The organism is Clostridium cylindrosporum DSM 605, from assembly GCF_001047375.1.
GTDB lineage: Bacteria > Bacillota > Clostridia > Clostridiales > Caloramatoraceae > Clostridium_AB > Clostridium_AB cylindrosporum.
The window spans coordinates 56,533-99,384 of the sequence record NZ_LFVU01000007.1; the positions used below are offsets into that span (position 1 = coordinate 56,533).

The 42,852-nt window shown below is 31.0% G+C and carries 43 protein-coding genes, 3 tRNA genes and 1 riboswitch (1 of these 47 only partly in view); of the genes, 15 read left to right on the forward strand and 31 right to left on the reverse strand.

What is annotated here, in order from left to right:
- Positions 1–1,137, reverse strand: the 5' portion of a protein-coding gene (locus CLCY_RS04470; RefSeq protein WP_048569942.1) for an AI-2E family transporter. The gene continues 54 nt to the left of window position 1, outside the view; 1,137 of the gene's 1,191 nt are visible here — the first part of the coding sequence; it begins with the start codon at positions 1,135–1,137; its stop codon lies beyond the left edge, outside the window.
- A gap of 29 nt (positions 1,138–1,166) precedes the next feature.
- The gene (locus tag CLCY_RS04475; RefSeq protein ID WP_161797105.1) at positions 1,167–1,802 is read right to left on the reverse strand and encodes an HAD family hydrolase; all 636 of its coding nucleotides are present in this window, start codon (positions 1,800–1,802) and stop codon (positions 1,167–1,169) included.
- Positions 1,803–1,987: 185 nt separating this feature from the next.
- On the opposite strand from CLCY_RS04475, the gene CLCY_RS04480 reads away from it, so the two are divergent.
- Both CLCY_RS04480 and CLCY_RS04485 read left to right on the forward strand, forming a co-directional pair.
- Positions 1,988–2,590 carry a DUF421 domain-containing protein gene (locus CLCY_RS04480; RefSeq protein ID WP_048569944.1) on the forward strand — a complete coding sequence of 201 codons (603 nt, stop codon included), beginning with the start codon at positions 1,988–1,990 and terminating at the stop codon, positions 2,588–2,590.
- 158 nt (positions 2,591–2,748) lie between these two features.
- On the forward strand, positions 2,749–3,096 hold the full coding sequence (locus CLCY_RS04485) for a four-helix bundle copper-binding protein (RefSeq protein WP_048569945.1): 348 nt from the start codon (positions 2,749–2,751) through the stop codon (positions 3,094–3,096).
- 105 nt (positions 3,097–3,201) lie between these two features.
- Here CLCY_RS04485 and CLCY_RS04490 read toward each other — a convergent pair whose 3' ends face one another.
- Positions 3,202–4,626 carry a Na+/H+ antiporter NhaC family protein gene (locus tag CLCY_RS04490; RefSeq protein WP_048569946.1) on the reverse strand — a complete coding sequence of 475 codons (1,425 nt, stop codon included), beginning with the start codon at positions 4,624–4,626 and terminating at the stop codon, positions 3,202–3,204.
- A 184-nt stretch (positions 4,627–4,810) separates the two neighbouring features.
- Here CLCY_RS04490 and CLCY_RS04495 point away from each other — a divergent pair, with 184 nt between their 5' ends.
- Together CLCY_RS04495 and CLCY_RS04500 are read left to right on the forward strand one after the other, a co-directional pair.
- Positions 4,811–5,716 (forward strand): multicopper oxidase family protein, encoded by a 906-nt coding sequence (locus CLCY_RS04495; RefSeq protein ID WP_048569947.1) that lies wholly within the window; start codon positions 4,811–4,813, stop codon positions 5,714–5,716.
- Positions 5,717–5,963: 247 nt separating this feature from the next.
- Complete coding sequence (locus CLCY_RS04500) at positions 5,964–6,593, forward strand: hypothetical protein (protein WP_048569948.1); 630 nt, start codon at positions 5,964–5,966, stop codon at positions 6,591–6,593.
- A 572-nt stretch (positions 6,594–7,165) separates the two neighbouring features.
- Here CLCY_RS04500 and CLCY_RS04505 read toward each other — a convergent pair.
- Together CLCY_RS04505 and CLCY_RS04510 are read right to left on the reverse strand one after the other, a co-directional pair.
- A tRNA-Ser gene (locus CLCY_RS04505) sits at positions 7,166–7,256 on the reverse strand.
- A gap of 61 nt (positions 7,257–7,317) precedes the next feature.
- Entirely contained in the window at positions 7,318–8,436 is a 1,119-nt protein-coding gene (locus tag CLCY_RS04510) for an NAD(P)/FAD-dependent oxidoreductase (RefSeq protein ID WP_048569949.1), read from the reverse strand.
- A 108-nt stretch (positions 8,437–8,544) separates the two neighbouring features.
- On the opposite strand from CLCY_RS04510, the gene CLCY_RS04515 reads away from it, so the two are divergent.
- Entirely contained in the window at positions 8,545–9,432 is an 888-nt protein-coding gene (locus CLCY_RS04515; RefSeq protein WP_048569950.1) for an FUSC family protein, read from the forward strand.
- A 40-nt stretch (positions 9,433–9,472) separates the two neighbouring features.
- On the opposite strand, the gene tadA is transcribed toward CLCY_RS04515, so the two are convergent.
- From tadA to CLCY_RS04530, 3 genes are all read right to left on the reverse strand, one after another.
- Positions 9,473–9,925 carry a tRNA adenosine(34) deaminase TadA gene (tadA, locus tag CLCY_RS04520; protein WP_242844934.1) on the reverse strand — a complete coding sequence of 151 codons (453 nt, stop codon included), beginning with the start codon at positions 9,923–9,925 and terminating at the stop codon, positions 9,473–9,475.
- A 228-nt stretch (positions 9,926–10,153) separates the two neighbouring features.
- Positions 10,154–10,230, reverse strand: a tRNA-Arg gene (locus CLCY_RS04525).
- Between the two features lie 46 nt (positions 10,231–10,276).
- Positions 10,277–10,465: an aspartyl-phosphate phosphatase Spo0E family protein gene (locus CLCY_RS04530; RefSeq protein ID WP_048569951.1), complete on the reverse strand. Its 189-nt coding sequence runs from the start codon at positions 10,463–10,465 to the stop codon at positions 10,277–10,279.
- A gap of 359 nt (positions 10,466–10,824) precedes the next feature.
- Here CLCY_RS04530 and CLCY_RS04535 point away from each other — a divergent pair, with 359 nt between their 5' ends.
- Entirely contained in the window at positions 10,825–12,207 is a 1,383-nt protein-coding gene (locus CLCY_RS04535) for an MATE family efflux transporter (protein ID WP_048569952.1), read from the forward strand.
- 46 nt (positions 12,208–12,253) lie between these two features.
- On the opposite strand, the gene CLCY_RS04540 is transcribed toward CLCY_RS04535, so the two are convergent.
- The gene (locus CLCY_RS04540; RefSeq protein ID WP_161797106.1) at positions 12,254–13,918 is read right to left on the reverse strand and encodes a GGDEF domain-containing protein; all 1,665 of its coding nucleotides are present in this window, start codon (positions 13,916–13,918) and stop codon (positions 12,254–12,256) included.
- A gap of 218 nt (positions 13,919–14,136) precedes the next feature.
- On the opposite strand from CLCY_RS04540, the gene CLCY_RS04545 reads away from it, so the two are divergent.
- A complete protein-coding gene (locus tag CLCY_RS04545; protein WP_048569987.1) occupies positions 14,137–15,024 on the forward strand; it encodes a GGDEF domain-containing protein in 888 nt (295 codons plus the stop codon).
- Positions 15,025–15,106: 82 nt separating this feature from the next.
- On the opposite strand, the gene CLCY_RS04550 is transcribed toward CLCY_RS04545, so the two are convergent.
- Entirely contained in the window at positions 15,107–16,057 is a 951-nt protein-coding gene (locus CLCY_RS04550) for a helix-turn-helix transcriptional regulator (protein WP_048569954.1), read from the reverse strand.
- Positions 16,058–16,253: 196 nt separating this feature from the next.
- On the opposite strand from CLCY_RS04550, the gene modA reads away from it, so the two are divergent.
- From modA to CLCY_RS04570, 4 genes are read left to right on the forward strand one after another with little or no spacing between them, the layout of a single operon-like run.
- Positions 16,254–17,060: a molybdate ABC transporter substrate-binding protein gene (modA, locus tag CLCY_RS04555; protein ID WP_082141707.1), complete on the forward strand. Its 807-nt coding sequence runs from the start codon at positions 16,254–16,256 to the stop codon at positions 17,058–17,060.
- 2 nt (positions 17,061–17,062) lie between these two features.
- Entirely contained in the window at positions 17,063–17,734 is a 672-nt protein-coding gene (gene modB / locus CLCY_RS04560; RefSeq protein WP_048569955.1) for a molybdate ABC transporter permease subunit, read from the forward strand.
- A gap of 4 nt (positions 17,735–17,738) precedes the next feature.
- Positions 17,739–18,803 carry a sulfate/molybdate ABC transporter ATP-binding protein gene (locus CLCY_RS04565; protein WP_048569956.1) on the forward strand — a complete coding sequence of 355 codons (1,065 nt, stop codon included), beginning with the start codon at positions 17,739–17,741 and terminating at the stop codon, positions 18,801–18,803.
- 31 nt (positions 18,804–18,834) lie between these two features.
- A complete protein-coding gene (locus CLCY_RS04570) occupies positions 18,835–19,635 on the forward strand; it encodes a sulfite exporter TauE/SafE family protein (protein WP_048569957.1) in 801 nt (266 codons plus the stop codon).
- 53 nt (positions 19,636–19,688) lie between these two features.
- A riboswitch (Fluoride riboswitch) is annotated at positions 19,689–19,748 on the reverse strand.
- 47 nt (positions 19,749–19,795) lie between these two features.
- Here CLCY_RS04570 and arsB read toward each other — a convergent pair.
- The 10 genes from arsB to CLCY_RS04620 all read right to left on the reverse strand — a co-directional run bounded on the left by arsB (position 19,796) and on the right by CLCY_RS04620 (position 27,135).
- Positions 19,796–20,833 carry an ACR3 family arsenite efflux transporter gene (gene arsB, locus CLCY_RS04575; RefSeq protein WP_048569958.1) on the reverse strand — a complete coding sequence of 346 codons (1,038 nt, stop codon included), beginning with the start codon at positions 20,831–20,833 and terminating at the stop codon, positions 19,796–19,798.
- A gap of 27 nt (positions 20,834–20,860) precedes the next feature.
- Positions 20,861–21,271 carry an arsenate reductase ArsC gene (locus CLCY_RS04580; RefSeq protein ID WP_048569959.1) on the reverse strand — a complete coding sequence of 137 codons (411 nt, stop codon included), beginning with the start codon at positions 21,269–21,271 and terminating at the stop codon, positions 20,861–20,863.
- Positions 21,272–21,292: 21 nt separating this feature from the next.
- Positions 21,293–21,616: an ArsR/SmtB family transcription factor gene (locus tag CLCY_RS04585; RefSeq protein WP_048569960.1), complete on the reverse strand. Its 324-nt coding sequence runs from the start codon at positions 21,614–21,616 to the stop codon at positions 21,293–21,295.
- Positions 21,617–21,834: 218 nt separating this feature from the next.
- A complete protein-coding gene (locus CLCY_RS04590) occupies positions 21,835–22,074 on the reverse strand; it encodes a thioredoxin family protein (protein WP_048569961.1) in 240 nt (79 codons plus the stop codon).
- A 32-nt stretch (positions 22,075–22,106) separates the two neighbouring features.
- The gene (locus tag CLCY_RS04595; RefSeq protein ID WP_048569962.1) at positions 22,107–23,111 is read right to left on the reverse strand and encodes a permease; all 1,005 of its coding nucleotides are present in this window, start codon (positions 23,109–23,111) and stop codon (positions 22,107–22,109) included.
- A gap of 34 nt (positions 23,112–23,145) precedes the next feature.
- Positions 23,146–23,430: an ArsR/SmtB family transcription factor gene (locus CLCY_RS04600; protein WP_048569963.1), complete on the reverse strand. Its 285-nt coding sequence runs from the start codon at positions 23,428–23,430 to the stop codon at positions 23,146–23,148.
- 268 nt (positions 23,431–23,698) lie between these two features.
- The gene (locus CLCY_RS04605; protein WP_048569964.1) at positions 23,699–24,043 is read right to left on the reverse strand and encodes a hypothetical protein; all 345 of its coding nucleotides are present in this window, start codon (positions 24,041–24,043) and stop codon (positions 23,699–23,701) included.
- A 269-nt stretch (positions 24,044–24,312) separates the two neighbouring features.
- On the reverse strand, positions 24,313–24,744 hold the full coding sequence (locus CLCY_RS04610; RefSeq protein WP_048569965.1) for an OsmC family protein: 432 nt from the start codon (positions 24,742–24,744) through the stop codon (positions 24,313–24,315).
- A 118-nt stretch (positions 24,745–24,862) separates the two neighbouring features.
- The gene (locus tag CLCY_RS04615; protein ID WP_048569966.1) at positions 24,863–26,431 is read right to left on the reverse strand and encodes a putative ABC exporter domain-containing protein; all 1,569 of its coding nucleotides are present in this window, start codon (positions 26,429–26,431) and stop codon (positions 24,863–24,865) included.
- Positions 26,431–27,135, reverse strand: a complete 705-nt coding sequence (locus tag CLCY_RS04620; protein ID WP_048569967.1) for an ABC transporter ATP-binding protein — start codon at positions 27,133–27,135, stop codon at positions 26,431–26,433. The genes CLCY_RS04615 and CLCY_RS04620 overlap by 1 nt, the downstream gene beginning before the upstream one ends.
- Before the next feature lie 403 nt (positions 27,136–27,538).
- On the opposite strand from CLCY_RS04620, the gene CLCY_RS04625 reads away from it, so the two are divergent.
- Positions 27,539–28,588 (forward strand): sulfurtransferase, encoded by a 1,050-nt coding sequence (locus CLCY_RS04625; protein WP_048569968.1) that lies wholly within the window; start codon positions 27,539–27,541, stop codon positions 28,586–28,588.
- Between the two features lie 77 nt (positions 28,589–28,665).
- Here CLCY_RS04625 and CLCY_RS04630 read toward each other — a convergent pair whose 3' ends face one another.
- The 3 genes from CLCY_RS04630 to CLCY_RS04640 form a co-directional block, all read right to left on the reverse strand.
- Positions 28,666–29,655: an ABC transporter permease gene (locus CLCY_RS04630; RefSeq protein WP_048569969.1), complete on the reverse strand. Its 990-nt coding sequence runs from the start codon at positions 29,653–29,655 to the stop codon at positions 28,666–28,668.
- Positions 29,645–31,147, reverse strand: a complete 1,503-nt coding sequence (locus CLCY_RS04635; RefSeq protein WP_242844935.1) for a sugar ABC transporter ATP-binding protein — start codon at positions 31,145–31,147, stop codon at positions 29,645–29,647. The genes CLCY_RS04630 and CLCY_RS04635 overlap by 11 nt, the downstream gene beginning before the upstream one ends.
- A gap of 100 nt (positions 31,148–31,247) precedes the next feature.
- On the reverse strand, positions 31,248–32,372 hold the full coding sequence (locus tag CLCY_RS04640) for a sugar ABC transporter substrate-binding protein (protein ID WP_048569970.1): 1,125 nt from the start codon (positions 32,370–32,372) through the stop codon (positions 31,248–31,250).
- Between the two features lie 362 nt (positions 32,373–32,734).
- On the opposite strand from CLCY_RS04640, the gene CLCY_RS13615 reads away from it, so the two are divergent.
- The gene (locus tag CLCY_RS13615; RefSeq protein ID WP_048569971.1) at positions 32,735–33,358 is read left to right on the forward strand and encodes a peptidoglycan-binding domain-containing protein; all 624 of its coding nucleotides are present in this window, start codon (positions 32,735–32,737) and stop codon (positions 33,356–33,358) included.
- Between the two features lie 164 nt (positions 33,359–33,522).
- Here the strand turns inward: CLCY_RS13615 and CLCY_RS04650 are convergent, their stop codons facing one another.
- The 3 genes from CLCY_RS04650 to CLCY_RS04660 form a co-directional block, all read right to left on the reverse strand.
- The gene (locus CLCY_RS04650; RefSeq protein ID WP_048569972.1) at positions 33,523–34,683 is read right to left on the reverse strand and encodes a metallophosphoesterase; all 1,161 of its coding nucleotides are present in this window, start codon (positions 34,681–34,683) and stop codon (positions 33,523–33,525) included.
- Positions 34,684–34,741: 58 nt separating this feature from the next.
- Positions 34,742–35,479, reverse strand: coding sequence for a DUF3139 domain-containing protein (locus CLCY_RS13310; RefSeq protein ID WP_053083263.1), 738 nt, complete (start codon positions 35,477–35,479; stop codon positions 34,742–34,744).
- Positions 35,480–35,762: 283 nt separating this feature from the next.
- Positions 35,763–36,671 carry an AEC family transporter gene (locus CLCY_RS04660; RefSeq protein ID WP_048569973.1) on the reverse strand — a complete coding sequence of 303 codons (909 nt, stop codon included), beginning with the start codon at positions 36,669–36,671 and terminating at the stop codon, positions 35,763–35,765.
- 275 nt (positions 36,672–36,946) lie between these two features.
- On the opposite strand from CLCY_RS04660, the gene CLCY_RS04665 reads away from it, so the two are divergent.
- Positions 36,947–37,834 carry a single stranded DNA-binding domain-containing protein gene (locus CLCY_RS04665; protein ID WP_048569974.1) on the forward strand — a complete coding sequence of 296 codons (888 nt, stop codon included), beginning with the start codon at positions 36,947–36,949 and terminating at the stop codon, positions 37,832–37,834.
- A 131-nt stretch (positions 37,835–37,965) separates the two neighbouring features.
- Here the strand turns inward: CLCY_RS04665 and amrA are convergent, their stop codons facing one another.
- The 3 genes from amrA to CLCY_RS04680 form a co-directional block, all read right to left on the reverse strand.
- The gene (gene amrA / locus CLCY_RS04670; RefSeq protein WP_048569975.1) at positions 37,966–39,375 is read right to left on the reverse strand and encodes an AmmeMemoRadiSam system protein A; all 1,410 of its coding nucleotides are present in this window, start codon (positions 39,373–39,375) and stop codon (positions 37,966–37,968) included.
- A 147-nt stretch (positions 39,376–39,522) separates the two neighbouring features.
- Positions 39,523–40,434: an EamA family transporter gene (locus CLCY_RS04675; protein WP_082141710.1), complete on the reverse strand. Its 912-nt coding sequence runs from the start codon at positions 40,432–40,434 to the stop codon at positions 39,523–39,525.
- Positions 40,434–40,991 (reverse strand): nitroreductase family protein, encoded by a 558-nt coding sequence (locus CLCY_RS04680; protein ID WP_048569977.1) that lies wholly within the window; start codon positions 40,989–40,991, stop codon positions 40,434–40,436. Before CLCY_RS04680 ends, CLCY_RS04675 begins: the two co-directional genes overlap by 1 nt.
- Positions 40,992–41,153: 162 nt before the next feature.
- Between CLCY_RS04680 and CLCY_RS04685 the strand changes: the two genes are divergently transcribed.
- Positions 41,154–42,047 carry an AraC family transcriptional regulator gene (locus tag CLCY_RS04685; RefSeq protein WP_048569978.1) on the forward strand — a complete coding sequence of 298 codons (894 nt, stop codon included), beginning with the start codon at positions 41,154–41,156 and terminating at the stop codon, positions 42,045–42,047.
- 53 nt (positions 42,048–42,100) lie between these two features.
- On the opposite strand, the gene CLCY_RS04690 is transcribed toward CLCY_RS04685, so the two are convergent.
- Together CLCY_RS04690 and CLCY_RS04695 are read right to left on the reverse strand one after the other, a co-directional pair.
- Positions 42,101–42,177 (reverse strand) — tRNA-Arg (locus tag CLCY_RS04690).
- Positions 42,178–42,226: 49 nt separating this feature from the next.
- A complete protein-coding gene (locus CLCY_RS04695) occupies positions 42,227–42,613 on the reverse strand; it encodes a GIY-YIG nuclease family protein (RefSeq protein WP_048569979.1) in 387 nt (128 codons plus the stop codon).
- Positions 42,614–42,852 lie beyond the last annotated feature (239 nt).

The window sequence follows — 42,852 nt, forward strand, 5'->3', positions numbered from 1 at the left end:
GCCTCTTCTCCTAAGTCTTGCTGAAACCTCATTTTTGAATAAACAATATATAATTGAAGAAAGTGGAATACCAAGTAGCATTCCCATTACTCCAAATGAACTACCACCTACTGTTACTGCAAGTAGTACCCAGATTCCAGGAAGTCCTATAGAATTTCCTACTACTCTTGGGTATATAATATTTCCCTCGATTTGTTGAAGTACAATAATAAATACTATGAACCAAACAGCGGTCATTGGTTCAACCATTAGAAGTACAAATACCCCAACCCCAGTACCTATAAGTGCTCCGAAAACTGGAATAAGTGATGTAACTCCAACAATAGTAGAAATTAATGATGAATATGGCATGGAAAATATATTCATACCTATAAAGCAAAGCAATCCTATGATAATAGCTTCTGTAAACTGTCCAACTATGAACCTTGCAAATATCTTATTTGAAAGCTTACCTACTGAGATTAGATACTCTGCTCTTTTACGTGAAAAATATGCTAAACATATTCTTTTTGCCTGACTTGCAAGCTTTTCCTTTTGGAATAGCATATAAACAGAAAATGCAATTCCAATCACAGTATTAACTACTACACTAATTACCGCTGAAGTAATATTCATAGTAGTATTAATAAAGTCATTAGAAACATTCTTCATGAAACTTCCTAGCATTGAAAATACCTTGTCCCAATCTATCCTAATAGTATTTGCATAATCAGGTGATATATTTAGTGTTGAAATCATCTTGTCAGTCCAGTTCTGAAATACAGCAGCGTATATATTTATATTGCTTAAAAGCATTTGAAAGCTTTTTCTAAGTTCTGGGACAATTAAAAAGAATAAAACAAATAATATTCCTCCTAAAATAGCATAAGTAAGTAGTATACAAATCCCTCTTCTGGACTTTTTCCATAGTATACTATTACTCCTGTTTAATGGGGAGAATACCCTATCCTCTAACAATCTAAGTAGTCCATTGAGAGTAAACGCTATACAAACCCCAATAATAAAAGGCTTTAATATTTTAATAACAACATGTGAAAACCTCATAACTATTCCAAAATTTTGTACCCCTAGAAATACTAAAATAGAAACAACAATTATAAATAATATCTTTTTAATATTACTACTATTTAACTCCATATAATCACTCCCTTCTAAGTCAAATTAACTTATAGTAATTCCTCAAATCCAAGTATATATTTATCACAGAGCTTTTTAATAGTTTCAACATCTCCTTCAGCTGATGCATCACTTACACCAATTACCTTAAATCCTGCCTTCTTAGCGGTTTCTATACAGCTTAAAGTGTCTTCATATACAATTACATTATCTATATTAAGTCCTAATCTTTCAGTTGATTCTATATAAATCCTAGGATTTAGCTTACTATGCCCTACTTCACTACAAGTTAGTACAAATTCAAAGTAATCCTCTATCCCAAGTCTTTTTAAAGCATTTACTGCATGACAGTGACTTGTTGCTGTTGCTATACACATTTTTATATTATTTTCTTTAAGCTTGTCCAGATAATCAATTACATATGGCTTTAATTCAAAGTGATACTTATATTTATCAGCTATTAAAGCATGTACTTCATTTAAGATTTCCTCTACAGTATGTGTAAAACCATACTTTTCTATAAAATACTCACCTGCTTCTTCTAGGCTCATAGGCTTTAATATTTTACTAATATTATTTTCGGGAACTATACCTTTACTTCTTAAGTAATTTCCTCCGATATTTTCCCACTCATACATAGTATCAAGTAGTGTGCCATCAAAATCAAATATAGCACCTTTTATCACAAAATCACTTCCTTTATACATCTAATACATAAGTCATTATACCATTATTTATCAGTTAGGATAAATTAAGTTCTAATATAGAATAGTGGTGTTGCAGTAAGTAAAATAAAAATATTGTAACGTATTGAATTTCAATATAGTTAAATACTAATAGAATGTTTAATACTTTTAAAGGAGGATATTATATGGATTTAAATTGGATATGGCAAGCAACTCTTATATTCATTGTAGGAACATTTATTTTAAGAATAGGAGGAAGAAAATCAATTTCTCAGATGACAATATCCCAAACCATTGTAATGATAGGGTTAGGGTCACTACTCATTCAGCCTGTCTCTGGAAAAGGGCTTCTTATTACATTTTTAGTAGCTCTTGTGTTAACAATACTAATGATGCTTACTGAGTATCTAGAGGTTAAAATTGACTTTTTAGAAACTTTATTTTCAGGTAAATCAGTAATTGTTATTGAAAATGGTAAGTTAAATATGAAAAACTTAAGAAAGCTTAGAATGTCTATAGATAAGCTTGAAACACGCTTAAGACAGGCTGGGATTTCATCTATAGAAGATATTCAGTATGCAACAATAGAAGTAAGTGGTCAGATTGGATATGAGCTAAAAAATAATAAAAAACCAATAACCCAAGAAGACCTTGCAAAAATAATGAATGAAATATCTCAACTAAAAACATTAATTTCAAGTAGTTCAAATTCTCAGCCAGCTATAAGTAATAATATATTTGAAGAGATAAATACTAAAAAGTTTGAAGGAAATAGAAATGAGCCCTAAAAAACATTAATATTTCTTATCCAGACCATTACATGACTATAAAATACAAACATAATGTAAATTAAATATATTAATTATCTTTATACATAATGTACTTATTTTTACACACAATATATTTGATATTAGATCACATCTAACGTGTAAAAGGAGAATTTAAAATGGGAATAGTAACTAATTGTACAGATAAGCATCAAGCATGTATCGATGAATGTAATAGGTGTGCTCAAGCATGTTATGAATGCTTCGAAGCATGTTTAAATGAACCTGATGTTAATGCAAGAAAAAATTGTATAAGTATGCTTGTTGAATGTGCACAAATGTGTCAAATGTCAGCTTCAATGATGTCAATGAGTGGTCAATTTGCAAAAGACCATTGCAATCTTTGTGCTACTATTTGTGATAAATGCGCACAAGAATGTGAAATGTTTAAAGATGAACATTGCCAAAAGTGTGCTCAAGAATGCCGTAAATGTGCAGATGAATGCAGAAAAATGGCTAATATGTAATAAATACTAAAACTATTTAGACAGTGGAATAAACCCACTGTCTAATTAATTTATAATATAAAGCTGTTGTATCATAAAATAAACATATCATATCTTATTTAGGTCTTAAATTAATGCAAATAATACAAATAGTACTGTTGATATAAGCATCCCTACAATACTATAGGGCAATTGTGATTTTATATGCTCCATAAGTGGAACTTCTGCGATAGTTGATGATAATATTGCTGTTTCCCCGAGAGGAGATGTGTTATCACCAAGGGCTCCACCAGCTAAAACAGCACCTATAACAAGGGCTAAATTTGAATTACTAGATACTGCAAGTGGCACTGCTATAGGCATAATAAGTGCCCATGTTCCCCATGCTGAACCCATAAAATATGATGCAAAACAACCTATCAAAAAAATAGCCGCTGGAATTAAGTAAACAGGTACTTTAGGTCCTAGCACGTTGGTTACAAAGCTTATAAACCCTAAATCCTTTACTATACTTGCTAGCCCCCAACTCAAAATAAGAACTACTATAGGAGGCATCATTTCATTTCCTCCTGCTAGAAAGTTGCTCTCTATTACACCCATAGGTATCTTTTGAAAAACATAAATTATTGAAGTTATTATTATTGTAACAGTTCCGGCAATGAAAATTGATTTTTCAAAATTAGCATTTATAATTGCTGTGATAAATCCATTTTCTCCACTTCGTCCAGTATACCAAAGAAAGAAAAAGGTTAAGGATATTAATATCCCTAGAGGTAATATTAAGTTAATAGGACGTGGAGGAACCTTTTCAACAAATTCACTCTGTTCATGTGCTTCATTATGATGGTGACCATTTTCCTCCAAGTAACTTTTTTCATTATTTAACTTGATTACTCTATCAAAACCTAAACCAAATATAATTACACCTATACTTATTAAAATCATAATAATTGCATAAAAATTGTATGGAATACTTTTAATGTATATACTGTATGGAGATAATGTTAATCCTGCATTCTTAAATGCTGAACCTATAACCCCTATTATGTATCCAACATAAGTAGTACCAAATGGAATAAGTATTATAAGTAAACATGAGGTAACATTTAGAACAAATGCTAATTTTCTCTTACTCCCATTTACCTTATCAATTAATGCTTTACTAACTGTACCAGCTGCTATGCTATGGAAACAACAATCAATAAAGGTTACTGGAGTAACTAACCATATAGTTCCTAATGCTCCTTTTTCCGTCTTTACATATTTACTGGAGAATTCCGTAAAACCCTTAATTCCTCCTGAAACCTTCATAATTTCCCCAAATGCCCCGAAAATAAATAGGAAAAATATAATGTAAATACTATCTTCGTTTGCTACTGCTTTTATTAAATGCTCAATAGACAAAATAATTCCTTGAATAATACTTCCTTTAGCAAGAAAAATTCCACCTGTAATAACCCCTATAGTTAAAGATGGAATAACTCGCTTTGTAAATGCAGCAAGTATAATAACAATAAGGGGAATGAAAATAGAAATTAATCTGTAATCCATTATAGCCACATCCTTTCCTGCTATTAGTATTACAATTAGTCTATAAAATTATTAGATTATGAATACTTTATAATTCTTTATTGGAAATTTTCATATTTGATTATATCTAGCTTTAGTAACATTAGAATAAAACAAGCATATTATTATATGATAAGCTTAAAAAATCATATAAGAGGTGTTTTTTATGGTTGTTACGCCTGATATATATTCTCTAAAATATACTATGAGTAAAGGTGTAAAATATTTTGAATTAGTAGCAGAGCCAGTGAATCAAGAAATACTTCCCGGCGTATTTATAAAGGGATGGGGATACAATGGTAGTATCCCAGGTCCGACAATTAAAGTATATCCTGGAGATTATGTTAACATAAGAGTGTACAATCATCTTCCAGAAGCTACAAGTATTCATTGGCATGGACTTGATGTTCCTAATGTTATGGATGGAGTTCCTGATGTAGAGCCTTCCCCAAGAATTGAACCAGGACATTACTTTGATTATCGTTTTAAAGTTATAAATCCCCCAGGAACTCATATGTATCATTCTCATGTTAATGTTGTTAAGCAAGATATGTTAGGTTTATTAGGTGGATTTGTAATTTTAGACCCAGGTGATAAAGAAAGCCATAAGTGTGTTGATAAGGATTACTTATTGCTAATGCAAGAGTGGAGTCTTGTTGGTCCTAAGAAGGGGGAAAAGGTAAAACCAGGAGTGTATGAACTTAACCCCTTTACCAACGAGTTTAATATGTTTACTATTAATGGAAAGAGCTTTCCTGCAGTTACTCCAATGCCAATTAATTATGGAGATATTGTACGTCTAAGATTCGGAGCTATACAGATTAATCATCATCCTATGCATCTTCATGGACATCAGTTTCAAGTAGAAAAAGCTGATGGTAATCCTATTGACCCTAACAATAGAATATTAAAAAATACAATATTAGTAGCTAGTGGAGAAACCTGGGATGTACTGTTTAAGGCAGATAATCCAGGAACTTGGCCTATTCATTGTCATATATCACATCACATTGCTAATAACTTTACAGAAGGTGTAGGGGGCATGTTCTCTACTCTAGTATACCAATCGTAAATGCGCTGAGTATCTTAGGTATTTATAAATGCTTTGAAATCTGTTTAATAATGCTAATGTTAATTTGAAAAAATTATATTGTAATAAATATTTAAGACAGTGGAAGGTCAATCCACTGTCTATTTTACTTTCAAGAATCATTCACAATATAAACATTATATGAAATGTAAAGTTAACTTACACTAGTCATAATAATATATTATAATGGAAAATAATAGAAAATAGTAGAAAATGAAAGGGTGATTCTATGACAATTAAGAAATTTCCAAAGTTTATAATAATAACTGTTTTATCCTCAATCGTTCTTTTGACTGCAATAATATCATTGTTCTTTAATTCAAATAATGAAAAAAGCATTGATATTACTAGTTACTCTATATATTCTGGGAAAGTTAAGTTAAAAGAATATGAAAATCTAGAATCATTAGAAAATGAAATGAATTTTAAGCTATTACATTCTAATTACTTTTCAAACAATAATTTTGTGGTTATGTGTATTAGATACAATAACTACTCCTCAGAAATATATCAAGTACCTAAGTCAGCAATAAAAGCATATAAAAAGAAGTTAGACGCGGTTACTATAGGTGAGTTTTTAGGGACAATTAATGAGGCATATGCTGAAATATCAGTTTTAGATAAATTAGGAAAAGATTCCAAACTTCAACCTGCACAATTTTTAGGAGAGTATGAAATTCTAAAAGGATACCCTCTTAGTAACGGTCAGGAAACTCAATTAGTTAAGCAGCCAGGCTTCGGATCAAGGAAACCAGCCTATACAATCGCATTTAATTACAATCAAGCAATGTATGCCATAAGGGGAATCCCTTCTCAAAAGAAAGCTAAAGAAATCGTAGATTCCTATGTTATAAAATAAGTTTAAGCTATGGCCAAGAGGTGCTGAGGTCGCCCTCGACCATGGATTTTCATTTTTACATTTGTGTCTTCTAACTTTTGAAACATTAAGATTAGAATAGCATATTAGGATATAATAGCATTATACCTAGCCCAACAATTAAGGTTTATCCTGGGTATTATGTTAACATAAGAGTGTATAATCAGCTTCCACAGGTAGAGCATTCTCCACGAACTAAACCAGGTGATTATTTTGATTACCACTTTAAAATTACAAATCCACCGGGAACTCATATTCATAACCATCCCCTCAAAGTAGTTCACAATATACAACTGTTGTGCAATTAATAAAATCTAAATTTTAATCCTGTTAATTCATTAATCTTTTTTAGTTGTTCGGTATTAAAATAAACTACTAAACATGTTTTCCTCCTAAATGCTTTTTCCTTCGTAATATAACGCAATTAGATAGTAACTTAAAATGTAGTACTATAAGAACAAGATTTCTTTTATAGGTATACTTATGCTGTAAATTGCTTGAAATGAATTAAACGTAAAAAACACGTGAAGCATTTTATACTTAACGTGTTTACTTGGCGGAGAAAGGGGGATTCGAACCCCCGGTAGGGTTTCCCCTACACACGCTTTCCAGGCGTGCGCCTTAAACCAGCTCGACCATCTCTCCATGCGACTTTACTTATACCATGTAATTATGCCATAAAAATAGCAACAATGCAACAGATTTATTATATTGATCCCTTTGACTTATAATAATTCCATAATCTCATTATTGGAGTTGATAACTTAAGTATATCTATCCCACAACTGTTACTACATAGCCTATCAGATATCATACCTATAATATTATTATTTAAATTTTTAATATGGAAATCTAGTTGCTCATCTGTTAAATTCTCCATAAATCTCCTAAAAACTATAGAATGATTATAATCCTCAAATAAATGTTTAGTAAGTTCCTCATAGTCCCCTATTCCACAAATATCATAGGCTGAATATACTCCTGTTAAAATCGATGTAAGCTGTCCAAAGCCAAGTCCAGGAGATATAGATCCAAAACAATTTCCTACAAAGTAGGTATTATTAATCTTAGGCTTATTACATATACCCATCATATACCTTGTAATTTCAAAATTATCAGTTATAGTTAAATCCTCACCTAGGTCCCTACATACTAAACTATAAAACTTTTCCCACATACTATTTATATCTAGTTTTATATTATCAGGATAATCAGGGTAAGCAATTGATAAATTAGCTTCATTATCAGAAAAAGGGATTAACCATGTATATCCTTTTGGTAATATATCATAATTAAACCATACATGTGGGCTACTTGTTATAAAGTTCCCCTGTACTGTTGCTCCCTTTATAGTACATGTAAGATCACACTTATAATTACCTAGTCGAGATGCATATTCCCCATCTCCTGTAGCCAACACTACATAATCGTAATCCTTACATAAATCTTCATAGTCATATGTAGAGTTAAAGTTAATTTTACTTTTTATCTGCTTTTCTAACTGTCTTTCATATGAGTCTTCGTGTCTACCTCTTATATTTGTATAACCAATTTTGCCATTAATAGAGGCAACTTCCTTTTGAGAATGAATAAACAACTTAGTTACTTTATCTGTGGCATTTAAGTTTATATTATAATTCTTAGATATGTAAGATAAGTTATCCTTAATAGGTCTATCGATTATGCTAAACATTGCCTCTCCATTAATAAATCTATCTCCTACCATACTTCTTTTTTCAAAGATAGTAGGTGAAACTCCAAGACGCTCTAATGTTATTGCACAGGAAAGTCCAGATAGACCAGCTCCCATTATAGCAACCTTCACTTGCAACACCTCCCACAAAACATAGTATATACTTAGCTAAAGTTTCTATACATTGTTTTCCTTGACTTTAGCATTTTTATAGGTATTAAATATAATTAGGTGATGTTTATGAAATATGGAATTGGTATTAGAAATCTAAAAACCGCTATAGCTGTTTTTCTTTCTATTGGTGCATCTACTTTACTGTCATTTAAATCTCCATATCTTGCTGCCATAACCTCACTTCTTGTTATGGAGAGTAGTGTTGTAGATACACTAAGGTCAGGAAAGAATAGGATTATTTCTACTATATTCGGTGCTATTATTGCATTTTTACTATGCCTTATTAAGCCAGGGGACCTACTCCTCTCGTCTATTGGCATTGTAATTATTATATCTGTTTGTGGAATTCTAAATTGGAATTTTTCAATTCCAACATCAGGTATAGTTTTCCTATCTATAATGTTTGGGGTAACCCCTAATATGGATGCATTTGAATACAGCTTATCTGCTATAATTCAGACCTTCCTAGGTATATCCATAGCATTTATAGTAAATTTTCTTATAGCACCACCGAATCATATAGCTTCAATTCTTAAAAGCTATCAAATACTTCGAGATAAAACCTCAGAACTTATAAAGAAAAGACTTTGTTATAATGAGGTTGTAGATACATTTGGTTTTTATGACAAAATACAAAAACTTTCAGATGAACTTTCAACTTTACTTGAAGAGATAAGAATCTCTAAGGATCGTCCACTTTATGCAGACAATATAAAAGAGATAATACTTCTTCATAAGCATATATATTTTCATCTTACTGTGCTTAACGACTTAGATAAGGAATACTGTTTATCTAAGGAGAACTTAGCTAAACTTCAGGTGATATACGGAATCACTCCTGATACTAGTAAGTGTGTTTCTAAGGAGGAAAATATAGTTTTTAACTATCATGTAGAAAAGATTTTAGATGCTTTTATATCACTTCAAGGACTTCCTATAACTAGAGATGAGTAAATTAAGAGGCTATCACATAAGATATGTGATAGCCTCTATGTTAAGTGTGATTTCTTCGAGTTTTAAAAAACTGTGAAAGCAAAGAGCTACATTCCCTCTCCATGATTCCCTCAACAACCTCAACTTTATGATTAAGCTTTCCCTCATCCGGAATACTATAAAGACTTCTGCATGCTCCAAATCTTCTATCATAGGCTCCAAATATAAGCTTATTTAACCTTGATTGAACTATTGCACCTGCACACATTACACATGGCTCAAGTGTTATATAAATCTCACAATCTATAAGCCTCCAACCTTTAAGAATTTCAGATGCCTTCTTAATTGCAAGAATCTCAGCATGTGCTGTTGTATCCATTAAAGTCTCCTTCATATTATATGCTTTAGCTATGATTTCACCATTTTTTACTACAACCGCTCCTACAGGAACTTCACCTATACTAGCCGCCTTTTTAGCTTCCTCAATAGCAACCGACATAAAGTAACTTTCCAACTACCTATCCTCCAAACTAATATATAGATCCATCTAATAAATCTCATCATATTAAATATATTACTTATTTTAATAAATCAAAAGGCCGTTAACAAGTAGATGTTAACGGCTAAATAGTCATAATGTAAATATCAATCTAGTTAAACTAATATGTTTTAAAATAAACTTGAATAAGATATCAATTAATTAAGTTTCTCTAATTACCCCAAATATAAATATAAATAAAAGTGGTGCACCTGAGAGGATTCGAACCTCCGGCCTGCGGTTTAGGAAACCGTCGCTCTATCCTACTGAGCTACAGGTGCCTATCATTGTAATTATAGTCATTATCACTTTTCTTGTCAATAAGTGCTAAATCTGCATAGTAACCGCACCTTGATAATTTTTTGAGATCAATTGCTTCTGACACTCTACTATAAATTCATCTAGTAATTGACTTATTACAATTACTCTGGCGTCTGTTAAGCTTGTACAGTTTTCTAGTTCTTTATGTAGTTCTCTTCTCATAAAGTCAACTTTATACACTACTGCCTTCTCCATATGAAAAACCTCCTTACAAAGATATCTTACTTTAACTTACAGTAATAATATCTATGTATAAATAATAGAATAATAGGTTAATTAAGTCAATTTCAAACGTTAGACATATTATAAAAATAAATGCTATCATAACTTGTTTTTCTACAAAAATTTTCCCTTTTCCTTAATAAATTGACTGATTGTACTGTCATTTAATACTTTACAGTTTAATTTTTCGTGTTATTTTTTCGACATTTCGGCATATTATCTATAAAAACCCTAAATTTAATTCTAACTTAGTTCCACTATGTATATAATTTAGTTTGTGTTATAATTATGTACTTAAGTTTAATTTCTAACTTAATAAGGAGGTAGAAAATATGACGGAAAAAGATTCTCTACAGCTTATGGGAACAGAAAACATTGGTAAGCTGCTTGTTAAATTTTCTGTGCCTGCTATTATTGGCCTTATAGTCAATGCACTATATAATATTGTAGACAGAATATTCGTAGGTCAAGGTGTTAACATCTTAGCTTTATCAGGAATAACTATTGCATTTCCTGTTATGAACGTCATTATAGCCTTTGGTATGCTTGTAGGAATAGGAGCTACTGCACTAATTTCTATAAGACTTGGCCAGGGCAAAAAAGATGAGGCTGAAAAAATCCTCGGCAATGCAATTTCTCTTACTGTTATTCTTTCTCTTATACTTACAGTCATTGGTATAGCATTTCTTGAACCTATCCTTGTTCTATTTGGAGGAAAAGGTGAAGTTCTAACATACGCTAAAGACTATACACTTATTATTCTTATAGGAACAGTTCTTAACAATCTATCCTTTGGTATCAATAGTATCATACGTGCAGATGGTAGTCCTAAAATGGCAATGTTCACTATGATTATAGGAGCAGTGATTAACGCTATTTTAAATCCTATTTTCATATTTGGACTTGGCCTTGGAATTCAAGGGTCAGCTTTAGCTACAGTTATATCTCAGGCAATATCTACAGTTTGGGTTCTTATGTATTTTAGAAGCTCAAAGAGCCTACTAAAAATAAGAAAAGAAAACTTAAAACCTGATTTTCATATTATTCGTAGCACCTTTGCTATAGGAATGTCACCATTTTCTATGCAAATCGCCGCAAGCGTAATCACTGTTATACTTAACAAACAACTTGTAAACTATGGTGATAATATTTCTGTAGCGGTTATGGGTGTTATTAACTCTATAGTACTACTTCTTCTTATGCCTATTTTCGGTATCAATCAAGGGGTTCAACCAATACTTGGCTATAACTTCGGTGCTAAGAAGTATGATAGAGTTAAAGAAGCCCTTAAGCTAGCTATTATATCTGCTACCATAATATCAACTTTAGGTTATATACTTGTAGCTGTTTTCCCAGGAGTTATAATGAGCACATTCGCAGATAAATCTAATACAGCTGTGTTAAACGAGTTTATATCACAGGGAACCTTTGTACTTAGAGTATACCTATGTATGCTTCCTATTGTAGGATTCCAAATAGTAAGTTCAGTGTACTTCCAATCAGTAGGAAAAGCAGGGTATTCCATGTTCTTGTCTTTATCAAGGCAGGTTATAATATTGCTTCCTCTACTAATTATTATGCCTACTATTTGGGGATTACACGGTATATTTATAGCAGGGCCTACTTCTGATTTCCTATCTTCTCTAATAACAGCAGTGCTACTTATAAGAGATCTTAGAAAATTAGGAAATAGGGAAGAAGCTGCTGCATCTTAAAGTTAAATAAACTTCCACCAATAGAAGAAGGATATTATATTTAATATTAAATATAATATCCTTCTTTTCTTTTTCTTTTATTTTTGTACATATATTTATCAGCACGTGAAAATACAGAATAAATATCTCTATCTATAGAACTATCATAGGCTGCCTTTCCCGAAGACATGCTTACGTCCTTTTTACAGTTAAACTCAATCTCTTTTATAAAGTTTCTTGTTTTAACTTCACAATCTTCCACTTCCTCAAGGGACTTGTCTACACATAAAATAGCAAATTCATCCCCACCAATTCTATAAACTTCACCTATATCTTTAAATGCCCAATTAAGTATTGATGCACTTAAAAATATAATTCTATCCCCATGGATATGTCCATGGTAATCATTAGTTTCCTTTAGGTTATCTAAATCAACTACTATTACAGTTATATTAGAATGATTTTTTAACTCTTCATTTAATCTTTGAATAGTTTCATCAAATGCTCTTCTATTCAAAAGTCCAGTACTTATATCCTTATATGCTATATCCATAAGGGTTTCATTTCTAACCTTTTCATCCTTTAACTTGATTATGTATCTAGCTACATTTATTAAAATTGTTAAAGTAAATATAAACATTCCTACATAAAAGTGATTAAAGGAACTCTTCTCTGGCTTCGAGTAAAATTCAATTAAGTCTATTGAACCAAACATAATCATTAGTATACATCCTAGGAAAAATAATATAAAATCCTTATCATGTATAGTTACTTCTAAGGATAAAACACATATTAATAAAATCAATGATATACCTAAAATACTATGATAAAACTTTATTCCTTGGTGTAGCTCCATAAGTCCAAATGCACTTGTACATATTATAAACGTCAAAAATATGGTAAGAGTTGATATTAAAAACATTATTATTCTTTTATGTTTTATTGGGTAATTTGTAATGATAAATATTAAAAGAGGTATAGGCATTGAATAAAAAGCTATATATTCAATCACATAACCTATGTATGAATTATTATAAAATATTTGATAAAGGTCAGTTTCAGCTATTATCCATGACCCACAAATTAGTGTAAATATCCCTATGCATAGAAGATTTATATATTTACTATTTCTTAAAAAGGTATTTAAAAATGTACTAATAGAAAATACTCCGATCAATATCATACCTAGTGCCATAAGATTAGATACTCCACTTTCCCCTATAGCGTTTCCTATATGATCTGCCTTGCTACCAATAGATATCTGCTCTATTCGCCCAACATTTTGTGGGAACCTAGAGAAAACCTGTATCTGTATATTAGCTTCTGTGTAGTTTCTAGGAATCTCTAAATAGTGAAAACCCATACCGTAATCATTTACATCACCTTTGTCATTATCCGCTCTACTATCATATATTTGCCTACCATTAATTAATACCTTAATCTGTTTCATATATGATTTTATAAATAGAGTCTTGTCTCTATGCAATTTTGGTAGTTTACTATTCATATATATAGTCATAGAACCTTCCCTATACTTAGGCTTCCATGGCAAAGTAGCTTTCTTAATACTTCTATCTAAACTTGTATAGTACGTCCAACTATCTATTTTAATTGTACAATCTCTTAACAAATTATATGATGGCTTTGTTATTAAAGCATTAATAACAAGCACTCCTGATACTATAAGGGAAACTACAATACAGAGAGTAAATATATTATAGTACTTTTTCATATCCATACTCCCCTCCATGTTTATTCTTACATTTTTAGCAATTAATACTATTATACATTCCTTTTAATCAAAGACCAATAACTTCTTAAATATTTAATGTCTTTATTATTTAAATTTATAATATAAATCTCAACATTATAAATGTTTCTCCTATGCATTGTAGAACTATGTAATACACTGTATAATTTAGGTAAAACTATATAATAAAGGATTGCAATATGAATATAGTAGAAGAAGTAAAAAATAGATTATCAGTGTTTAAAAACTTATATGACATTTTTAGACTAGTAGATCCAGTTAATAAGAAAACCATAACTGTAAATGATAATTCTATTGAAGAATCAAAGGGTTATTGCTATGACTTTTGGAAAAGAGACGAATTTTGTAAAAATTGTATTTCTATTAGAGCTTATTTAGAAGATGATACATTTGTAAAAATACAAAACAACGAAGGAAAAATTTTCCTAGTAACTGCTACTCCTTTAATTCTAAACAACAATAGATATATAGTTGAAATTCTTAAGGATATAACACAAAATGGAAAGATACAGACTAAAAATGATAGTAGTGAAAACTATACAGAATACGTATTAAATGAATTAAATGAAAAAATAATAAAGGATGAATTAACTGGAGTATATAATAGAAGATATATTAACGAAACACTTCCAGTTAATATTAATAAGAGTATTGTTAAACAATATCCTTTATCAGTAATTATGGCGGATATAGATTTCTTCAAAAAAATAAACGATAACTATGGACATTTAATTGGGGATAAGATCTTAATTGACTTTTGTAAACTTGTTAAATATCATATTAGAAAAAGTACAGATTGGTTAAGTAGATATGGTGGAGAAGAATTCCTAATAGTCTTACAAGATACTGATTTACATAGTGCCTATAAAGTAGCAGAAGACATAAGAAAATCATTAGAAAATACTGTTTTTCAATATGATGATATAAAAATTAAAATAACTGCTAGTTTAGGTGTACATCAACTTAGTAGCCATAAAAACAATATGGATGAACTACTACTCGGCGCAGATAGAAACCTTTACCATGCAAAAATTACAGGAAGAAATAAAACAGTTATGGAATTATAGATTGAAAACAACGCCTATTAGGATAAATATAAGTTATCCTAATAGGCGTTGTTTAATAGCAATTAATTTAACTTCTCATTTACTATATCTCTGCTACAATATTACCTATTTCACTAATATCATAGCCTCCAATTCCTTCAAACTCCATTTTAAATTCATCTGATCTAAGAATCTGTAAAATAGCTTGAATCCCTGGAGTGTTTATATCTTCCTTTTTAAAAACTAAATCATATCGCTCTTTTTGTAGAGGAATAAATTCAATTCCCTCAACCTGACTTGCAATTTTTTCATTTCCTACAGCCACATCTGCACCACCACGAGCAATAGTACTTGCAACTGTAAGATGGGATTGATTCTCACGATTATATCCATTAATTAAGCTACTAGAAATACCAAGTAAACGCAGATGTTCATCAAGTAGCACCCTAGACCCTGAACCTTTTTCCCTATTTATCATTGTAATATCAGGCCTTCTAAAATCCTCCCATGATTTTATATTCTTAGGATTTCCCTTTTTAACATAAAATCCTTGCATACGACATGTAAGATGAATAATAACAGTTGGAATACCTGGTACAAGCCTTCTTACATAGGGAACATTATACTCTCCTGTATCACCGTCCCATAAATGTGCAGATGCAACCTGAATACTTCCTTGATATAGTGCAGTTAAACTATTATAACTACCAATATATGAGCGAAGTGCTGGGATTCCTTGAGTATACTGCTCTACATAACTTGATAAAATATCAAGCATTAAATCTTGGCCACATATAACAAAGCCTCTATTGTTAAGTTCTGGAGTTACTTGTATGTTATTATTCCCTATAACTTCATCCTTCGTAGCAATTATCTTATGTTTAATACTTTTTGAACCTGATATGTATTCTTCAACGTCATTTAATGTAAACCTTATTTTTCTTCCAACTTTATATGAATTAAGCTCTCCTCTTTTGACTAGTTCATAAACTGTATTTTTAGCTATTTTTAATATATTAGCAACTTCTTGAGCATTTAATGCGTTATTATCCATATTATCAACCTTTCTAGTTATAATGTTACATTATATTATATCACGTTTCGTCACGTCTTTACACCTTTCTATCTACTTTTCGTTGACATTAATACCTTAATATACTTATAATTTATGTGAAAAGCAGTTTAATGGAAACTTATATCACTTTTCATCACTTTTCATAACGAAATTATATTAACATGGAGGAAAAAATATGAAAAAGAAAACTTTATTTACCCTATTTACTTTTGTTATTTTGGTTTGTTTTTCACTTGTAGGATGCAGAGCAAATCAGGAAAACACTTCAAAATCAGAAAATACAACTACTCAAAAAACAGAACTTACAGTAGCTGCTGCTTCTAGCTTAAAAAAAGCATTTACAGAGATTGGATCAGAGTTCGAAAAGGATAATAACTCTAAGGTAACATTTTCATTTGGTGCAACAAGTACATTGGCAGAACAAGTTATTAATGGAGCTCCATTTGATTTATTCGTAGCTGCAAATGTAAAAGATGTAGATAAGCTTATTGAAAAAGGCGCTTTAATTTCTGATACTAAAAAGCTTTATGCCCTAGGACTTGTAGGTATTGCCACACCAAAGAATAGTAAGGTTCAAGTTAAAACTATAGAGGATTTACTAAATCCTGAAATTAAAAAAATCGCTATAGCAAATCCTGAAACTGCACCATATGGCTTAGCAGCAAAAAATGCTTTAGAAACTGCTGGACTATGGGATAAACTAAAATCAAAAATGGTATATGGAAAAAGTATTTCAGAAACAGCAACACTTATAACTACTGGTAATGCTGATGCAGGATTTATCGCACTATCTTTAAAGGATGATAAAACTTTAAACTTTAATCTTATTGACCAGAAAATGCATAAGCCTTTAAATCAAGCAATGGCTATTGTTAAGGCTTCAAAAAACCAGGAACTTGCCAAAAAGTTTATTGAATATGTAAATAGTGAAAAGGGTAAGTTAATTATGAATAAATATGGATTCGAAGCACCTAAGGAGTAAAAATGCAAGGTTTAAATCTATTTCCACTATATCTCTCTTTTCGCGTAGCACTAACTGCAACCATAATCAGCCTTATAGTTGGGCTTCCAATTGCCTATTTCCTAAGCAAAGGGCATGGGAAAATAGCTGATTTTATTGATACTTTAACTAATTTACCTATTGTATTACCACCTACAGTACTCGGATATTATCTTTTAGTTCTTTTAGGTAGACAGTCTCCAATAGGGGACTTCCTAGAAAACACCTTTAATATTATGATAGTTTTTACACCTACAGGTGCTATAATTGCATCTACAGTTGTATCAATTCCCTACTTAATTAGATCCTCTAAAACTGCATTTCTCGAGATAAATCAGGATTTCTTAAATGCAGCAAGGATATTAGGGAGAAGTGAGATTAACATTTTCTGTACAATCATACTTCCTATCGCATGGAGAGGAATTCTAGCAGGTATTACAATGTCATTTGTTAGGGCTCTTGGAGACTTTGGTACTACCTTAATGGTTTCAGGAAGTATTCCAGATAAAACCATGACTATGCCTATCGCCATATATGATGCACTACAAGTAGGAGATAAAGATTTAGTTAATTTACTTGTTCTTATTATGACTAGTATTGCTATTTTAGTATTATTTATAATTAATATTCTTGAAAGAAAATTAAAAAGGGGGTAGGTTAATGCTTGAAGTATCATTTCAAAAGTCATTAGGAGACTTTACACTAAATTCATCTTTTAAGTTAGAAAAGGGGATTTTAGGAATACTTGGTCCATCAGGCTGCGGAAAAAGTATGACTTTAAAATGTATTGCAGGGCTTACCTCCCCTGATAATGGATATATTAAACTTAAGGGAAAAACACTATTTTCTAGTGACTCAAAGGTAAATATACCACCTAGAAAAAGAAATATAGGATATGTATTTCAAAACTATGCACTCTTTCCCCATTTAACAGTAAAACAAAATATTTCATATGGTATTAGTTATTTAAAGAAGTCCTTAAGGGATGAAAAAACACTAGACATGATTAAACGTATGCAACTTACTGGACTTGAAAATCACTATCCATCTGAACTTTCTGGGGGACAACAACAAAGAACAGCCCTTGCTAGAACTTTAATTACTGAACCTGACCTGCTTATGCTAGATGAACCATTTTCCGCATTAGATAGTCATATTAAGTATCTACTAGAAAGGGAATTAATTGATATTATAGGCAATAACTTTAATGGTGTGGTGCTACTTGTTACTCACAATATTGAGGAAGCATATCGTATTTGCGATAATATTATGATTCTAAATAAAGGTGAAAACCTACAAATTGGCACTAAGGAAGAAGTTATCAGTAAACCTTTAAGCACTACTGCTGCAAGGATAACTGGATGCAAAAACTTTCTTGATGCTACTATATTAGAAGAAGATGATGATTACTATATTTTAAAATCAAATGAGCTTGTTTTTAAAGCTGTTAAGACAGCTTCTCCCTCATCTAAACAAATGATTGCTGGAATAAGAGCACATTACATAAGCCTATTCAATGAGGAATGTAACAAAGAAAATACCTTTGAATGTGATGTTATTGAGAAAATAGAAGGTGTTTTTTCTAATACTATTCTTGTTAATTGTTTTGGATGTATTCTTCAAATAGAAGTATCAAAGTCCTCATTATCAGATATCACAATATGTGATAATAAAAAACTGAAGATATATATTCCACCAAATCAAGTATTTCTTATGAAAAAGTAATTCATAATATATCTTGAAAGGAAAATAACTTATGAATAAAAAACAATCTGTATTACTTTCTCTTCTTACTTCAACACCTATAGGTGCCCTTGGAGGACTTATAGGTCTTGGGGGGGCAGAGTTCCGACTCCCTGTACTCCTAGGTATGCTTAAACTTTCTGCCCGTAAAGCTGTTGCTATGAACATAGCTATAAGCTTAATAACTATTATTTCATCTATAATCTTTAGAATTCCTAAGATAAGTATTAGTACCCTTTTACCACTTTCACTAGTTATGTTTTCAATAATAGTAGGTTCTATGACAGGGGCATACTTTGGAGCTGATTTCTCCAAGAAGGTTACAGAATCCCTACTAAAGAATACTATTTTAATATTACTTATTTTCATAGGATGTTTATTAATTTGTGAGGGTTTTGTACCATTCATAACAGGCGGAATAAATTTTGGACATGTTTCCATTAAAGTTCTTGTTGGTGTTTTTTGTGGATTAATAATTGGCTTTATAAGTAGTCTTTTAGGAGTTGCAGGTGGAGAGTTGATAATTCCAATACTTATATTAATTTTTGGAGTTGATATTAAAATAGCAGGCACTGTTAGTTTATTAATTAGTCTACCTACTATATTAATAGGAATATCAAAAAATGCATCAAACAAAATGTACTCTGATAAGAAAGACTTCACATCACTTATTTTACCAATGGGAATTGGTTCTATTATCGGTGCATTTATAGGTGCTGCCCTTGTATCAATGATTTCAAGTGAAATTATTAGGCTACTACTTGGCATACTTTTAATTTTTTCAGCACTTAAGCTGTTTATTGAAAAAAAGTAATTATAATTATAAATTAAGTAAACAAAAACTCCTACAAAATAACATTGAAAGGTTATTCTGTAGGAGTCATTAGCATTCAAGCATTTAAAGGCGAATCCATCACCTAGTTTACATATAACATATCTATATACCCATGTTTAATTAAAATGAATAATACTTTTTAAAAATACCTATTTTTCCACTTCAAGGCTACATTAACTAAAGCAATCAAAACTGGAACTTCCACTAATGGTCCAATCACAGCTGCAAAGGCTGCACCTGAATGAATTCCAAAAACCCCTACCGCTACAGCTATAGCTAATTCAAAATTGTTACTAGCTGCTGTAAATGATAGTGATGCCGCAACTGGATACCCCGTATTCATTTTCTTAGATAAGAAAAATGAAACAAAGAACATTACTATAAAATAAATCAATAATGGAACAGCAATTCTAACTACATCCATAGGTAGCTCAACTACCTTTTCTCCCTTTATAGAGAACATTACAACAATAGTAAATAAAAGTGCAATTAATGTTAAAGGACTTATTCTAGGAATGAACTTTTCGTCATACCATTCCCTTCCCTTAAGTCTTATTAATATATAGCGAGTAAAAAATCCTGCTATAAAAGGAATCCCTAAATAAACAAAAACACTTTTAGCTATCTCCCCCATAGTAATGTCAACTGTATATCCTTGTAACCCTAGCCATTCAGGTAATACAGTAACAAATATATATGAAAATACAGAATAAAAAATAATCTGGAATATAGAGTTAAAAGCAACAAGTCCTGCTGTATACTCACTATCTCCCTTTGCTAAGTCACTCCATACAATTACCATTGCAATGCATCTTGCAAGACCAATCATAATAAGTCCCACCATGTATTCTGGATACCCTTGTAAAAATACCACTGCCAAAACAAACATCAAAATAGGACCAATTATCCAGTTTTGAACTAGTGATAAAAGCAGTACCTTCCAATTTCTAAATACACTTCCAAGTTCCTCATAACGAACCTTAGCAAGTGGTGGATACATCATAACTATTAGCCCAATAGCAATAGGTATAGATGTAGTTCCAACCTGTAGGTTATTAATTCCACTAACTACACCAGGAAGAAAATAGCCTATTCCTACTCCTAGGGCCATAGCTATAAAAATCCATAGTGTTAAATAACGATCTAAAAATGATAATTTCTTTGTTAATCCTGCCAAAATAGACCCTCCCCATAATTACTATAACTATAACTTTATTTTATTCTCTTTTATTCTTTCTCTTAAATCTAAAACTTTTTCTTCTATCAATCTTATAATCTTTATAAATTCTGCATCATCCATACCTGTTGGGTCCTCAAGTCCCCAATCCTCAGTAACTTTACCTGGTAAATATGGACACACTACATTGCATCCCATTTTTACAACTATATCTACTGGTGGTATATCATTTAAAAGTTTAGATTTTTGATTTTCATTCATATCTACACTATATAGGTCCTTTATAATTCTTACTGAATCTTGGTTAATTTCAGGTTTTACCTCTGTTCCCGCTGAATAGCTTTCGAAGGTATCATCTCCATATAACCTGCCAAGTGCCTCTGCTATTTGTGACCTACATGAGTTATGAACACATATAAATGCTACCTTTGGTTTCATACCTTCCCCCTACTAAATTACTTACTCTTTACAACCACAATCCTTGCCTTTACATATACATTCTTCAGTATCAGTTATAATACTCATTAAAAACAAAACTAATCTATTAGCGTTTGCATTATCAAGGGTATAGTAATTCCATGTTCCCTCTTTTCTACACTTAACTAGTCCACAATCAATGAGAACCTTCATGTGATGGGATAATGTAGGTTGAGTAAAATCAAAATAATTAAGCAAATCACATGCACACATTTCCCCACATGAAAGCATGTCAATTATTCTTAATCTATTAGGATCGCTTAAGGCCTTAAATATCTTTGAATTTATATCATATTTCTTCTCCATATTCTCTCCTCATACAGTTAACTATATTCATAATATAAATACTTATCTATGTATTGTCAATATAAACCCGATATATACAACATGCATTTAACATAATCATATACATATATCTATATACATACATTGTATACTAACTTTAACATACCCTACAGAACCTATTATAAAAGTAAAAAAGATAGTATTACATAAATGTAATACTATCTTTTTAAAACTTAATATTATTCTATACCCTTTAGAATATTAACAATTTCCTTAGGCTTTAAAACCTTTCCAAAGGAAACAACCTTCTCATCAATAACTAAGGCTGGAGTTGACATAACCCCATAAACCATAATGTCCTTAAATTCTGTAACCTTGATTATTTCAGCTTCTATCCCTGTCTCTTTTAGCGCAGTCTCTGTATTTTCCTTTAAAGTAACACATTTTTTACATCCAGATCCTAAGATTTTAATTATCATTAAATATCACTCCTCAATTTACTTAAAATATACTACATCAAAAGATAAGAAAAGTAATTAAACGCATATCCAATTATAATAATTCCTATAGTAACAACCCCTACAAATATAGCTAAAAGCTTAGTCTTAACAACCTTCTTTAACATAATCATAGAAGGAAGTGAAAGTGCGGTTACACCCATCATAAATGCTAGTACAGTGCCAAGGCCTACCCCCTTGAGAACTAAAGCTTCTGCAATAGGTAATGTTCCAAAAATATCAGCATACATAGGAACACCTACAAATGTAGCTAATAAAACAGAGTACCATTTATCCTTACCTAGTACTGAAGTTATTATTGACTCTGGAATCCAATTATGAATAGCTGCACCTATTCCAACACCTATAAGAATATAAATCCACACCTTTTTTATTATGTCTAATACCTGATTCTTTGAAAAATCTATCCTCTCCCTAGTCGTCATGTTTTCTTGTTCAGTTTCAATAATATTGTTATTGTAAACGAATGATTCTACATATTTTTCAAGCTTTAACTTACTAATAATACTTCCACCAGCAACTGCAAGTACAATACCTACTACAACATAAGCCATTGCTATTTTCCAGTTAAATATACTCGCAAGCAAAATAACCGATGCAATATCTACAAGAGGTGAGGATATTAAAAATGAAAAGGTTACACCTATTGGTAATCCTGCACTAGTAAACCCTATAAATAAAGGAATAGATGAACAGGAACAAAATGGTGTAACAGTTCCAAGTAATGCCCCTAGTATATTAGCTGATATTCCCTTATAGTTACCTAATATTTTCTTTGTTCTCTCTGGAGGGAAAAAGCTTTGAATATATGAAATCATAAATATTAATGCTGAAAGCAATATAAATATCTTAACAACATCATATATAAAGAAATGAATACTCCCACCTAACTTACTATTTACATCTAATCCTAAGATACCTTTAACAAATAAAGCCACTAAATTACTAAGCCACTCCATTTTAAGTAGTTGGTTATTTAACCATTCAAATATAAACAAAATATCATCTCCCAAGTCCTTCTAACTTACTAGATTAATCAAATTTTAAACTTATGCCATCAAATAGGTTTTTTAAAGAGTCTAATCCATCTTTATTAATTGAGTACCTCATCCATTTACCATCACGCCTACCACTAACAAGTCCACTATCGCATAAAATCTTCATATGATAGGAAAGTGTAGGTTGTGTTATATTAAAATCCTCAAGTATCTTACAAGCACAAACCTCCCCATTTGAAAGCTTATCAAATATTTTTACTCTAGTTTCATCTGATAGTGCCTTCATACATAATGCATACTCCTTATAACTTTTATCCAATCTACTCACCTCACATTAAAACTTTTAATACATAGATAATTATCTATGTATATTATATTCTCATATATAGATAAATGTCAATGTGTTTGAATTTCAGGAATGATATTATTAATTCTAGAGGCAGACCTTTATGAGACATTGGGTTAATATCTCTTTACTGAAAAATCACTTACTCCTGATTAGTTAGTAACAGTTCGTCTTCTATAATAAAAAATAAAGCTTAAGCATTTTAATGCTTAAGCTTTAAAAAATTTTACTAATATTCTAATTAAAGATTAGCGAAACTTGAAATAATGCTTCCAAGGAATAGTACATATAGTACTAGGAATACTACGCTAATGATAAATCCTACAAGTCCTGCTCTATTCCATGTCTTTTGTACAGCAAGGAAAGTTTCTACATCCTTAAATTCTCCAGTTTTCCATGCCCATGAATTTCCCTTTGCACCACAAACAAAAATCCATATAACGTTGAAGAAAGGAATTAGACATAGTAAAGGTAGGTAACTCTTGTTTCCTATGCCCCACCAAATGTTAAAGTAAAATGCTCCCCAGTTCCAACCTTTTACTTCATTTGGAACAACGTTACTTTGTACATAATTAGTATTTTCCATTATAAGTCCTCCTTAGTATAAATAAAAATAATAATAATAACAATACATACTATATCATATTTTTATGTAAACTTACACCACATGATATAATTCAATGTAATATTCACAATTAATATGCACTTTTACCATATATAATATATAAATCTGCCTTTAATTAATATGAAATATCTTTATGTTATATGTCCATATATAAATTCTTACTTCTATAAAATATTTTAAAAATTAAATAGGCTGTTGCAAATTTTATCTTGCAACAGCCTATTCTATAATTATAAAATAATAATCTCTTGAGTTCTTTCTATATTACTATCTAGTGCTTGACCAACTACACAAATCTCATCAACAGCTTTTATTAACTCTTCTACTTCACTTTGTGACTTAGTTGTTTTTAGCTTATACACTGTATGAATCTTTGTTACACGAAGCTTAGCCATTTTAGTGCCCTCTAATTCTCCATCAGGATTAATTTCAGCACTAACTTCTACCTCTAGATCCTTAAAATCATTAAAATCTATTCTCTTAGCATTTGCAGCCATCTTAAATGACATAATCTTACACCCTGCTATAGAAGAAAGTAATCCTTCCCCAGGACACATACCCTCAGTTCCACCAAGTGTAGCAGGACTATCGAAGGTTGCTGTATATTTTCCCACCTTAACTTCTGTTACAAAATTTTCTCTTAATCTTACTACTGATTTCATTTAATCATCTCCTTAGTATAATTTTATACTAAGGAGACTAAGTTTTCAATTAATTACATCATTAATTATTCCTATAAGCCCTTATTTATCCTATTAAATAACTTAATAGTTATATACACTATCTATTATTAAGTTCAGCATAGTTTAGTATATTTCTGCAAGTATATAGTATTATTAAGGATATAAGTAAATTTGAAATTACAGTTCCTATAAGAATAGAGAAAACAATAGGTATAAATTTAATCATACTACCTATAAAATAACCTAAAACAATACCTGGCAAACTAAGAATAATCATTACTACAATATAAAGCATAAAAATTATAATCTTATTCAAAATTGAACCAAATACCCTCTGCTGTAGAATAGTCCCTGCCATAAGAAGTATTCCAAATCCAATTCTTGCAATTATACAAATTATAATCTCTCCAAAGGATAAATGAATTATCATTCCAATTGGTACAAATAAAAGTATAGCCTCTGCAGACATTTTATAAACACTTTCTAAACATATCATAATAAGCTTTTTAAATGGATCTACAGGTATCATATATACATAGGGACTTATAAGTTCTCTTCCCCATCTACCTAGTGATACAGTAAATATTTGCATATATGTTGCAAAGGAGAATATTCCTCCTATATTTTCTTTACCTAGTATAACCGCAAATACTATACAAAATAAAATCATAAGTAGTGAAGTTAAATCTAAAACAAACACCTTAGATCTTCTGTTTTCTATCATATGCTTATGAAAGAAAACATCAGCTCCAATGCCCTTTCCTATTCCAGTTTTACCTACCTTAACATTCATAGGAATAGCCTGTCCTGCCTTGCCTTCCTTTTTAGCTGTTATTGCACTAAAGGATACCTCTGTCGCCTTTAAAACATCTTCATAATAATTACTTCTACTCTTCACTATAGCTACTAGTATTAAAGCTATATACACTATAGTTGCTACAACACCTAATAATAAGCTGGCATAATTCATAGTTAGTACACCTACAACAGCATACTTAACCCATCCTATAATAGGTATAAAGTTTAAAACACTTGAATTAATAGAGGTAACAGCACTTCCTATTATATTTCCCCTATTAGCTATTAAAGGAAGTAGGATATATACTGAAACTAGTATACATAGTGAAATTATTATACTCTTTAATATTCTTTTTCTACTTTCATCGCCACTTGTATATGAATAAATAGCCATTGATGTTACCTGTGATGAAAGCATAACCATACCATACCCTAAAAGTATAATAACTAGCTCTCCTATGGAAACATTATAACTCGCATTTAACCATCCATATTGAAAAAGCAGAAAGAAGCCAACAAGTAGTGATGTACCTATTTGTTTAAATAGTCCATAAACAAGTATCTTCTTAGATGATATAGGAGTAGAAAATAATATATTTACGTCTGCCATAGAAAAGAAACTTGCCCCGGATGAAAAACCCTTTAAACACCCTAATAGAAAAACAGAGGCATATAGGGCAAAAATTATAGCATATAATTCTGATATATCTCTAAAATTTTTCCCTGTAGTTACACTATTTCTTGAAAATATTACAGAACCTAAAAGCAAAATAAATACTATATAAACAACTATTTTTGCAGGATTGTTTTTCAGATCCTTAATAAAGTTCTTCATAGTAGTAATTAATAAGTAACCTAAACTTTTCACTACCTATCACCATCCCCCTCAGTAATTGAGAAGAAAAGTTCCTCAAGGGTTTCACCTTCTGTATCCCCCTTATTATACTTAGTTACCTTAATAGAACCCTTAACCATTATATAAGCAGAGTCCCAATTTTCCTCAACACTATCAATCATGTGGGTACTAATTAGAATAGATGCACCATCATTTTTCATCTCTTGAAATAATAACTTAAGTTCCTTAATAGCGTGTGGATCAAGCCCTACCATAGGTTCATCAAAAATAACAACTCTTGGTCTGTGAAGAACTCCACAGCAAATACTCACCTTTTGCTGCATTCCCTTAGATAATTCCTTACCTAGCTTGTCCTTTTTATCTAGTAGATCAAACCTTTTAAGTAGCTCCTGTGCATATTCCTCATAATCCCTTAATTCATATGCCCTAGCGATAAACTCTAAATGCTCACCAACTGTTAAAAGGTCATATACAGCTGGCATCTCAGGAATATATCCAAGTGCCCTTTTAGCCTCAATAGACCTATTGTTATGTCCACATATTTTTATGTCACCTTCAAATCTAAGCAGTCCTGCTATACTTTTTATGATAGTAGACTTACCCGCCCCATTAGGCCCAAGAAGTATTGCAATTTCTCCGTCATTAACCTTAAAGCTGATGTTATCATTAGCCTTAAGCTTTCTGTAACGCTTTGTTACATTGGAAACTTCAAACATAGTAACCTCCTAAAAAATTAACTTATATTTATAGCTTAATCCACCATGCAGTTATATATTACCATACAAGTCACATAATTACATCATTTAACACCAATTTCATATATCAACTTAGCCTTCATAATTAGCAGTATATTAGTGCTGCTATTCATACTTACTAGTGTATCTTAAAAGTTTATTTAATAAAAACATCCTCTAGAAAGACTTATAGAGGATTCTTACTGTACACTCTATACATCATACATAGTAAATAAAAACAATATAAAATAAATAGATAGAAGTTATAATTAACACCTTCTTTATGCGAACTTTCTATTTGACTTATGTATATATTTACATTTAATCCACTAATATGTAAAATTAAACCGACGTACAAATTTTTGTATAAAATATGGGGGGTAACATGAAAAGAAATAAAATAATATCATTAATTTTATTTGCACTAATAGTTATTGGTGGTTTCGCTGGATGTGATAACAAGGCTTCTGTTGATACATCATCACAATCATCAAAGGAAACTAAGGTAGCAGATGGCAAAAGAGAAATAAGAACAAAGGGAAATGACTCAGCTGTACTAGAAGCTCCAAGTAATACTAAGGAACTTCCAGGAGATAAGGAACGTTTTGATAGTTACGTATATTCTGTAGATAAGCTTAAAGCTGATGCTGATAAAGTAGTAATTATTGATGCTCGTTCAAAGGAAGATTACGATAAGGGACATATTCCAAATGCGGTACAAGCTGCTTGGCAAGATTGGGCTAACATGGATGCAAAACAAGATAGCGGTGATTGGGCAAAGGTACTTCCAAATGATAAACTAAGTGCTATATTCGGTAAACTTGGAATAGATGGTACTAAGCCTGTAGTTATATATAACGACCCAGCAACAAGTTGGGGAGATGAAGGACGTCAACTTTGGACTCTTAGATTATTCGGACTTAATAATACATACATACTTAACGGTGGAACTAAGGCATGGACTGAGGCTGGTGGAGAGCTAACTAAGGAAAAGACAAACGTTAAAGAAGTTAAAGGACCTACTCCTAAGCCAAACAACGAACTAATAGTTGATACAAAGTATGTTGCAAATAACCTAGGTAAGGTTAACATACTTGATGTAAGAGAAGATGAAGAACGTGCTGGAACTAAAAATTATGGTGAAGCATCAAAGGGTAGAATTCCAGAATCTAAACATATATGGTTTAAAGATTTCTATAATAAAGATGGAAAACTTCTAACTCCAGCTCAAATCAGAGCAAGAGTTGAAGCAAAGGGATTTAAGACTTCAGATGAAGTTATTACATACTGTACAGGTGGAATAAGATCAGGATTTGCAGCAATGATGCTTCAAGCCGCAGGATACACTAAGGCTAAAAACTACAATGTAAGCTTTAGCGCTTGGGCAGGTACAAAGCAAAAGATAGACAGTGCAGTTCTAAAGGAACTTGACTAAATAAATACTTTAACTTCTCCAGAAAAATTACCCCTAGGACTAAAGTCCTAGGGGTAATTTTTTATAATAAATTTAATTTACTTTTTTCTATAATAAGTAACTATAAGTGCAACGGCTAAAACTAAGCCCTTTATTATATCCATAGAATAATAAGGTACAGATAGCATAATAAGCCCGTTTTGAAGTATCCCAATTAAAACAGCACCTACAAATGTTCCAAATGCATTAGGTTTCCCCTCACCAAAAACAGAAAACCCTATATAAGCCGCTGCAACAGCATCCATTAAATATGGTGCCCCTGCATTTATTTCCGCTACTTGAACTCTAGATGCAAGTATAATTCCCCCAAGTGATGCGAAAAAAGCTGATAATATATATGCAAGTGTCTTATACTTATTAACGTTTATTCCTGAAAGGTAGGCCGCTTCTACATTTCCACCTATTATGTACATAACTCTACCATACTTTGTTTTTGTAAGTAGTACATGAACTATGGCTACTACCACAAGCATTATAATTATTATCATAGGAACCTTACCAATTACCTTGAAGGCATCAGTAATGTGCCCAGCTGCTACATCTCCGTTTTTCATTATCATATTCTCTGAAATAACAGCACCCTTTGTATATGTACTTGCTACCCCTTGAAATATAAACATAGTAGAAAGAGTTATTAGCATATCATTTGACTTTATCTTAGATATTAATATAGAATTTATTACCCCAACTAATGTACCAGCAGCTAATGCTACAAATATAGAACCTAGGGTATCAATTGAATACCATATAAATAATGAAACACATACCCCATTTGCTATAGATGCGGTACTTCCAACGGATAGGTCAAATCCCCCAACTGTTAGTGATACTGTAACTCCTATAGCAATTATTGTTACAATTGAAATTGAACGAAGTATATTTATTACGTTATCCACGTTTAAAAAATTATCTACGAAAATACTAAATATTAAAAACAGTCCTAGGGTTATAAATATGGTTCCATATTTATAACATAAATCAAACAAACTTATATTTCTTTTATGTACTAAAACCTCATTAACCTTCATTAACTTTTCCCCCTGTTGAGTATAATAGGATTTCTTCCTCTGTTGTTTTACTTGATACTAATTCTCTTTGTATTTTTCCATCATACATAACATACATTCTATTTGTTATTGATAGAATTTCCCCTATTTCACATGATGCGTATATAATAGCCTTACCCTTTTTTGAAAGCTCTCCTATAAGGGCAAATATTTCTTCCTTAGCCCCTATATCTACCCCCTTAGTTGGCTCATCAAATATATAAACATCACAGTCTTTTAGAATCCACTTACCTATAACTACTTTTTGTTGATTACCACCTGATAAATATCTTAACTTTGTTTTTTCATCTCTTGTTTTTATAGATAGAGCATTTATCATTTCATAGGATTTTTCCTTAATTTTATTTATATTTATAAATCCATATGATGTGAATTCATCTAAGTTAACAGAAGTTAGATTAACCGAGATATCCTCATCTACAAGTATTCCCTCTTTCCTTCTCTCCTCAGGAATAAGTGCAATTCCTTTGTTTACAGCATTCCTCGGCGACTTAATTACTACCTTTTTACCGTCTTTATAAATCTCACCTACTACCGCTTGTCTACATCCAAATAAGGCTTTACAAAGTTCAGTCTTCCCTGCCCCAACAAGTCCTGCGATTCCTAGTATTTCACCTTTTTTAAGTGTCATATTAATATCCTTTAGGAACTTATCCCTAAGATTCCTAACTTCAAAGGCAACTTCATCCTTTACACTTTCCTCACTACTATAACTTTGGTAATGCTTCTCTCCTATCATATGCTTCGTTATATCCTTTTCATCTACACTGCTAGGGTTCAAAACACCTGATACATATCCGTCCCTTAGAACAACTATACTGTCTGATATTTTCATAACTTCCCTTAGCCTATGGGATATAAATATAATTCCAACGCCATTCTCCTTCAAATCATCTATAATGCTAAAAAGCTTCTCACTTTCAACAGTACTAAGTGGTGCTGTAGGCTCATCAAGTATTAGAAATTTACACTTTCTACTTAAAGCTCTAGCTATTAGAACCATTTGCTTTTGGGCAAGAGTTAAATTTTCTACCTTATCCTTTGTATTTAAATCTATGCCTATTTTATCTAGAAGTCTTTGTGAGGATTCATGAATATACTTATAATCTACAAACACCTTACCTTTTAAGCCACTTAAGTAATACTCCAGCATTATATTCTCACCTACTGTTAAATAGGGAATAAGTGCAGTATCAACCTCTTGAGCTACTATTTGTACTCCACTTTCCTTCGATTCATTTGGCCCTTTTATATTTACTTCATTATCACCAATAAATATTTTCCCACTATAGTGTGGGTATACCCCTGATAAAATCTTCATAAGAGTTGATTTTCCAGCTCCATTTGCACCTACAAGTGATGTTACACATCCTGATTTAGCTTGAAACTCTACACTCTTTAGAGCCCTAAATCCAGAAAACTCTATTTCTATATCCTTCATTAAAAGATCCACTATATCACCTCTTCCCTATAATCTTTAATACCCCTGTAAAATCTTAATTTTACAGGGGTATCGTATTAACTAACTTGTAGACAAAGTCATCAGTCTGATTTTACTTTTTATTCTCTTCTTTTAACTTGTTCATCCATGGTTCATCAAAGGCACTTGATACACCAAAACCTTTTATGAACTGTGATAAATTCTCCATATTAACATTTTTACTTCCTGTTAATGAATCCTTATTAATTAGTGATGCCTCTAAATCATAGAACTTAGGTGTCATTTCACCTGCAAGTTTTTTCATAACTATTCTTAGGTTAACTGCTCCAACTAGCTTTGGATCAACAGCTGCTGTTGAAATCCAAGGACTACCCTCTTCACTTATAGCTTGTAGATCAGCATTTGATACATCTATACCATATATCTTAACTTCACTACGTCCAGCTTCCTTAACCGCACGAGTTGCTCCTATAGCAAAGGCATCCCACGTAGCATATATAGCATCAAGTTTTCCCTTTGGATACTTTGAAAGTATAGCACTTACAGCATTTTGAGTTTGTACTGATGTATCTGCTGCTGCAACTCCCCATCTTTCAACTTCCTTAATATCTGGGTACTTTTCCTTAAGATCTTCATAAATTCTATTTCTATTTACCATAGGTGGGAAACCATCTACCCACAGATATGCTATATTAGCCTTTCCATTATGATCTTGAATAAGTTTTTTAAATGATAAAAGTGCAAGTGATTCATCATCCTGTGATGTTAAAGTAACCCCATCAATCTTTGATATCTCAGGATTTGAATCAAATGTTACAACTGCTTTTCCCTTATCTCTGATTTTCTTAACATAATCAACAGTTCCCTTATCATCCCCATGTGAAATTATGTAACCATCATAATCCTTCTCTATAGCTTGAGCTATAGAATCATGAAATTTAGTAGTATCCCCATTAGCGCTAAATGTATTAACTATTACCCCAAGACGCTCTCCTTCTTTTTTAGCCCCTGCTAAAAATTGAGCAGTATGATCATCTCCACCAATCTTACGAATAACAGCTATTTTAACTTCCTTATCCTTTAAAGTAACTGGTATGTCTACATTTTCATTTTTTTCTACTTTATCAGTAGTAGAACTTGTATTAGATGCTGTTTCCTTTTCCTGTTGTTTACAACCTACTAATGAGCCTCCTAATACAACTACTAATATTAGAAATAAACTTAGTAATTTTTTCATCTAAACTCCCCCTTTAAATATATATCACATAATTCCCATTCTTTTTATAAGAATTATATGATATATAGAATATTTTGTCAATAATTACATAAAATTTCACATTCTATTATAATATACACTATATATGTTGATTCTTGAAACTATTTGAAATAATGTAAAACTATGTTATTATATTGTGTAACTAATTGTATTGGAGGTGTTTTATTTGAAATTTACTTGAATGAGCCTTTTATATTTCACTCTAGTGTAGACTTTGTTTTTGTTTCTAAAATCAGCTTTAGGAATGTCTATTAACTCAGTAGATGCAAAACATGTAGGATATTTAGATTTTTTATGAAAATAGGAAAGAGGGTTTTATTAAAATGATAAATTATGCAAAAAAGACTATAGCATTATTTTTATGTGGACTAATTACTGGAGTTTCTATGACAGCTACAGCTTTTGCTAAAATAAAGAATAATATAGATTCTAAAAACACAGATATTACAAGTACAATAGACAATAAAAGTGCTACAATTTGTGGTAAAACATTCAAATATAAGGATGCACCAAAAAAAGTAAAAGATAAACATGACTTAAACTGTAAGTCAGCTGGAGTTACTCCATCACCTACAGATGAGATATTTATACCATCTGAAAACTTTGATACCTATGGCATATCAGCACAAGCTGCAGATGAGATGTACTTTGTTTCTTCTAAAGATGGATACCTTTATGTATCTGGCTCAAAATATTATAGTTTTAATATCAAAACTACATACGTAGGATACACCTATATAAGAACCGGCAATCCCGTACATGGGTTGCAAATATTATTGAATTTGTATGCAAGAAAATTTGGAGGAACTCAAATAGATACAGATAGTGTATTTGGAGCAGAAACATATAATACATTGAGAAGTTTCCAAAGTAGAGTAGGTCTATCAGTAGATGGTATCGCTGGGCCTAATACATGGGTAGCTCTTATAAATAGAGCACTTGGCTAAGAATTATAAATAGAGCACAGTAATTCTATTTATAAATTGAACTTTTTCTGTAATTAATATTTAGAAAACTAATTAAATTAACTATAAAGGTGATATAAGTCATTTCATATGAATGCTTTATATCACCTTTTATTATTTTAATGAAGTATGAAACTTTAGAATAACTATTTGCCCTCTAAGTTTATCTGCACTATTTCTGACCTACTACCTATTCTTATTGGTGGTCCCCAGGTACCGTATCCTGATGAAATTACTGCGTTAAAAGAATCCTTTTTCATATAACCATAATCCAACTCAAATATTTTGCTAGTTACTAAGTTAAAAGGAGCAAACTGTCCTCTATGTGTATGTCCAGATACCTGAAGATCAATCTTTTCATTATATGGCTCCTTTAAATCCTTTGGAGTATGATCAATAACTATAATGGGCTTAGTTTTATCTACATTTTTAAGTATAGTACTTAAATCTTTTCTTTTATTACCATACCTACTTACTGACACATCATCTCTCCCTACTATATAAAAGCTATCATTTATAAGATTAAATTCATCTCTAAGAACCTTTACACCATTACTTTCTAATTCATTAGTTAACTGATCTACCTTATTAGTCATAAAGTCATGATTACCTAATGCTAGGTATGTTCCATATCTACTCTTGATTTTCCCTAACCCCTCAGCTAAATTATCATCAATAAAAGGCTGTAAATAACTATCTATTAAATCTCCAGCAATAAGTACCACATCTGGCTTAATTGTATTTACTTCATTTACCATAGTCTTTAATCTCTCTTTGCCTATATAGCTCCCAAGATGAATATCAGAAAGTAGTACAACCTTTAACTTATTATCCTTTAAATCTTTAGATAACTTTATATCATAATTTTTAACGTAGGAACTCCTACCACTCCATGTACCATAACTTAGCAATACTCCAATAAATACAATTATAAAAATGGTTATTGATAAGTTTAGTATACTGCTAAATTGATTGCCCTTAGGAAGAAAATTAAATCTTGAATTTAAAAATTTCACAATATCTATAATAGGAAAAATAAGAATTAAATAGGCTAGTATCGCTATATAATAGGAACCTACATATAATAACAAATTAGATATAAAACTAGGTAAAAAGGCTTTTAAAAGATTAGCAATAATATAGGAAAAGGCAATTATCCAAAATATTATCCAAAATACCTTTGTGTTTAATAGACGAATACTTTGTAATCCAATAGCTACTCTTTTACCTATGTAACGATTGACTATTATAAATAGTGATAAAAAAGCCAATATAACTAGAATTACTTTAATATTAATGTTATTCATATATATCCCCATCCTCATTACTTTTTAATTTCTTTTTCCCTAATATATAAATGCCATATCATAAAACAGGCTTAATATTTCCACTTTTTAATTCCTCTGCTGTTTTGCCATCTATTGAATAGAAGCCTCCTACTGTATCTAAAGTAGGTAACGAGTATCCTCCTATTGCCTTACCATCTACTATCATTACGTATAGGTTTACACCTTCCTTAGCATTAATATCTCTTTTTTGAAGTGGATGATTTCTTACCTTAAAACCCATGACTACTACTTCCTTTCCAAAGTAATGATCAGGTTTAACTCCTTGGACACTCCACACTTGCTTATATTTAATATTATCTTTAGTATTCTTAAACATACTTCCATCTAACTTATACCTGTCCACCTCTGCAAATAGCTTAAAAATAGTGTACCCATGTTTTTTAATATAATTCCCGGCTACTATCATATTTTTATATCCAGGACTTTCGCTATGATCATAAATTCCATCATCAAGTCTTCCTGAGGCTCCCCCTTGAGATATTTTATTATCCCTATAGGAGTATGAATATTTTACTTTAGGCTCATCTTTAAATACTACACTTATAATCCATTCTTCATAACTTAATATACGATTTATAAAATAATATTTAACCTCTATTTTACTTATATCACTCTTTTTATATCCTCTATTTTCTATTAAGTGTTTTTCCGTCATATTGTAGATTTTCTTTGTGTTAATTTGTACATATACAATTGCAATTAATATCGCTGCTATACTTAAAATTAAAATGCTCTTTTTTATCTTTATATTCATACTATCACCCCTTTTTATTTGATAATATTCAACTACTCTTAAATAAATTATAAACTAAAGTATAGCACACATTTTTTTTACATTATTGTCTATAACTGTATCAAACTTGTGTAGCCTACCTATACCAAGAGGTAAAAATTCTTATCCTAAAAAAATATCCTTAATCTTAGTGGGATACCGCCAAGGGAGGCGATTAATATATCACACTTAGACTAAGGATATTTTTATAAGCTAGAATTTCTTCTCGAAGATCTCGAGATTTATAGGCATGCTACATACATGACTAAACTAGCAACATAATCAGTGGTAGGGTAACAGCTGAAAGAATTGTTGTAACAACCGTTATTTTAGATGCACTTTCAACATCTCCCTCATATATCTGTGCAAATGTTACTGTAGTTGCTGCAGCTGGCATAGCAGATAAAAGTACAGATATACCTAAAATTATTCCTGTAAAACCAAGTAAACTCAAAACTGCATATATAGCTAAAGGAGTAATTACTAATCTCATTAAAGATGCGCCGTAATACTCTATTCCCTTAAATGCCGTTTTAAGATTCACATCATAAAGGCTTACCCCTATAATTATCATTGAAAGCGGTGCCGTCATTGACCCTATAAGGCTTATTGTATTAGAAACTGCAAATGGTAACTTAATAGAGAATATAAATATAATCATTCCTATAAATACTGCTATCATACCAGGGTTTTTAAATACCTTTTTATATAAACCCTTCCTCTTTTCTTTTTGGAAAAGCATAACTCCTACTGTCCAAAGGAAAATATTAAATACTACATTATAGATAGCTGTATAAAATACTCCCTCACTTCCATAGACACTATGAGCAAGAGGATATCCCATATATCCACAGTTAGAAAATACAGTCATAAATCTTAAAACACTTTTCTTTCCACTATCACATTTTCTAAAAAGCATTAAACTAACTAATGCTAATACTCCATGGACTATAAATGTCAAAGCAAATAGTATTAGACCTGAACTTAGCATCTTCTGTGAAAACTTAAAGTTAAATGAGGCTATAACCATAAATGGTAAGGTAATATTAATCAAAATCTTAGATAAACCTACATTTACCTCCTGTGATATAACCTTAAATCTTGCTGCTACATACCCTACTCCCATGATTAGAAATAGAACTATTATTTGATTTAGTATGTTAAAATATTGCATAAAATCATCTCCTATATTCGATTATATGACATTTAACCCATTTAACAAACAGGCTATATCTAGCCTGTAATATCAAATATCCTATATATTTTTGATGAGATTAGATTACATATAAAAAAAGCAAGTTTAACACTTGCTTTTAACATAATCTAATATGTATCTTCTTAATTATACATATTTTATATATACTTTAAAAATACTTGTATCTTCCTAATTAACTACGCTATACTCTTATTTGTATACCGTATTAGAACTTTTAAAAGGGGAGTAGTTTTATGAAAATTAATGAAATAAAAGAAATAGAGGATGGTAGCTTATTAAATATCATCGGTCTTATAACTAACAAAGATGTAGTTAGAGAGAATGATGATAATCCTTATATCCTATTTACAATTCAAGATGCTACAGGAAACATTACTTTCCCTGTATGTAATAGCTTTGAGTACAACAATCAATCATTTAACATAGGTGATATAGTTAATGTAGAAGGTACTAAAAGAGACCATCGTAATAAAATTGAATTAACCAATGTAGACTTATCTAAATCAAGGGACAATATAGACATTAACATATTAGCTCCAAGTTATAATGCACCTAATGAAGTTACAGGATATTTTATCGATAAAATTAACTCCTTAGAAGAAAAATACAAGAAAATAGCTATAGCTGCTACAGGAGCATTCGGTAGCAATGAAAAAAGATGGAATGATTTCATTACATATTCTTTCTTCGATAAAAATAACGGAGATACTAAAAAAGGACTAATTGCCCACACGGTTGGAGTATTAAAGGCTATAGATAGTATAATTGAAAATTATATAAACACTCCACTTTTCAAAAACTCTAATGATTCCATTAATAAGGATAGATTATTACTTTGCGCTATAATAGATGCTATTATGAAGGTTAAAAAATACGAATATGATACTGTTATTAGCAGAAAAGAGACCCTTCTAGATTTTGAAGTTATAGGTGCAAATTATATAGATGATATAAATAAAGAATCAGGAAATCCATTGGCAGATGATGAACTGCAAATAATTAAGTATAGCACCTTATACTATAATGGACCTTCTGGAGATAATGAGGCTAAAACAATTGAAGATGTATTATTAAATTGCTCAGATGAAATTGTAGGAAAAGTTGAATCAATAACATGCTAAACATAAAAACCCTCTAACAATTAATGTTAAAGGGTTTTTTGTATATTGCTAGGGATTGGAACCGATAGCCCACTAGCTGTTAATTAGTTTTATCATCTAATTTCATAAAATAAAACTTTAGAGTCCATCCTCTATTTACTTTCTTTATATCTTATAACTTCGAACTTTTCTATGGTGTAATCATCATTAGGACTTATCACTGCTTTATTACAAGCAATACTTAATTGTTTATCAACAGTGTCTACTCCTTCAAGATCAGGTAATAAAAGTCCTACCCTATCTCCTTTACTAACTATAACTCCATATCTCTTTGGATCAAGCTCATCTCTACTTGCTGGTACTGCATCCATAATTACATCAACAGATATATCTACATTATCCAGTTCATAATCATCTAGAGGTGGGAATCTTGGGTCCTTAAAGGCTGCTGCTACAGTATTTCTTATTATTTCTTTGCCAACAGAATTAGTAGCTGGTAATATAGTGCCTATGCACCCTCTAAGAGAATCTAACTTCTTTAATGATACAAAAACTCCATGTTTCTGATTTAGAAGCTCACTATGTAAATTAGAGATATCCTCCATCATTTCCCCATGTTTAAAATAATACTTTAAACTTTCTCTAGCTAGATTTGTATAGGGATTTCCTTCATCTAAATTTCCCTCGTTCTTCTCCATCTTAGATCTTGTTAACATATATAGACCACTAGTTTCTATTTCTTCTCTTTGAAACTTTATAACTGCGTATCCTACTCCAAAAGGTCCTTCATATGATAGAATATCACCTTTAAATTCCTTGCCTTCTAGAGAACCTACAAGAATATTTACAGAGTTTAGTCCGCATTGTGCAGCCTCTTTAACCATAGTCTCATCCATATTAAATAATGAAGTTACATTACCATTTTCAAGATGCCATAAAATTTCATTATCAAATTTTGCTCCATATTCTGAATAAGAATATGGTCCATCTTCCTTAAGTGCATGTGAAAGATCTCCACTTGCTATTACTACGATATTTCTTCCTAAATCCTTTGCAATGTTTTGTATCTGCATTCCAAATTTATATAGATTAATATCACCTAAAGCTGAATATGTAATGTGTACTAATTTATAGTCATTATAATGCTTATTAACAAAATACAAAGGAACCATTGTTCCATGATCTAGACTTAAATCATGATTATACCTTCCTAGTAACTCTGTATCTACTAGGGTTGTTGGTATTTCTTCTAGCTTACAAGCATGATTTAAACTCTCATTAAATTCTCTATCTATAGGAACATCCATTTTTATATGACTACATCCAAACTGGCTTAAGTCACCTGAAATTCTATCTTCGTGAGAAATAGCTATGGCATCTGGAAATCTGGTTGCATGGGGAGTTATAACTACTATTGTCTCTGGCTTAAAATTAGCGATTTCTTCCCCAACGGTTTTACAAGCATCTATAGTCTTCTGAATTTTTTGCTCTTCTCCCTTTCCTATGTCAGGAATAATAATTGGAGGGTGCGGCATTAAATAATAACCTAAAATATTTTTCATCTTAAGAATCTCCTTACTATATGTTTATATAATAGTATTATTTCTTAAATTCATCATATATATTAAAAAAACCAGGATAATATTTTTTTAATATATTATCCTGGTTTTTTTAATATAAAATATAATATTTTGGTTAGTTCATATTTGCTAGTTATGAGAAATATGTTTTTTACTTGGGTTACTTAGAAGTGCTAAAGCTACTAGTACAAGTGCTATACCAATTATAGAAAGCACAGAGGGAATTTCTTTATAAATCATCAGCCCAAGCAAAGTTGCAGTTACGGGTTCACAGGATGCTAATATTGATGCACCCCCAGTATCCATATATTTTAATGAAAATGTAAATAAAACATAAGGTGCTACTGAAGCAATTAAGGCGTGCAAAAATAAAAATCCTCCTAATGATAAAGGTGACTTAATCAATGCTTTTCCTAATAGATCAAAGTCAGAGAAAAATGCCCCTCCGATAGTAGCAAAGATAAAGCTATAGGCATTTATTGTTAATGAACTATAACCTTTATTCATGGCGAAACGAGAGAATATACTGTATAGGGCATAGCCAATTCCTGAGGCAATTCCTAGCAATATACCTAATAAAGAAAAGGATGCTCCTCCATCAAATATACCGCTAACAAATACACATCCTATAAGAGCAAGAATAAGTGACTTCAACTTTATGCTTGTGATTTTCTCACCAAATATTATCCTTGAAAGTAAAATAACAAAAATTGGAGCAGTTGCAAGAAGAATTGCAGCCAATGAAAGAGATGTTATATTAATAGCAGCATTGTAGCAATAATTAAAAAATGCCATACTAAGAATACCTGTCCCAATAAAACACCAAGAATCCTTTAGTTTAATTTTTAATAAATTTCTATCATAGATTAACAGACCAACAACCAGCATTATCGCTGCACCGCCCATACGACTTTCCACTATTGTCATATTACTTAAGTTCAGGGTACTTAGATGCCTGACAAAGAAACCTACCGAACCCCACATACAGCCTGCCAGAATAGCCAAAAATGGGGCAACTCGTTTTAACATTGTCTTTTCCATTACTTATTAAATATTATAGGTTTCTTTCTATTTGGTGGTGCTAACTTAGCTTTCATATACCCTATGCTCATAGGACAAACTAGCTCATATTGTTCTGGCACATTGTATTTTCCCTTAAATTCCTTTGTATTTAAAGTATGTTCCGCAAATCCAATCCAACAGGTTCCAATCCCCATACTATGAGCTGCTAGCATTATATTACCTGCTGCAAGGCTACAATCATAAACATGCCAGTGTGATTCTGTATTTCCATAAATAATTAGTAGTGTGTTTGCATGATTAAAAACGCTGAACCTTGGATTAGTTAACCAACTTTCATATTGATTTAAATAAGGATATTTCTCCATATTCTCTAAAAGATATTTCTTTGTTATTTCAGATAATGAATCTATTTCATCTTTATCTTGAATAACTACAAATCCCCATGGCTCTTGTCCTGAACCTGTTGATGCCTTTGTGCCAAGTTTAATAATATTATTTAAAGTTTCTTCAGGTATAATCTCATCTGTATATGCACGAATACTTCTTTTACTATTAATACATTCTAAAATATCCATTTTCATTCCTCCCTTCAATATAGTTTATAAAGCCTTCTATCTAATTTATCTAACTATTATTACTTTAACTATATCCTACATATATAATTATATTATGATAAACTAGCTATAAACCATAAATATGTTGTCATAAATTAAAACTATATTAGCGAGGTTTTTAATATGCAATTAAATAGATTAAATGTTGATAGTAATTTACAGTCAGAAATGGACTATGGTTCATTTGAATTTCCCTTGGAGGTTTTTTATGATGATCTATGTAAATATGATATAGGTTTTATTCGCTGGCATTGGCATAAAGAAGTACAGTTTTCAGTTGTGAAAAAAGGTACTGTTGAATTTTTCTTTTTAGATAAGTCATTTAAATTATCAGAGGGAAATGGGGTTTTTATTAATTCAAATATTCTTCATCAAATGAAACCAGTTACTCAAGGAAGTATTGTAATTAACATAGCCTTTAACACTACTTTAATAGGTGGACATAAGTTATCTCTCATAGATAGGAAGTATATATACCCTATTGTAAATAATAATAATGTTCATTTTATGATTTTAGATAATACTATTAGCTGGAAAAAAGATATGATTACTAATTTATTTGAAATATATGATTCCTATGAAAAAAGTGATTTTGGATATGAGCTTTCAATAAAAAATTTCTTATGTAGTTTATGGTTAACTTTAGCTAAGAACTTAATTCCAAACTTAAATTTAAAATCTACAATTAACAAATATGAAGGGGAAAGAATTAAAGTGATGCTTGAGTTCATTCATAATAATTTCTCAAAGAATATTACCCTTGAAGATATCTCTCAAACGGTTCATATTAGTAAATCAGAGTGTTGTAGATGCTTTAAAAAATACTTAAAAATGTCACCTTTTGAATACCTTATGCAGTATAGAATTATAGAAGCATCAAGTATTCTACGAAACACAAATACATCCATATCTGAAATTATGAATCTAGTTGGTTTTAATGACCCAAGCTATTTTACAAAGGTATTTAAACGATTTACTAACTATACTCCTACTCAATATCGCAAACAGATTAAATAACTTTAAAGTTAATATAAATAAAAACCCTAGAAGCTTATAACTTCTAGGGTTTTTGGTGCGCTGAGAGGGATTCGAACCCCCGACCAACTGGTTCGTAGCCAGCTACTCTATCCAGCTGAGCTATCAACGCATGCTCGACATATTATATTCTATCATATATCTAAGTATAAATCAATCCCCTATTTTTTAGGATATAGTATTACTACCTCTCCATACTCTTTAATAAGTTCTTCTTTCCATGTCTCACGAAGCTCTCTTAAGTCATCACTATAATCTACTTTAGTCTCATCTTTACTATATTCAAGTTTATCAAGCACTTCAATCTTAAATTCATCCACCCCTAGTTCATTAAAATCTTTTTGTAGAATCTTATTTGGGTGCCATCCAGTTTGAAGTCTCATTAGAATACCATTGTTTATCCCATAAAGATTAGCATCATAGTCTATATAGCATTTATTTAACTTTTCACATCTTATTATATATATCCCCATATCAGGTTTAGTTAATTTATATTCCTTTTGAAGTTCCTTTTTTCTTTCCTTACTAATTTCATTTGATTTACTCATAGTATCATCTCCTTTAATTTTAGTAATTTACTAAATTACTAATTTACTAATTAAGAAATAGTATAGTAAAGATTTTGTCATCTGTCAAATAAAGTTATTCAGAGCAAAAAATAAAAAAAGACAGATTAACCAATAGTTAACCTGTCTAAATTACAAAATAAAAAAGATCTCAATTTCTTGAGATCTTGGCGGAGAAGGAGGGATTTGAACCCTCGCACCAGTTACCCAGCCTACGCCCT

Excerpts from the sequence above, each read along its gene's own strand:
- CLCY_RS04480 (WP_048569944.1), top strand. The coding sequence starts at position 1,988 with ATGGATTTAAATTGGATATGGCAAGCAACTCTTATATTCATTGTAGGA.
- CLCY_RS04485 (WP_048569945.1), top strand. The coding sequence starts at position 2,749 with ATGGGAATAGTAACTAATTGTACAGATAAGCATCAAGCATGTATCGAT.
- CLCY_RS04490 (WP_048569946.1), bottom strand. The coding sequence starts at position 4,626 with ATGGATTACAGATTAATTTCTATTTTCATTCCCCTTATTGTTATTATA.
- CLCY_RS04495 (WP_048569947.1), top strand. The coding sequence starts at position 4,811 with ATGGTTGTTACGCCTGATATATATTCTCTAAAATATACTATGAGTAAA.
- CLCY_RS04500 (WP_048569948.1), top strand. The coding sequence starts at position 5,964 with ATGACAATTAAGAAATTTCCAAAGTTTATAATAATAACTGTTTTATCC.
- CLCY_RS04515 (WP_048569950.1), top strand. The coding sequence starts at position 8,545 with ATGAAATATGGAATTGGTATTAGAAATCTAAAAACCGCTATAGCTGTT.
- CLCY_RS04530 (WP_048569951.1), bottom strand. The coding sequence starts at position 10,465 with ATGGAGAAGGCAGTAGTGTATAAAGTTGACTTTATGAGAAGAGAACTA.
- CLCY_RS04535 (WP_048569952.1), top strand. The coding sequence starts at position 10,825 with ATGACGGAAAAAGATTCTCTACAGCTTATGGGAACAGAAAACATTGGT.
- CLCY_RS04540 (WP_161797106.1), bottom strand. The coding sequence starts at position 13,918 with ATGAAAAAGTACTATAATATATTTACTCTCTGTATTGTAGTTTCCCTT.
- CLCY_RS04545 (WP_048569987.1), top strand. The coding sequence starts at position 14,137 with ATGAATATAGTAGAAGAAGTAAAAAATAGATTATCAGTGTTTAAAAAC.
- CLCY_RS04550 (WP_048569954.1), bottom strand. The coding sequence starts at position 16,057 with ATGGATAATAACGCATTAAATGCTCAAGAAGTTGCTAATATATTAAAA.
- modA (WP_082141707.1), top strand. The coding sequence starts at position 16,254 with ATGAAAAAGAAAACTTTATTTACCCTATTTACTTTTGTTATTTTGGTT.
- modB (WP_048569955.1), top strand. The coding sequence starts at position 17,063 with ATGCAAGGTTTAAATCTATTTCCACTATATCTCTCTTTTCGCGTAGCA.
- CLCY_RS04565 (WP_048569956.1), top strand. The coding sequence starts at position 17,739 with ATGCTTGAAGTATCATTTCAAAAGTCATTAGGAGACTTTACACTAAAT.
- CLCY_RS04570 (WP_048569957.1), top strand. The coding sequence starts at position 18,835 with ATGAATAAAAAACAATCTGTATTACTTTCTCTTCTTACTTCAACACCT.
- CLCY_RS04580 (WP_048569959.1), bottom strand. The coding sequence starts at position 21,271 with ATGAAACCAAAGGTAGCATTTATATGTGTTCATAACTCATGTAGGTCA.
- CLCY_RS04585 (WP_048569960.1), bottom strand. The coding sequence starts at position 21,616 with ATGGAGAAGAAATATGATATAAATTCAAAGATATTTAAGGCCTTAAGC.
- CLCY_RS04590 (WP_048569961.1), bottom strand. The coding sequence starts at position 22,074 with ATGATAATTAAAATCTTAGGATCTGGATGTAAAAAATGTGTTACTTTA.
- CLCY_RS04605 (WP_048569964.1), bottom strand. The coding sequence starts at position 24,043 with ATGGAAAATACTAATTATGTACAAAGTAACGTTGTTCCAAATGAAGTA.
- CLCY_RS04610 (WP_048569965.1), bottom strand. The coding sequence starts at position 24,744 with ATGAAATCAGTAGTAAGATTAAGAGAAAATTTTGTAACAGAAGTTAAG.
- CLCY_RS04620 (WP_048569967.1), bottom strand. The coding sequence starts at position 27,135 with ATGTTTGAAGTTTCCAATGTAACAAAGCGTTACAGAAAGCTTAAGGCT.
- CLCY_RS04625 (WP_048569968.1), top strand. The coding sequence starts at position 27,539 with ATGAAAAGAAATAAAATAATATCATTAATTTTATTTGCACTAATAGTT.
- CLCY_RS04630 (WP_048569969.1), bottom strand. The coding sequence starts at position 29,655 with ATGAAGGTTAATGAGGTTTTAGTACATAAAAGAAATATAAGTTTGTTT.
- CLCY_RS04640 (WP_048569970.1), bottom strand. The coding sequence starts at position 32,372 with ATGAAAAAATTACTAAGTTTATTTCTAATATTAGTAGTTGTATTAGGA.
- CLCY_RS13615 (WP_048569971.1), top strand. The coding sequence starts at position 32,735 with ATGATAAATTATGCAAAAAAGACTATAGCATTATTTTTATGTGGACTA.
- CLCY_RS04650 (WP_048569972.1), bottom strand. The coding sequence starts at position 34,683 with ATGAATAACATTAATATTAAAGTAATTCTAGTTATATTGGCTTTTTTA.
- CLCY_RS13310 (WP_053083263.1), bottom strand. The coding sequence starts at position 35,479 with ATGAATATAAAGATAAAAAAGAGCATTTTAATTTTAAGTATAGCAGCG.
- CLCY_RS04660 (WP_048569973.1), bottom strand. The coding sequence starts at position 36,671 with ATGCAATATTTTAACATACTAAATCAAATAATAGTTCTATTTCTAATC.
- CLCY_RS04665 (WP_048569974.1), top strand. The coding sequence starts at position 36,947 with ATGAAAATTAATGAAATAAAAGAAATAGAGGATGGTAGCTTATTAAAT.
- amrA (WP_048569975.1), bottom strand. The coding sequence starts at position 39,375 with ATGAAAAATATTTTAGGTTATTATTTAATGCCGCACCCTCCAATTATT.
- CLCY_RS04675 (WP_082141710.1), bottom strand. The coding sequence starts at position 40,434 with ATGGAAAAGACAATGTTAAAACGAGTTGCCCCATTTTTGGCTATTCTG.
- CLCY_RS04680 (WP_048569977.1), bottom strand. The coding sequence starts at position 40,991 with ATGGATATTTTAGAATGTATTAATAGTAAAAGAAGTATTCGTGCATAT.
- CLCY_RS04685 (WP_048569978.1), top strand. The coding sequence starts at position 41,154 with ATGCAATTAAATAGATTAAATGTTGATAGTAATTTACAGTCAGAAATG.
- CLCY_RS04695 (WP_048569979.1), bottom strand. The coding sequence starts at position 42,613 with ATGAGTAAATCAAATGAAATTAGTAAGGAAAGAAAAAAGGAACTTCAA.